At 64.6% G+C, this 48,213-nt stretch carries 45 protein-coding genes and 2 pseudogenes; 36 read left to right on the top strand and 11 right to left on the bottom strand.

The window, feature by feature from the left end; genetic code table 11:
- The 6 genes and pseudogenes from AB5Y48_RS18685 to AB5Y48_RS18660 form a co-directional block, all read left to right on the top strand.
- Window positions 1–240: pseudogene (locus AB5Y48_RS18685) on the top strand (hypothetical protein); the annotation flags it as partial.
- Window positions 241–264: 24 nt separating this feature from the next.
- A pseudogene (locus tag AB5Y48_RS18680) lies at window positions 265–381 on the top strand (alpha-amylase family glycosyl hydrolase); the annotation flags it as partial.
- Between the two features lie 81 nt (window positions 382–462).
- Window positions 463–1,410 (top strand): transposase, encoded by a 948-nt coding sequence (locus AB5Y48_RS18675; RefSeq protein ID WP_368165442.1) that lies wholly within the window; start codon window positions 463–465, stop codon window positions 1,408–1,410.
- Window positions 1,411–1,721: 311 nt separating this feature from the next.
- Window positions 1,722–2,063, top strand: coding sequence for an SH3 domain-containing protein (locus tag AB5Y48_RS18670; protein WP_136612669.1), 342 nt, complete (start codon window positions 1,722–1,724; stop codon window positions 2,061–2,063).
- A gap of 72 nt (window positions 2,064–2,135) precedes the next feature.
- Window positions 2,136–2,636, top strand: a complete 501-nt coding sequence (locus tag AB5Y48_RS18665; RefSeq protein ID WP_368165441.1) for a DUF1993 domain-containing protein — start codon at window positions 2,136–2,138, stop codon at window positions 2,634–2,636.
- A 111-nt stretch (window positions 2,637–2,747) separates the two neighbouring features.
- On the top strand, window positions 2,748–3,035 hold the full coding sequence (locus AB5Y48_RS18660) for a hypothetical protein (protein WP_060587920.1): 288 nt from the start codon (window positions 2,748–2,750) through the stop codon (window positions 3,033–3,035).
- Between the two features lie 83 nt (window positions 3,036–3,118).
- Here the strand turns inward: AB5Y48_RS18660 and ydfZ are convergent, their stop codons facing one another.
- Window positions 3,119–3,316 carry a putative selenium delivery protein YdfZ gene (ydfZ, locus tag AB5Y48_RS18655; RefSeq protein ID WP_050666946.1) on the bottom strand — a complete coding sequence of 66 codons (198 nt, stop codon included), beginning with the start codon at window positions 3,314–3,316 and terminating at the stop codon, window positions 3,119–3,121.
- 175 nt (window positions 3,317–3,491) lie between these two features.
- The gene (pgi, locus tag AB5Y48_RS18650) at window positions 3,492–5,141 is read right to left on the bottom strand and encodes a glucose-6-phosphate isomerase (RefSeq protein WP_368165440.1); all 1,650 of its coding nucleotides are present in this window, start codon (window positions 5,139–5,141) and stop codon (window positions 3,492–3,494) included.
- A gap of 380 nt (window positions 5,142–5,521) precedes the next feature.
- On the opposite strand from pgi, the gene AB5Y48_RS18645 reads away from it, so the two are divergent.
- From AB5Y48_RS18645 to AB5Y48_RS18610, 8 genes are all read left to right on the top strand, one after another.
- Window positions 5,522–5,710, top strand: a complete 189-nt coding sequence (locus tag AB5Y48_RS18645) for a holin (RefSeq protein ID WP_050666948.1) — start codon at window positions 5,522–5,524, stop codon at window positions 5,708–5,710.
- Window positions 5,711–5,808: 98 nt separating this feature from the next.
- Window positions 5,809–8,172, top strand: coding sequence for a heavy metal translocating P-type ATPase (locus AB5Y48_RS18640; RefSeq protein ID WP_368165439.1), 2,364 nt, complete (start codon window positions 5,809–5,811; stop codon window positions 8,170–8,172).
- A gap of 14 nt (window positions 8,173–8,186) precedes the next feature.
- Complete coding sequence (cueR, locus tag AB5Y48_RS18635; protein ID WP_050666950.1) at window positions 8,187–8,576, top strand: Cu(I)-responsive transcriptional regulator; 390 nt, start codon at window positions 8,187–8,189, stop codon at window positions 8,574–8,576.
- Between the two features lie 131 nt (window positions 8,577–8,707).
- Entirely contained in the window at window positions 8,708–9,862 is a 1,155-nt protein-coding gene (locus AB5Y48_RS18630) for a diguanylate cyclase (protein ID WP_050666951.1), read from the top strand.
- Between the two features lie 27 nt (window positions 9,863–9,889).
- A complete protein-coding gene (locus tag AB5Y48_RS18625; RefSeq protein WP_050666952.1) occupies window positions 9,890–10,153 on the top strand; it encodes a YihD family protein in 264 nt (87 codons plus the stop codon).
- 159 nt (window positions 10,154–10,312) lie between these two features.
- Window positions 10,313–11,746 carry a cytochrome c oxidase accessory protein CcoG gene (gene ccoG / locus AB5Y48_RS18620; protein WP_060587916.1) on the top strand — a complete coding sequence of 478 codons (1,434 nt, stop codon included), beginning with the start codon at window positions 10,313–10,315 and terminating at the stop codon, window positions 11,744–11,746.
- 53 nt (window positions 11,747–11,799) lie between these two features.
- Window positions 11,800–12,777 carry a serine/threonine protein kinase gene (locus AB5Y48_RS18615; protein WP_136612675.1) on the top strand — a complete coding sequence of 326 codons (978 nt, stop codon included), beginning with the start codon at window positions 11,800–11,802 and terminating at the stop codon, window positions 12,775–12,777.
- Between the two features lie 68 nt (window positions 12,778–12,845).
- The gene (locus tag AB5Y48_RS18610) at window positions 12,846–13,454 is read left to right on the top strand and encodes a thiol:disulfide interchange protein DsbA/DsbL (RefSeq protein WP_060587914.1); all 609 of its coding nucleotides are present in this window, start codon (window positions 12,846–12,848) and stop codon (window positions 13,452–13,454) included.
- A 50-nt stretch (window positions 13,455–13,504) separates the two neighbouring features.
- On the opposite strand, the gene AB5Y48_RS18605 is transcribed toward AB5Y48_RS18610, so the two are convergent.
- Complete coding sequence (locus tag AB5Y48_RS18605; RefSeq protein WP_368165438.1) at window positions 13,505–15,820, bottom strand: Tex family protein; 2,316 nt, start codon at window positions 15,818–15,820, stop codon at window positions 13,505–13,507.
- 16 nt (window positions 15,821–15,836) lie between these two features.
- Window positions 15,837–16,313, bottom strand: coding sequence for a transcription elongation factor GreB (gene greB, locus AB5Y48_RS18600; RefSeq protein ID WP_005356438.1), 477 nt, complete (start codon window positions 16,311–16,313; stop codon window positions 15,837–15,839).
- Between the two features lie 141 nt (window positions 16,314–16,454).
- Here greB and AB5Y48_RS18595 point away from each other — a divergent pair, with 141 nt between their 5' ends.
- The 3 genes from AB5Y48_RS18595 (at window position 16,455) to envZ (ending at window position 20,152) form a co-directional block, all read left to right on the top strand.
- The gene (locus tag AB5Y48_RS18595; protein WP_136612677.1) at window positions 16,455–18,056 is read left to right on the top strand and encodes a mechanosensitive ion channel family protein; all 1,602 of its coding nucleotides are present in this window, start codon (window positions 16,455–16,457) and stop codon (window positions 18,054–18,056) included.
- A 69-nt stretch (window positions 18,057–18,125) separates the two neighbouring features.
- Entirely contained in the window at window positions 18,126–18,845 is a 720-nt protein-coding gene (gene ompR, locus AB5Y48_RS18590; protein WP_050666958.1) for a two-component system response regulator OmpR, read from the top strand.
- On the top strand, window positions 18,842–20,152 hold the full coding sequence (gene envZ, locus AB5Y48_RS18585) for a two-component system sensor histidine kinase EnvZ (protein ID WP_050666959.1): 1,311 nt from the start codon (window positions 18,842–18,844) through the stop codon (window positions 20,150–20,152). The genes ompR and envZ overlap by 4 nt, the downstream gene beginning before the upstream one ends.
- Window positions 20,153–20,209: 57 nt before the next feature.
- Here envZ and pckA read toward each other — a convergent pair whose 3' ends face one another.
- The 3 genes from pckA to hslR form a co-directional block, all read right to left on the bottom strand.
- Window positions 20,210–21,835, bottom strand: coding sequence for a phosphoenolpyruvate carboxykinase (ATP) (gene pckA / locus AB5Y48_RS18580; RefSeq protein WP_368165437.1), 1,626 nt, complete (start codon window positions 21,833–21,835; stop codon window positions 20,210–20,212).
- A 148-nt stretch (window positions 21,836–21,983) separates the two neighbouring features.
- Window positions 21,984–22,865, bottom strand: a complete 882-nt coding sequence (gene hslO / locus AB5Y48_RS18575; protein ID WP_060587902.1) for an Hsp33 family molecular chaperone HslO — start codon at window positions 22,863–22,865, stop codon at window positions 21,984–21,986.
- A gap of 52 nt (window positions 22,866–22,917) precedes the next feature.
- The gene (gene hslR, locus AB5Y48_RS18570) at window positions 22,918–23,316 is read right to left on the bottom strand and encodes a ribosome-associated heat shock protein Hsp15 (protein ID WP_060587900.1); all 399 of its coding nucleotides are present in this window, start codon (window positions 23,314–23,316) and stop codon (window positions 22,918–22,920) included.
- 193 nt (window positions 23,317–23,509) lie between these two features.
- On the opposite strand from hslR, the gene exeC reads away from it, so the two are divergent.
- From exeC to AB5Y48_RS18510, 12 genes are all read left to right on the top strand, one after another.
- Window positions 23,510–24,388 (top strand): GspC family type II secretion system variant ExeC, encoded by an 879-nt coding sequence (gene exeC / locus AB5Y48_RS18565; RefSeq protein WP_050666963.1) that lies wholly within the window; start codon window positions 23,510–23,512, stop codon window positions 24,386–24,388.
- Window positions 24,389–24,410: 22 nt separating this feature from the next.
- Complete coding sequence (gene exeD / locus AB5Y48_RS18560) at window positions 24,411–26,450, top strand: GspD family T2SS secretin variant ExeD (protein ID WP_050666964.1); 2,040 nt, start codon at window positions 24,411–24,413, stop codon at window positions 26,448–26,450.
- Window positions 26,447–27,952 (top strand): type II secretion system ATPase GspE, encoded by a 1,506-nt coding sequence (gspE, locus tag AB5Y48_RS18555; protein WP_060587894.1) that lies wholly within the window; start codon window positions 26,447–26,449, stop codon window positions 27,950–27,952. Before exeD ends, gspE begins: the two co-directional genes overlap by 4 nt.
- A gap of 1 nt (window position 27,953) precedes the next feature.
- Window positions 27,954–29,174 carry a GspF family T2SS innner membrane protein variant ExeF gene (gene exeF / locus AB5Y48_RS18550; protein ID WP_368165436.1) on the top strand — a complete coding sequence of 407 codons (1,221 nt, stop codon included), beginning with the start codon at window positions 27,954–27,956 and terminating at the stop codon, window positions 29,172–29,174.
- A 150-nt stretch (window positions 29,175–29,324) separates the two neighbouring features.
- A complete protein-coding gene (gene exeG / locus AB5Y48_RS18545; RefSeq protein WP_136612679.1) occupies window positions 29,325–29,756 on the top strand; it encodes a GspG family T2SS major pseudopilin variant ExeG in 432 nt (143 codons plus the stop codon).
- 57 nt (window positions 29,757–29,813) lie between these two features.
- On the top strand, window positions 29,814–30,356 hold the full coding sequence (gene gspH, locus AB5Y48_RS18540) for a type II secretion system minor pseudopilin GspH (protein ID WP_368165443.1): 543 nt from the start codon (window positions 29,814–29,816) through the stop codon (window positions 30,354–30,356).
- Window positions 30,353–30,712, top strand: coding sequence for a type II secretion system minor pseudopilin GspI (gene gspI / locus AB5Y48_RS18535; RefSeq protein ID WP_168929845.1), 360 nt, complete (start codon window positions 30,353–30,355; stop codon window positions 30,710–30,712). The genes gspH and gspI overlap by 4 nt, the downstream gene beginning before the upstream one ends.
- Window positions 30,709–31,338, top strand: a complete 630-nt coding sequence (gene exeJ, locus AB5Y48_RS18530) for a GspJ family T2SS minor pseudopilin variant ExeJ (RefSeq protein WP_050666968.1) — start codon at window positions 30,709–30,711, stop codon at window positions 31,336–31,338. Before gspI ends, exeJ begins: the two co-directional genes overlap by 4 nt.
- The gene (gene gspK, locus AB5Y48_RS18525) at window positions 31,325–32,371 is read left to right on the top strand and encodes a type II secretion system minor pseudopilin GspK (RefSeq protein ID WP_368165433.1); all 1,047 of its coding nucleotides are present in this window, start codon (window positions 31,325–31,327) and stop codon (window positions 32,369–32,371) included. Before exeJ ends, gspK begins: the two co-directional genes overlap by 14 nt.
- A 10-nt stretch (window positions 32,372–32,381) precedes the next feature.
- Complete coding sequence (gene exeL / locus AB5Y48_RS18520) at window positions 32,382–33,557, top strand: GspL family type II secretion system protein ExeL (RefSeq protein WP_050666969.1); 1,176 nt, start codon at window positions 32,382–32,384, stop codon at window positions 33,555–33,557.
- Complete coding sequence (exeM, locus tag AB5Y48_RS18515) at window positions 33,554–34,045, top strand: GspM family type II secretion system protein ExeM (protein ID WP_050666970.1); 492 nt, start codon at window positions 33,554–33,556, stop codon at window positions 34,043–34,045. The genes exeL and exeM overlap by 4 nt, the downstream gene beginning before the upstream one ends.
- Window positions 34,042–34,800, top strand: a complete 759-nt coding sequence (locus AB5Y48_RS18510) for a type II secretion system protein N (RefSeq protein ID WP_060587888.1) — start codon at window positions 34,042–34,044, stop codon at window positions 34,798–34,800. Before exeM ends, AB5Y48_RS18510 begins: the two co-directional genes overlap by 4 nt.
- Window positions 34,801–34,843: 43 nt before the next feature.
- Here AB5Y48_RS18510 and AB5Y48_RS18505 read toward each other — a convergent pair whose 3' ends face one another.
- Window positions 34,844–35,632 (bottom strand): helix-turn-helix transcriptional regulator, encoded by a 789-nt coding sequence (locus AB5Y48_RS18505; RefSeq protein ID WP_050666972.1) that lies wholly within the window; start codon window positions 35,630–35,632, stop codon window positions 34,844–34,846.
- A 128-nt stretch (window positions 35,633–35,760) separates the two neighbouring features.
- Between AB5Y48_RS18505 and tyrS the strand changes: the two genes are divergently transcribed.
- Window positions 35,761–37,026, top strand: a complete 1,266-nt coding sequence (gene tyrS, locus AB5Y48_RS18500) for a tyrosine--tRNA ligase (RefSeq protein WP_368165430.1) — start codon at window positions 35,761–35,763, stop codon at window positions 37,024–37,026.
- Here the strand turns inward: tyrS and AB5Y48_RS18495 are convergent.
- Window positions 37,021–37,926: a LysR family transcriptional regulator gene (locus tag AB5Y48_RS18495; RefSeq protein ID WP_368165428.1), complete on the bottom strand. Its 906-nt coding sequence runs from the start codon at window positions 37,924–37,926 to the stop codon at window positions 37,021–37,023. The two genes, tyrS and AB5Y48_RS18495, sit on opposite strands and share 6 nt — an antisense overlap.
- Before the next feature lie 116 nt (window positions 37,927–38,042).
- Between AB5Y48_RS18495 and AB5Y48_RS18490 the strand changes: the two genes are divergently transcribed.
- Window positions 38,043–39,149: an NADH:flavin oxidoreductase gene (locus AB5Y48_RS18490; protein ID WP_368165426.1), complete on the top strand. Its 1,107-nt coding sequence runs from the start codon at window positions 38,043–38,045 to the stop codon at window positions 39,147–39,149.
- 10 nt (window positions 39,150–39,159) lie between these two features.
- Entirely contained in the window at window positions 39,160–39,771 is a 612-nt protein-coding gene (locus AB5Y48_RS18485; protein WP_368165424.1) for a LysE family translocator, read from the top strand.
- Between the two features lie 36 nt (window positions 39,772–39,807).
- On the opposite strand, the gene yrfG is transcribed toward AB5Y48_RS18485, so the two are convergent.
- Window positions 39,808–40,476 carry a GMP/IMP nucleotidase gene (gene yrfG / locus AB5Y48_RS18480; protein ID WP_368165422.1) on the bottom strand — a complete coding sequence of 223 codons (669 nt, stop codon included), beginning with the start codon at window positions 40,474–40,476 and terminating at the stop codon, window positions 39,808–39,810.
- A 123-nt stretch (window positions 40,477–40,599) separates the two neighbouring features.
- Here yrfG and nudE point away from each other — a divergent pair, with 123 nt between their 5' ends.
- Window positions 40,600–41,157 carry an ADP compounds hydrolase NudE gene (gene nudE, locus AB5Y48_RS18475; RefSeq protein ID WP_050666987.1) on the top strand — a complete coding sequence of 186 codons (558 nt, stop codon included), beginning with the start codon at window positions 40,600–40,602 and terminating at the stop codon, window positions 41,155–41,157.
- Window positions 41,154–41,963 carry a 3'(2'),5'-bisphosphate nucleotidase CysQ gene (gene cysQ, locus AB5Y48_RS18470; protein WP_050666977.1) on the top strand — a complete coding sequence of 270 codons (810 nt, stop codon included), beginning with the start codon at window positions 41,154–41,156 and terminating at the stop codon, window positions 41,961–41,963. The genes nudE and cysQ overlap by 4 nt, the downstream gene beginning before the upstream one ends.
- Before the next feature lie 57 nt (window positions 41,964–42,020).
- Here cysQ and AB5Y48_RS18465 read toward each other — a convergent pair whose 3' ends face one another.
- Window positions 42,021–43,298: a sodium:proton antiporter gene (locus tag AB5Y48_RS18465; protein WP_050666978.1), complete on the bottom strand. Its 1,278-nt coding sequence runs from the start codon at window positions 43,296–43,298 to the stop codon at window positions 42,021–42,023.
- Between the two features lie 204 nt (window positions 43,299–43,502).
- Between AB5Y48_RS18465 and metH the strand changes: the two genes are divergently transcribed.
- Together metH and rimK are read left to right on the top strand one after the other, a co-directional pair.
- The gene (metH, locus tag AB5Y48_RS18460; RefSeq protein ID WP_368165418.1) at window positions 43,503–47,174 is read left to right on the top strand and encodes a methionine synthase; all 3,672 of its coding nucleotides are present in this window, start codon (window positions 43,503–43,505) and stop codon (window positions 47,172–47,174) included.
- Between the two features lie 146 nt (window positions 47,175–47,320).
- On the top strand, window positions 47,321–48,213 hold an 893-nt coding region (gene rimK, locus AB5Y48_RS18455; RefSeq protein WP_368165416.1), incomplete at its 3' end, for a 30S ribosomal protein S6--L-glutamate ligase.

Genomic DNA, 48,213 nt, shown 5'->3' with positions numbered 1-48,213 from the left:
GACAGCTGCAAGGGTCACTTCTGGGAGGGGCGCTTCAAGAGTCAGGCCCTGCTGACCGAGTCGGCGCTGCTCGCCTGCATGGCCTATGTGGAGCTAAACCCCATCCGTGCCAAACTCGCCGACCGACCCGAGGAGAGTGACTACACCAGTATCAGTCAGCGCCTGGGAAGGGCCCAGACGTTACGGAGATACTGGGACACCCACCATTTTGACAGAGGCGTAATGGCCTGCTTGGCTTGAGGCATCACTGCCGAGGAACTCGCTATGACCATCGCTCGTTCACGTCAAATCAGTTTGCAGGATACGCCCTACTACCACGTGGTGAGCCGCTGTGTGCGGCGGGCGTTTCTGTGCGGGGAAGATGCTCATTCGGGCCAGAGTTCGAGATTCTGGGACACCCACCATTTTGACAGAGGCGTAGTGGCCTGCTTGGCTTGAAGCATCACTGCCGAGGAACTCGCCATGACTATCGCCCGCTCACGTCAGATCAGCCTGCAGGATACGGCCTACTACCACGTGGGGAGCCGCTGCGTGCGGCGGGCCTTTCTGTGTGGGGAAGATGCCCACTCGGGCCAGAGTTACGAGCATCGCCGCCAGTGGGTGGTTGACCGGCTGGGCCAGCTGTCGCGGCTCTTTGCCATCGGTATCTGCGCCTATGCGGTCATGAGCAACCACTACCACCTGGTGCTGAAAGTGGATGCCGAGCAGGCGCAAGGCTGGAGCGAGCGGGAGGTGGCCGAGCGCTGGGCCGGGCTGTTCCAGTGGCCGCTACTGGTGCGCCGCTGGTATCAGGGGGATACCCTGATTGAGCCAGAGCTCTCGGTAGTGCAGGGGCTGATAGAGGAGTGGCGAGAGCGGCTCTACTCCATCAGCTGGTTCGTGCGCCGGCTCAACGAAGGGTTGGCCCGTCAGGCCAATCAGGAAGACAGCTGCAAGGGTCACTTCTGGGAGGGGCGCTTCAAGAGTCAGGCCCTGCTGAGCGAGTCGGCGCTCCTCGCCTGCATGGCCTATGTGGAGCTAAACCCGGTGCGAGCAAAACTGGCTGAGACACCGGAGGAGAGCGACTACACCAGCATCAGCCAGCGTCTCGGCCGTGCCCAGACCACCGAGTTGCCACCCCTGCTGCTGCCGTTTGCCAAGCAGGGGGAACCCGAGTCACTGCCCTACACCTTCAGCGACTATCTGGCGCTGGTTGACTGGACTGGCCGAGCCATCCGCGATGACAAGCGGGGCCATATTCCCGAGGCGCTTTCCCCCATACTGGAGCGCCTGCAACTCGACGGTGAGGACTGGCTCAAGCAGGTGAAGCTGTTCAAACGAAGCGGCATCCGGGCCATCGGCCACGTTGCGGCGCGAGAGCGTTACGCCCACCACTGCGGTCAGCGACGGTGTCACCAGCCAACCCACTAATCTTGCTTCAAGTCGACTTTCCCTTCTGGCGCATCTCAAGACATGAGTGCGGTCGCGTGGCCGCTCGGTGGTCTGTTTTTAGGAATTCACTCTCCCCAGCGTTTGATGCTTGGCGTCTGAGGCCTCAAGGGGCCAAATTATTTCGGTAATGGATGTGAGCTAACGCCTTCAGTAAAACGGTGAGTGTCCCTGATAAAAGAAGTGACCGGGCTCTCTTTTTCACTAATTGGTCGGCACCGGTGGGCGAGCCCCCTCCCAAGGCGCCCTGCTTGTTGCGATAGTGGCAAGATGACCCATTCGGAGAAGAGACCATGCTGGCGCTGATCACCATAGCTCACCAAACCTGTTACCCCAATCCCATCGGCGTTGTGGCCGGAGAGCGGGTGCGTATCGGCCATGAGGATGACGAATTTCCGGGCTGGGTGCGCACCTACACGGCCGACGGCAACGAGGGGTGGGCGCCCCTGTCGCTGCTGACCCCGGCCGGGCAGGGGGAGGCGTTGGCGCGGCAGGATTACACGGCCCGGGAGTTGAATGTGGAGGTGGGGGAGCGGGTGACGGTGGAGCGCGAGTTGGCCGGCTGGCTCTGGGTGAGCAATGAAACGGGGGAGTGCGGCTGGATTCCGCAAAGCTGTATCACCCCCCTTGGGTGATCTTGTGCTCGACGAGTCCACGTGTGAACAGGTTATAGTGGGCGTCGATTGTCAACTCACCGAGAGTGCACCATGAACCGTGATATTGCCGCCCAGTTTATCAAGATGCTGACCAACCTCGATCACTGCCTGGCCAAGGCCGAGGCCCATGCCGAGGCGAAACACTTCAACGTGGAGAACTTCTTCGGCGAGCGCCTGATCGTCGACATGCTGCCGCTCGCCAAGCAGGTACTGATCTGCTGCGATGCGGCCCGCGCCTGCGTCGCCACCGCCAGCCTGACCGAGCCGCCGGTACTGGGTGACGATCCCAAGACCATGGCCGATCTGCGCGCCCACGTGGGCAAGACCCTCGGCTACCTGGAGGGGATGCTGGAGGCCGACTTCAGCCACTTCGAGCGTGGTCATTATGTGCCCCACTGGGCCGGCGGCAAGGGGATGGATGGCCACACCTGCGTGTTCGAGTACGCCATCCCCAACTTCTACTTCCACCTCACCATGACCTATGCCCTGCTGCGCCAGGCGGGGGTCGATCTCGGCAAGCGCGACTACCTGGGCAGCCTCAACCTGCAGTAAGGGTTGCAGCTGGATTCGGCCTCGGGCTGGTTTGTGCGTCAGGTGAGTCGGAGCCTCGATTCGGCTCACCTTGGAATAAGGAGCCTCGGCTCACTCGGGTAAGAAGTCCTTATGCGTATCGTTTCTCTGTTGGTTGGGGCCCTCTTCTGGCTGCTTTTGCTGCTCTCCCCCCTGCTGCTTATGCTGGCGCTCTCTTTTGTGACCTCGCTGCTCACCCTGGGCGGTGAGGTGACCCTCACAAACTGGCCACTGGTGCTGGTGTCGAGTCTGGCGGTCTCTCTGCCGGTGGCTGTCGTTATCACCGAATGGGTTCGGCGTCGTTACGGTGTGATTGCTCTCTTCGGGCGCCTGTTGCATCAGCCCGAGCTAACCACGCCACCGGATAACCGACAGGGTTGAGGGGGGCGCTATGATGGTCATGAGAAAAACCTGGCGGCATAAGGCCGCCAGGTGAATTGTCAAGAGTAGGGTGACAGCGGGTATCAGCCTAGTCTAATCAACTCGATGGGCGCGAAGCGCTCTCGGGAGTGGGCCAGCAGCACGCACTTTTCGTGCTCCGCCTGATAGGGGGTCAGGTTGTCGGTGTGGGCCTCCTTGAGCACGTCTACGGCGCCGGTAGCGGCGATCATCACTCGTTGACCCTGGGTCAATCGGTTTCGATTACGGTCATAGATCTTCATGGTTTCCTCCTGATAGGTGTCGAAAACCCGTTCAGCCTACGCCCCTCAAAAAGGGTGAGGCATGTCACAGATCAAAAAAGCAAAGAAAGGGATTCCATTGGCACCTCAACTCTGCCCAGCCATGGAGAGATAAAAAAGCCCGCTTCGGGAAGCGGGCTTAGGGTCAGCGGGCGGTTCAGGCGCGCCAGGCTTTCCAGGTGTTGATCAGGCCATTGGTAGAGCTGTCGTGGCTGCTGATGGCCTCAGCGGTACCGAGCTCTGGCAGGATCTTGTTGGCCAGCTGCTTGCCCAGCTCAACGCCCCACTGGTCGAAGCTGAAGATGTTCCAGATAGCGCCCTGCACGAAGATCTTGTGTTCGTACATGGCGATCAGGGAGCCCAGCATCTTGGGGGTCAGCTGCTTGAACAGCAGGGAGTTGGTCGGGCGATTGCCCTCGAACACCTTGAACGGCACCAGATCCTTGACCTGCTCCAGCGTCTTGCCGGCGGCCAGGAATTCGGCCTCAACCTGCTCTTGGCTCTTGCCGAAGGCCAGGGCCTCGGTCTGGGCGAAGAAGTTGGCCAGCAGTTTCGGATGGTGATCGCCGATGGGGTTGTGGCTGATGGCCGGGGCCAGGAAGTCACAGGGGATCAGCTTGGTGCCCTGGTGGATTAGCTGATAGAAGGCGTGCTGGCCATTGGTGCCCGGCTCACCCCAGATGATGGGGCCGGTCTGGTAGTCGACCGGGTTGCCGGCGCGATCCACATACTTGCCGTTGGACTCCATGTTGCCCTGCTGGAAGTAGGCGGGGAAACGGTGCATGTACTGATCGTACGGCAGGATGGCCTCGGACTCGGCGCCGTGGAAGTTGTTGTACCAGAGGCCAATCAGCGCCAGCAGCACCGGCACGTTCTGCTCATAGGCGGCGGTGGCGAAGTGCATGTCCATCTCGAAGGCGCCTTGCAGCAGGGCTTCGAAGTTCTCGAAACCGACCGACAGGGCGATGGGCATGCCGATGGCAGACCAGGAAGAGTAGCGACCGCCCACCCAGTCCCAGAACTCGAACATGTTGGCGGTGTCGATGCCGAACTCGGCCACGGCCTTGCCGTTGGTAGAGAGCGCAGCGAAGTGCTTGGCCACGTGGGCCTTGTCACCAGCGTGGCCCAGGAACCAGTCACGGGCGCTCAGGGCGTTGGTCATGGTCTCCTGGGTGGTGAAGGTCTTGGAGGCGACCAGGAACAGGGTGGTCTCCGGATCGATCTTCTTGAGGGTCTCGGCGATGTGGGTGCCGTCGACGTTGGAGACGAAGTGCATCTCCAGGTGGTTCTTATAGGCCCGCAGGGCCTCGGTGATCATGACGGGGCCGAGATCCGAGCCGCCGATGCCGATGTTGACCACGTGCTTGATCGGCTTGCCGGTGTAACCCTTCCACTCACCGCCGATGACCTTCTCGCAGAAGCCTTTCATCTTGGCCAGTACGGCGTTCACTTCCGGCATCACATCCTTGCCGTCCACCTCGACCGGACGGTCGGAGCGGTTGCGCAGGGCCACGTGCAGCACGGCACGATCCTCGGTGCGGTTGATCTTCTCGCCGTTGAACATGGCGTCGATGGCGCCGCGCAAGTCGGTCTCGTCGGCCAGCTTGATCAGCAGCGCGAGGGTCTCTTCGGTGATCAGGTTCTTGGAGTAATCCACCAGCAGATCGCCACCGAAGGTGAGGGAGAACTTCTCAAAGCGCTGGGGATCATTGGCGAAAAGATCCTTCAGTTGCATGCCACCCTGGGTGGCGAAGTGGGCTGCCAGTGCCTGCCAGGCCTGGGTATGGGTTGGATTGATGTTTTTCATAGTCATCCTGAGATTCCAATTGTTGTTTGAACCTTGCAGGCAAGGCTCCCGCCAAACCTTATTATTCGAGGGATTATAGCCAGTCCGGCAGCCGTTCCGGGGTAACAGAAGATTGCAGACTGTCTCGCTCAGAGAGGTGGTAAGTTTACAACCAAACGCCCGGATTATGGCCCCCCGAGATGACGGTGACATTGAGCCTGCTCATATTTTCCCCGGCCAGTACCAGCGCAAAGCACTGCCCTTGCCCCCTTCGTCGCGACAAAAACGGGTTTTGTGCAGAAGTTGACCGCCGTCAACTCAGGTTCAGGCGGCGCCTTCTATGCTGCGCGCGCAAGGATTCAGATCTCCCAGGGACGGTTCACAAAGAGAGGAGATCGGATATGAAGAAGATGTTTTCCCTGCTGGTGCTCTGCCTGGTGGCCACCGGTGTGGTCGGGTTTCTGACCCTGTCTGCCGCAACCCTGGCGCCGAGCCTGGAGGTGAGAGTGCTCTCGGTCATCGGCGCGCTGCTGGCCGGGTATCTGATGATGCAACCCATCGTCAACCGGTTGGCGAGCCGCCTGGCCTGATCCCGTTAACGAGGCGTCTGCCTCGTTATTTTTGCCCTTTACATTACAGTTAAGGTAAAGGTTAAGGTTCGGGATATTCCATCGAGGGAGTATCACTCATGACCATTTCCATTCAGGTGCCCGTCAAAGGCATGAGCTGCGCCAACTGCGGCGAACGTATCGAGCGTGGCCTGAGCGAGCTGGAAGGTGTCACGGCCTCGGTCAATTTTGCCCTGGAGCTGTGCTCCATCACGGCGACCACCCCCGAGGCCGAGCGCGCCGCCCTGGCTCGCATCGGTGAGCTGGGCTACCAGACCGTCGACGAGACCCATCAGTTCACCATCGAGGGGATGAGCTGCGCCGCCTGCGCCGCCCGTCTCGAGCGGGTGCTGGGCGCGCAACCCGGCGTGCTGGGGGCCGAGGTGAACTTCTCTCTGTCCCGGGCCCGGGTGCGCGGGGTGCAGGGGGCGGTGACGCCGGCCTCTTTGCGCGATGCGGTGCAGGGGGCCGGCTTTGGCGCCCACTTCGCCAGTGGTGAAGACAAGGCGCGCCAACTCGCCGAGCAGGCCGAGCGGGAACGCCTTGAGGAGCGGGGTGAACGCCGTCGCCTGATAGCCGCCGCCCTGCTTACCCTGCCTCTGGTGGTCGGCATGGCATCCATGGCCGGCTGGCTCCCCTGGCACCTGCCGCCCCTGGTCGAGTTTCTGCTCGCCACCCCGGTTCAGTTCTGGGTTGGCGCCCGTTTCTATCACGGTGCCTGGCGGGCCTTGCGTGCCGGCGCGGCCAACATGGACGTGCTGGTCGCCACCGGCACCAGCGCCGCCTATGGCTACAGCGTCTGGATCTGGCTCAAGCTGGGGTCGGCGGCCATGGGGCACCTCTATTTCGAGGCGAGCGCCGTGGTCATTACCCTGGTCTCCCTCGGCAAGTGGCTGGAGGGGCGCGCCAAGCGCAGCACCCGTACCGCCATCGTCGAGCTGATGGCCCTGCGTCCCCAGCAGGCCAGGGTGTGGCGCGGCGACCAGTGGCAGCAGTGCGCCATCGCCGAGGTGCTCAAGGGGGATCGCATCCAGGTGCTGGTGGGCGAGCGCATCCCGGTAGACGGTGTGATCCTTGCCGGTGAGAGCGAGCTCGACGAGGCGGTGGTCACCGGCGAGAGCGTGCCGGTGCTGCGCCAGGTGGGGGACAAGGTGCTGGAGGGGACCATCAACGGCTCCGGCCTGCTCGAGATAGAGGCCCGCGCCGTCGGGGAGGAGTCCAACCTCGGCCGCATCATCGCCCTGGTGGAGCAGGCCCAGATGGGCAAGGCCCCGTTCCAGCAACTGGTGGATCGCATCAGTGCCCTGTTTGTGCCCGTGGTGATGATCATCGCCCTGCTCACCGGCCTGCTCTGGTGGCAGCTTGGGGGTGGTGTCGAGCAGGCGCTGATGGCCGCGGTCGCCGTACTGGTGATCGCCTGCCCCTGCGCCCTGGGGCTGGCCACTCCGGCGGCCGTGGTGACCGGCACCGGGGTGGCGGCGCGCCACGGCATCCTGATCCGCGATATCGAGACCCTGCAGCGGGCCCATGGCATTCGCGCCGTCATCTTCGACAAGACCGGGACCCTGACCCTGGGGCGGCCGACCCTGGAGCAGTGGCAGGGGAGTGAGGCGGACCTGCGCCTGGCCGCCGCCCTGCAACAGGGGAGTGAACATCCGCTTGCCCACGCCATGCTGAGCGCCGCCAGCGGCCCTCTGCCCCAACCGGAATCGGTGCTGGTGCACGTGGGCAGTGGCATCGAGGGGCGGGTCGAGGGACATCATCTCTTCATCGGCAACCTGGGTCTGATGGGGGTGGCAGGCATCGATCAGAAGCCGCTTGCGGCGCCAGAGGCCGGGGTGACCCGGGTCTGGGTCGCCCGCGATGGCGAGCTGGCGGGGTGGGCCGATCTGGCCGATCCCCTGCGCCCGGAGAGCGAAGCCGCGGTACATGCCCTGCAGGGGCGCCACATCGCCGCCTGGCTGGTCAGCGGTGATGCCCGTCCCGCCGTCGATCATGCGGCGCAGCGGCTCGGTCTGGATGGTGCCTTCGCCCAGGTGAAACCCGAGGGCAAGGTGGAGCGGGTGCGCGAGCTGCAAGCCAAGAGCGACGGGCTGGTGGCCATGATAGGGGACGGCGTCAACGATGCGCCGGCCCTGGCCGCCGCCGATGTGGGCATCGCCATGGGGTCGGGGGCCGAGGTAGCCATGGAGACGGCCTCGATTACCCTGATGCGGCCGGATCCACGCCTGGTGGTCGATGCCATCGACATCTCGGCCTCGACCTGGCGCACCATACGCCAGAACCTGTTCTGGGCTTTTATTTTCAACACGGTCGGCATTCCGCTCGCCGCCTTTGGCCTGCTCAGCCCGGCCCTGGCAGGCGCCGCCATGGCCTTGAGCAGCGTGACCGTCCTGACCAATTCCCTGTTACTGAAACGGTGGCGCCCGCGCGCCGCCGCCTGAATAAGGAGAGTGCAATGAATATCAGCAAGGTGGCCAAGGCCAGCGGGCTCACCGCCAAGACCATCCGTTACTACGAGAGCATCGGCCTCATCACGCCGCCGGTACGCAGTGCCAACGGCTATCGCAGCTACGGCGATGCCGCGGTGCGCGAGCTGCGCTTCGTGAAGCGGGCGCGCGAGACCGGTTTTAATCTGGAGGAGTGTCAGGAGCTGCTGGCCCTCTATCGGGACGAGCACCGCACCAGCGCCCAGGTCAAGAAGCTGGCCCAGGAGAAGATCGTCGATCTGCGCGAGCGCATCAGTGGTCTGCAGGCCATGTTGGCCAGCCTGGAGAAGCTGACCTGCTGCTGCCATGGGGACGAGCGTCCCGAGTGCCCGATCCTGGAAGAGTTCGAGAAGGGGTGAGTCGGATAGCGGGTCGATGCTGACCGCAAGCCGGCGAGAGCGATCTGAGTAAAAGGCTAATAATTGACCTTTATTGTTGGTCCGATGAGCCGGTGCTAGACTGTCGCCCTTCTAGGGAAGGGAGTGGCAGAGTGACAGCGAGTGTAACCAAGCAGGTCCGGCAGGCAGTCGTGACCCAGCTCTGTGAACACGTGGCCTTTAGCCTGCCCTGTCTCCTGCTGGTGGCCATCAGCTGGGCCCTGATGTTTTACGCCTATGTCGAGCCACGCCAGACCCTCGTCTGGCTGGGCAGCAACCTGCTGTTGCTGGGGCTGCGCTGGGTTCATCTGCTGTGGCGCCAGGGCATGCTGGAGCGAGTCGATCACGAGCGGCTCGAGCATGAGCTTTTTATCGGCGTCACCTCCAGCTCCATCCTCTGGGCCATGGGGATTCTCATCTACTTCGACCTGCTGCCGGATGCCTATCGGGCCAGCATGTTGATCCTGATCAGCCTGATCCTCACCGGCGGCAGCATATTGCTCATCGGCAGTCGCCGCTGTTTCCTCGGGTTTCTGCTCCCCCTCGGGGTGACCCTGCTGCTGGAGCTGGCGTTTGGCAGCGAGCAGGAGCGGATCCTCGGCTGCATGGTGGCAGGTTACCTCTTCGTCTTTCTCACCACCCTGGTACGCAGGTTGCGGCGGGATATGCTGGCTTCCCTCTATCACCGCTTCGCCAACGCCGATCTGGCGGCCGAGCTGAAGGCGGTCTCCGAGCATCTGCAGCTCGCCTCGCGCCTCGATGGCCTCACCGGCATCGCCAACCGGGCCCACCTCGATCACTGCCTGGATCTGGCCTGGCGCCGTTGTCGCCGCGCCCGGGCTCCGCTCTCCCTGATCCTGCTCGACGTGGATTACTTCAAACAATTCAATGACCTCTATGGCCATCAGGAGGGGGATGCCTGCCTGCAGCAGGTAGCCGGTGTCCTGGCCGAGGCCCTGCGTCGGGAAGACGATCTGGCCGCTCGCTACGGGGGAGAGGAGTTTGCCCTGCTGCTGCCGGCCACCGGTCATGAGGGGGCCCGCCAGGTTGCCGAGCAGGTACGCCGCGCCATGCGTCAGCTGGCGATCCCCCACGGTCGCTCCCGGGTCTCCGGGGTGGTGACCTGCAGTCTGGGGGTCGTGACCCTGGTGCCGGATCCCTCCCTCAGGGTGAGCGATCTTATCCAAAAAGCGGATGCAGCCCTCTATCAGGCCAAGCATAATGGGCGTGACCGAGTGGAGGTGGCCCTCAAGGGGCGCGCCGCCTGAAATCCGACACCAGAAGCGAGGAATCAGATGCAATGTCATCGTATTGAGGAGCTGCTCGAACTGCTGCAGCCCGCCTGGATCCGCGAGCAGGATCTGAGCCTGATCCAGTTTATCGAGAAGTTGGCCCAGGAGGCCGGTTACCAGGGACCCCTGAGCGAGCTGACCGATGACGTGCTTATCTATCACCTCAAGATGCGCGATGCCGCCAAGGCGCAGATGATCCCGGGTCTGGCCAAGGATCACGTGCCCGATTTCAAGGAAGCCCTGCTCAAGGCGCGCGGCATCAAATAAGTCCCTCCTTTTTGTGGTGCGTTGTCAATGGTGACGCGCCACTTCTTCGCTACAAAATTGCGATCATCGTTCCATTCTTGTCACATCTGACGCCATCTCGCAGCAAGCTGTTTAAGATATAATCCGCCTATAACAATCAAAACGGAGCAACGTGCTGCAATGGGTGACCACGAAAAGATCGAGGTCAAGGACGTGACCGGGGTGTATAACCCCAACACGTTCAAGGCCAGTGACGACAGATTCAACCCGGGAAACCGGATCTATGTACGGGCACAGCTGGGCCAGTGGCAACGGCTGCGCAAGGGGATGGGCTGGTTCTTCATGCTCTTCTTCCTGGCGCTTCCCTGGCTGCGCTACGATGGCCGCCAGGCGATCCTGTTCGATATCGGCAACCAGCAGTTCCATATCTTCGCCGCCACCATCTGGCCCCAGGATCTCACCCTGCTCGCCTGGATCTTCATGATCGCCGCCTTCGGGCTCTTCTTCCTCACTACCTTCCTCGGCCGGGTCTGGTGTGGCTACCTCTGCCCCCAGACGGTCTGGACCTTCCTCTTCATCTGGTTCGAAGAGAAGCTGGAGGGGCCGGCCAACAAGCGACGCAAGCTCGATGCCGCGCCCTGGGGCCGGGAAAAGATAGTGCGCAAGGGGAGCAAGCACCTGGCCTGGATGGTCATCTCCCTCATCACCGGCCTCACCTTCGTCGGCTACTTTCAGGACATGATGACCCTGGTGCCGGGGCTGGTGACCCTCTCCATCGACTTCTGGCCCCTCTTCTGGGTGCTCTTCTTCGCCGCCTGTACCTATGGCAACGCCGGCTTCATGCGTGCCATCATGTGTGTTCACATGTGCCCCTATGCCCGCTTCCAGTCGGCCATGTTCGATAAAGACACCTTCATCGTCGGCTATGACGCCAGGCGTGGTGAGCAGCGCGGTGCCCGTTCCCGCAAGGCTGACCCCAAGGCGATGGGGCTGGGGGACTGCATCGACTGCGACCTCTGTGTGCAGGTCTGCCCGACCGGTATCGACATCCGTGACGGCCTCCAGTACGAGTGCATCAACTGCGGCGCCTGTGTCGATGCCTGCGATCAGACCATGGATCGCATGGGCTACGCCAAGGGGCTCATCAGTTACACCACGGAACACAAGTTGGCCGGCAACGATACCCAGGTGGCTCGCCCCAAACTCATCGGCTACGGCCTGGTGATGGCGGCGATGCTCTCGGTGTTTGCCTACAACGCCATGTCCATCATGCCCATGGGGCTGGATGTGCTGCGTGACCGTAACCAGCTGTTCCGCGAGAACAGCGACGGCCTCATCGAGAACACCTATAACCTCAAGATCCTCAACAAGACCCTGCAACCCCAGGTCTACCGACTGGCGGTCGAGGGGCTGCCCGACTACCAGTGGTACGGACCGCGTGAGGTGACCCTCAAGAGTGGCGAGATCCTCAACCAGCCGGTCAGCCTGGGGGTCAACCCGGACAACCTGCGCCAGGGCTCCCTGGATATCCGCTTCGTGCTGATCCGCAAGGGGGCAGGCTCGGATCCCAAGGGGGTCATCAAGCAGGAGAGCAAGTTTATCAGCCGGCTCTGAGTGCTTTATGGATAGAATGGGGGCCCAGTGCCCCCTTTATTTTCGGAGATGTCATGGGCTTTCACTTTCACGATCTCACCCCGGATCTCATCCTCGATGCCCTCGCCAATACCGGGCTGGCCGTGGACTCCGGGCTGACCGAGCTCAACAGCTACGAGAACCGGGTCTATCAGTTTCACGACGAGGATCGCCGCCGCTATGTGGTGAAGTTCTACCGTCCCGGGCGCTGGAGCCGTGAACAGATCCTGGAGGAGCACGGCTTCTCCGCCCTGCTGGCGGCCGAGGAGATCCCGGTGGCGGCCCCGCTCGCCTTCGGCGGCGAGACCCTGCTCGAGCAGGGAGGCTTTCACTATGCGGTGTGGCCGAGCCTGGGGGGGCGCGCCTTCGAGGTGGATAATCTGGATCAGCTGGAGTGGGTCGGCCGCTGGTTGGGGCGAATTCATCGCCTCTCCCGCACCTTCCCGTTCCACCACCGCCCCCATCTGGATGTGGCCTCCATGCTCGAAGAGCCGCGCCACCTGCTGGCGACAGGGGAGTGGGTGCCACGGGGGATCGCCAGGTCCTTCTTCGGCCTGCTCGACGAGCTGATCGCCCATGTGCGTGAGGCCATGACCCTGGAGGTGGAGCAGATCTCCCTGCACGGGGATTGTCACCCCGGCAATATCCTCTGGCGCGACGGCCCCCTGCTGGTGGATCTGGACGACTGCCGCACCGGTCCCGCCATCCAGGATCTCTGGATGCTGCTCTCGGGGGATCGCCAGGAGCGGCTGTTGCAGCTCGACACCCTGCTGTGCGGCTATGAGGAGTTTATGGATCTGGACCGGCGGGAGCTGTCGCTCATCGAACCCCTGCGGGCCATGCGTATGGTCCACTACATGGCCTGGCTGGCCCGTCGCTGGGACGATCCGGCCTTCCCGCGCCACTTCCCCTGGTTCAACACCCCGGCCTACTGGGAGCAACAGCACAAGGCCCTGCACGATCAGTTGCAGCTGCTGCGTGAGCCGCCCCTCTCATTGACTCAGGGCTGGTGACACAATAGGCTTGCTCTGCTCCGGTTCGCCGGGCGTGCCTCACACCGATCTTATTAACAGGAAAGATCATGAAAAAAATACTGTTTTTCATTGCTGCCATGCTGATGATGCCGATGGTGCACGCCGCCCCGGAGTTCAGGGAAGGCGTCAACTATGACGTGATCAAGCAGACCGGCAGTGCGCAGCCGGAAGTGCTGGAGTTCTTCTCCTACTACTGCCCCCACTGCTACAAGTTCGAGCCCATCGCCGAAGAGCTCAAGAAGAGCCTGCCGGAAGGGGTTGCCTTCAAGAAGAACCCGGTCGGTTTCCTCGGTCGCGAGATGGGTCCCGAGACCCAGCGTGCCTATGCCGTCTCCAGCCTGCTGGAAGTGGAAGGCAAGGTGACCCCGGCCATCTTCGACAAGATCCACAACCAGAAGCAGTATCCCCAGAGCCGCGGCGATCTGAAGCAGATCTTCGTCGACAACGGCGTCAAGGGAGAGGAGTTCGACGGTGCCGTCGACAGCTTCGCCGTCTCCGGCATGGTCTCCCAGTTCGATCGCAATACCGAGGAGTACCAGATCCGTGGCGTGCCCGCCTTCGTGGTGAACGGCAAGTATCTGGTGAAGATCGAGTCCATCACTTCCCAGGATCAGTTCAACCGTCTGGTGAGCTACCTGGTCGGCCTGAAGGGCTGATGTCGAATAGCAAAAAGCCCGGCCGATCGGCCGGGCTTTTTCATGCCCGCTTACTTCTTGCGGGCGTTGGCGAAGGCCGCCGCGAAGGCGTTGCCGAGGGCCCCGTTCCGGGGCTTCTCCTCGCGCCGCCCCTGGGGCCGGGCTCCCTGACCTGAGCGGGCCTCGCCACCACGGCGCTCTTCTGCGCGCGGCTTGCGCTCGCCGCCCTTCTCGTCGAGGCGCATGGTGAGCGAGATGCGGCCACGCTGCACGTCCACCTCCAGCACCTTCACCTTCACGATGTCGCCAGCCTTGACCACCTCGCGGGGATCCTTGACGAAGCGATCGGTCAGGGACGAGATGTGCACCAGTCCATCCTGATGGACGCCGATATCGACGAAGGCACCGAAGTTGGTGACGTTGGTGACCACCCCCTCGAGCACCATCTCGGGCTCGAGATCCGACACCTTCTCCACCCCTTCGCGGAAGGTGGCGGTCTTGAACTCGGGGCGCGGATCGCGGCCCGGCTTGTCGAGCTCACCGATGATGTCGGTCACGGTCGGCACGCCGAAGCGCTCGTCGGTGTACTCGGCGGGTGTGAGCCCCTTGAGCAGGCTGCTGTTGCCGAGCAGGCTCTCCACCGACTGCTGCAGTTTGGCCAGGATCCGCTCCACCACGGGGTAGGACTCCGGGTGCACCGCAGAGGCATCCAGCGGGTTGGCCCCGCCGCGGATACGCAGAAAACCCGCGCACTGTTCAAACGCCTTGGGCCCGAGGCGGCTCACCTTGAGCAGCTGCTGGCGGCTGGCGAAGGCACCGTTGTCGTCCCGGTACTGGACGATATTCTGGGCCAGCGTCTGGGTCAGGCCCGAGACCCGCGCCAGCAGGGGGGCGGAGGCGGTGTTCACATCCACCCCGACCGCGTTTACGCAATCCTCCACCACGGCCTCCAGCTTGCGGGCCAGCTGGGTCTGGCTCACGTCGTGCTGGTACTGGCCGACACCTATGCTCTTGGGATCGATCTTCACCAGCTCGGCCAGGGGGTCTTGCAGGCGGCGGGCGATGGAGACGGCGCCGCGCAATGAGACGTCGAGCCCGGGGAATTCATTGGCCGCCAGCTCGGAGGCGGAGTAGACAGAGGCGCCGGCCTCGCTCACCACGATTTTCTGGGCGCGCGCCTCCGGGTAGCGGGTGAAGAGCTCGGCGGCCAGCTTGTCGGTCTCGCGCGAGGCGGTGCCGTTGCCGATGCTGATGAGCTCGACCCCGTGCTTCACACAGAGATCGCGCAGGGTCTTGAGGCTCTGCTCCACCTGGCGCTTGGGCTCGAACGGGTAGATGGTGGCGGTGTCGACCAGCTTGCCGGTGGCGTCCACCACGGCCACCTTGACCCCGGTGCGGATCCCCGGATCCAGCCCCATGGTGGCGCGCATGCCGGCCGGGGCGGCCATCAGCAGGTCCTTGAGGTTCATGGCAAACACCTTGATCGCCTCCTCCTCGGCGCTCTCGCGCACCCGGCCGACGAGCTCGGTCTCCATCTGCAAGGAGAGCTTGATGCGCCAGGTCCAGCTCACCACCCCCTGCAGCCACTTGTCGGCCGGCCGGCCGCCGAAGGTCAGCCCCAACTGGCGGGCGATGATCCCTTCGCAGGGGCTGGCCCCTTCCTCTTCGCCGGTATGCAGGGTCAGCGACAGCACCCCCTCGTTGCGTCCGCGCAGCATGGCCAGCACCCGGTGCGACGGCGCCTTGGCCAGCGGTTCGTCGTGCTCGAAGTAGTCCTTGAACTTGGCCCCCTCCTGCTCCTTGCCGGCCACCAGGCGGGCGCGCAGGTTGGCGTGTTGCCACAGGAAGTCGCGCAGCTTCTCGAGCAAGTCCGCCCGCTCGGCGAAGCGCTCCATCAGGATGTAGCGGGCGCCGTCGAGCACCGCCTTGGTGTCGGCGAAGCCTGCCTCGGGGTTGAGGTAGGCGTTGGCCTCCGTCTCGGGATCCCGCATGGGATCGCCCAGCAGGGCCTCGGCCAGGGGCTCGATGCCGGCCTCGATGGCCATCTGTCCCTTGGTGCGGCGCTTGGGCTTATAGGGGAGGTAGAGATCCTCGAGGCGGGTCTTGCTGTCGGCTTCCTTGATGTCGCGGGCCAGCTCTGGGGTCAGCTTGCCCTGCTCCTCGATGGAGCGAAGTATGGTCTGGCGGCGATCCTCCAGTTCGCGCAGGTAGCCGAGGCGGCTCTCGAGGTTGCGCAGCTGGGTGTCGTCGAGGCCACCGGTCACCTCTTTACGGTAACGGGCGATGAAGGGGACGGTGGCGCCCTCGTCGAGCAGGCGGATGGCGGCCTCGACCTGCTCGGGGCGGGCGGCCAGCTCGGTGGCGATCTGTTTCTCTATGGTGCTCATGGGGTTCTCGTCTTGATCAGGGCCGGGAGTAGGTGATGGCGTTGATGTACCAGACGGCCTCACCGGCCGGGGTCTGCACCACGGCCTCGTCGTCCACCTCCTTCTTCAGGAGGGCGCGGGCCATGGGGGAGTCGATGGAGATGTAGTCCTTGCGCCCGAAGATCTCGTCGTAGCCGACGATGCGAAAGTTCAGGGTGTCGCCCGCATCGTTCTCGATCTCGACCCAGGCACCGAAGAAGACCTTCCCCTCCTGGGTCGGGGAGTAATCGACGATCTTGAGATTTTCCAGGCACTTGCGCAGGTAGCGCACGCGCCGGTCGATCTCGCGCAGGCGTTTCTTGTTGTACTGGTAGTCGGCGTTCTCGCTGCGATCACCCAGGCTGGCCGCCCAGGCCACCTTGCGGGTGGTCTCGGGGCGCTCGACCCGCCACAGCTGGTCCAGCTCCTGCTTGAGGGCATTGTATCCCTCGCGGGTGATGAGTTGGCTTCGCATGGAAATGGCCTCTCCTTGTCACTTGGTCCGGGCATTCTACCCCCGGGGCGCGGTGAGGGCACCTGGGATGAGTGGCTTGCCCCCTGTTGCTCGTCGGGCGACTGTGCGATGCTCGTACGAGGACAACAGGGAGAGAGTGTCATGCGTCTGATGGTCGGGTTGTGGCTGTTGCTGGTGTCGTCTCTGCTGGGGGCGGCCGAGCCGAGAGGGGAGATGACGGGGCAGGAGCGGGAGCGCACCCTGATCCTGCTCAACGAGCCTGTGGTGATGTTTCAGGCCAGCCTCGGCAGCCTGACCCCGGAGGCCCGGGTGCGGCGGGCCAAGGGGCGTATCGCGACCCTGGAAGAGTCCGATCTCCAGGTGCCCGTCGAGGTGGAGAGCCTGCAACGGTTCGGCCAGTCGGTGCGCTTTATTACCCTCAATGGCAAGCGGCTGGTGATGCTGGTCGAAAAGGATCTCGACGAGTCTGACGAATTGACCCTGGATCAGGCGGCCGACCGGGTGCGCGAGCGGCTCGAGAAGATGCGGTTGCAGTTTATCGAGTTGCGTTCCCCCGCCTATCTGGCCAAGGCGGCAGCCTTGGCCCTCGGCTCGGCCTTGCTGCTCGGTGCCTTCCTGCTGGTGCTGCATCGCGGTTATCGCCGTACACGCCAGTGGCTGGGCAATCGCCTGCTGATGAAACGATCCTGGTTACCGGAGAGCTGGCGTCCCCTGATCGGTCCCATCGAGTTGCGGCTGTTGGGGGCCATGGCCCTGGTGGTGGTGGTGATCGCCCTCTATCTCTGGCTCACCTATGTGCTCGGCCTCTTCCCCCACACCCGGGTCTGGAGCCAACAGCTGGGCCAATCGCTGCTGGCCCTCTGCGCCCGCCTGCTGGAGGGGGGGCTGGCCGCCCTGCCGGGGCTGGCGACCGTCCTCATCATAGTGGTGGTGACCCGCTTCTTCATTCGTCTGCTGGGGTTGCTGTTCGATCGGGTGCAGCGGGGGCAGGTGCAGATCCAGGGGCTGCATGCCGAAACGGTGGGGGCCACCCGCCGCCTGATGAACGCGGTGATCTGGCTGTTTGCCTTGACGGTGGCCTACCCCTATCTGCCCGGTGCCGACTCCGATGCCTTCAAGGGGGTGAGCGTCTTCTTCGGCCTGATGGTGACCCTGGGCTCGGCAGGGGTGATGAACCACGCCATGAGCGGCCTGGTGCTCATCTACTCACGGGCTCTGCGCAAGGGTGACTGGGTGCGTATCGGCGAGGTCGAGGGGCAGGTGAGCGAGCTCAACGCCCTCTCCACCAAGATAGTGACCCGGGAGGAGCACGAGGTGACCCTGCCCAACGCCGTGGTGGTGGGGGGGCGCATCACCAACCTGAGCCGGCTGGCGGCGGGACGGGGGCTGCCCCTGCTGACCAGGGTGACCATAGGTTATGACACGCCCTGGCGTCAGGTGCAGGCCATGCTGGAGCTGGCGGCACGGCGCACTCCGGGGCTCAATGGTGATGAGACCCCCCTGGTACGTCAGCTCGGCCTGCTCGACTGGTATGTGGAGTACGAGCTGCAGGTGTGGGTCAACGAGGGGGAGAAGCCGGCCCTGATCCGCAGCCGTTTACACGGGGCCATCCAGGATGTCTTCAACGAGTTCGGGGTGCAGATCATGTCCCCCAACTTTGTCGCCCAGCCGCCCCAAAATCTGGTGGTTCCGAAGGCGCAGTGGTACGCGGCACCGGCGCCGGCAGAGGATAATAAACGGTAACATCTTTTCCCTTGGCGGGCGGTCATCTCCCTTCTACCATGGCCGCCAATTGTGGTGAGGAGTAACGAAATGACCCAACAGCAAAAGGTGCTGGTTGTCGACGATGATCCCAAGCTGAGAGCCCTGCTGGAACGCTATCTGAGCGAGCAGGGGTTCTGGGTGCGCGGGGTGGCGAACGGGGAGCAGGCGGATAGGCTGCTGACCCGGGAGAACTTTCATCTGATCGTGCTGGACCTGATGCTGCCCGGGGAGGATGGCCTCTCCATCTGCCGCCGCCTGCGTGAGGGGGGGAACCAGATCCCGATCCTGATGCTGACCGCCAAGGGGGACGAGGTGGATCGCATCGTCGGTCTCGAGATGGGGGCCGACGACTACCTGCCCAAGCCCTTCAACCCCCGCGAGCTGCTGGCCCGGATCCGTGCCGTGATGCGCCGTCACTCGGTGGAGCTGCCGGGCGCCCCCTCCGCCACCGAGAAGGTGGTGGAGTTCGGTGCCCACGTGCTTAACCTGGCGACCCGTGAGATGACCACGGATGGCGAGCCGGTCACCCTGACCAGCGGCGAGTTCGCCGTGCTCAAGGTGCTGGTCAGCCATCCGCGCGAGGCCCTGTCGCGCGACAAGCTGATGAATCTGGCTCGTGGTCGCGAGTACACCGCCACCGAGCGCAGCATCGACGTGCAGGTGTCGCGCCTGCGCCGTATGCTCGAGGCCGATCCGGCCCATCCTCGCTATATCCAGACCGTCTGGGGTATCGGTTATGTCTTCGTGCCTGACGGCGCGACACCATGAGACGAGCCTCGGGTATGTTCTCCCGCCTGCTGCTGTTTCTGGCGGCGGTGCTGGTGGTTTATCAGGTGGCCTCCTACGCCATCTCCTACAACTATCTGCTGGAGCCCACGGTCAAGCAGATCAGCCACCTGCTGGCCAACCAGGTCAAGCTCATCTTCCCCATGGACCGCAACCAGCAGCCCCTGAGCGAAGATGCCGAGGCGCTGGTCTATGTGGCGACCGGCGCCGATATCTACACCCAGCGCGAGGCGGAGCGCTACGGCCTGAAGCAGGCCAGGCCCAATGCCTTCATGGAGGATCTGATCGCTCACGAGCTGGGGGGCAAGACCCGGGTCATGGTGGAGATCCAGGACTACTACATCATCTGGATCCAGCCGCCCCAGGCCAACGGAGTCTGGGTGCGCATTCCCCTCACCGAGATCGACGACGACGATATCAAGCCGCTGATGTTCTACCTCTCCATCATGCTGGTGGTCGTGCTGTTCGGGGCCTGGTGGTTTGCGCGTCAACTGGTGCGCCCCTTGGAGAGTCTGGAAGAGGGTGCCGTCTCGGTGGGGCGTGGCCATTTCCCCGATCCCTTGCCCGAGAAGGGGTCTCGCGAGTTGCGCCGTCTCACCCGCACCTTCAACAACATGTCCTTCTCCATCAAGAGCCTGATCGAGGAGCGTAACCTGATGATGGCGGGGGTCTCCCACGATCTGCGCACTCCGCTCACCCGGATCCGGCTCGCTACCGAGATGATCTCCTCCGAGGATGAGTTCCTCAAGGAGAGCATCAACGCCGACATCGACGAGTCCAACGAGATCATCGATCAGTTTATCGACTACATCCGTCCCGACACCGGCGTGACCATGGAGCGTGTCGATCTGGCGGCCCTGGTACACGACGCCATCCTGCTGCAGGCGGATCAGGGGCTGGAGATGGATCTCGACCTGCCGAGCTGCGCCGTCCCGGTCGATTGCAATCCGGTGGGGCTGCGCCGGGTCATCAACAACCTGACCAACAATGCCTTGCGCTACGGTGCGACCCGGCTCTGGGTCGAGCTGCGCGGTGACCAGCACTGGGCCTCTTTGCGCCTGTGTGATAACGGCCCCGGTATCCCGGAGCAGGACTACCAGCGCCTGCTGCGTCCCTTTACTCAGGGGACGACGGCCCGTACCCAGAGCGGCAGCGGGCTGGGGCTGGCCATCGTGGCCAAGATCCTGGCCCATCACCATGGCTCTGTGCGCCTCGGCCGGGCCGAGCAGGGAGGGTTGATGGTGGAGTTGAGGCTCCCATGCAAGCAGCCTCTGGAGTGGGATGACTGAGGCGTCGAGCCAAAACAAAGCGGGCCAATCGGCCCGCTTTTTCATCTCGCTATCGGCTTACAGCCGGGGGCCGGCGGCCACCAGGCGTTTGCCTTCGTCGTTGTCGGTGAAGCGCTCGAAGTTCTTGATGAAGCGCTCTGCCAGATCCTGCGCCTTGGCATCCCACTCCGCCTGGTTGGCGTAAGTGTCGCGCGGATCGAGGATCGCCGGGTTCACGTCGTGCAGGGCGGTCGGCACTTCCAGATTGAAGATCGGCAGCACCTTGGTCGGCGCCTTCTCGATGGATCCATCCAGGATGGCGTCGATGATGGCGCGGGTGTCCTTGATGGAGATACGCTTGCCGGTGCCGTTCCAGCCGGTGTTGACCAGATAGGCCTCGGCGCCGGCGGCTTCCATCCGTTTCACCAGCTCCTCACCATACTTGGTGGGGTGCAGGGTCAGGAAGGCGGCCCCGAAGCAGGAGGAGAAGGTCGGGGTCGGCTCTGTGATGCCGCGCTCGGTACCGGCCAGTTTGGCGGTGAAACCGGAGAGGAAGTGGTACTTGGTCTGCTCCTTGGTCAGCTTGGCGACCGGGGGCAGCACACCGAAGGCGTCGGCGGTCAGGAAGATCACCTTGTTGGCGTGACCGGCCTTGGAGACCGGCTTGACGATGTTGTCGATGTGATAGATGGGGTAGGAGACGCGGGTGTTCTCGGTCTTGGAGCCATCATCGAAGTCGATGGTGCCGTCGGCGGCCACGGTCACGTTCTCCAGCAGGGCGTCGCGACGGATGGCATTGTAGATATCCGGTTCGGCTTCTTTGGAGAGCTTGATGGTCTTGGCGTAGCAGCCCCCTTCGAAGTTGAAGACGCCGTCATCATCCCAGCCGTGCTCGTCGTCACCAATCAGCTCGCGCTTGGGATCGGTGGAGAGGGTGGTCTTGCCGGTGCCGGAGAGGCCGAAGAAGATGGCCACGTCACCCTCTTTGCCCACGTTGGCGGAGCAGTGCATGGAGGCGATGCCGCGCAGGGGCAGGAAGTAGTTCATCATGGAGAACATGCCCTTCTTCATCTCGCCACCGTACCAGGTGCCGCCGATGAGCTGCATACGCTCTGTCATGTTGAAGGCGACGAAGTTCTCGGAGTTGAGACCCTGCTCCTTCCATTCCGGGTTGGTGCACTTGGCACCGTTCATCACCACGAAGTCCGGCTTGAAGCTCTTCAGCTCTTCCTCACTCGGACGGATGAACATGTTCTTCACGAAGTGCGCCTGCCAGGCCACCTCGGTGATGATGCGCACGGCCAGACGGGTGTCAGGGTTGGCACCGCAGTAGCCGTCGATGACAAACAGGCGCTTGCCGGAGAGCTGCTTGGTCACCAGGGCTTTCAGATGCGACCATACTTCCGGGCTGATGGCTTTGTTATCGTTCTTGCCCTGGTCAGACCACCACACAGTATCCTGGGTAGTTGCGTCCTTGACGATATATTTATCTTTCGGGGAGCGACCGGTGAAGATGCCGGTGTTGACATTGACGGCGCCCAGCTCGGTCACTACACCGCGCTCGTAACCCTGCAGATCGGAGCGGGTCTCCTCGATGAAGAGCTGCTCGTAAGAAGGGTTGCGCACTACATCCGTCACACCATGGATGCCGTAACGTTCCAGGCCCAGTTGCTCGGCCAGGGTGGGTTCAGCCACGATTGTCATTGTGATCTCCTGGGTTCAGAGGTTTGTAGGGTTCTATCTGGCCTCCATGCTACCACCTAGGTGGTAGAAATAAGCGACGGCCATCAAACTTTATAAAATAGGGTATTTTTTTAGTTATTAAGTTAAAGGCGGGTTACCCCGCCTTTAATTAGTGTAACTTGTTTGCATCATTCACTGGAACCACATTGAACAGGGTTTCCACGTCGATGCCGTCAAAAATGTAGTGATTGCCACAGTAGTCACAGTGCATGTCGATCTGCCCCTGATCCTGAATAATCGCCACTGCCTCCTCCTTGCCGACCTGCAGCAGGGCACTCTGGCAGCGCTCGCGCGAGCAGGTGCAACGGAACTCGACCGGCTGCGGGTCGAACAGGCGAACCCGGTCCTGGTTGTAGAGGCGATAGAGGATCTCCTCGGCCGGCAGGGTAAACAGCTCCTCATCCTTGATGGTCCCGGTCAACTGCACCAGATGGTCGAAGTCGGCCTCGTGATCCTCGCTCTGGGCCGGCAGGGCCTGCACCATGATGCCGGCGGCCTTGGGCTGACCCTCCACCATGCCGGTGCGGATCCAGAGGCGGGTCGGCAGCTGTTCGGACTGGGCAAAATAGGCCTCCAGGCAACCGGCCAGGGTATCGGCCGAGAGGGCGATGATCCCCTGGTAACGCTCACCCTGCTCCGGGGTTATGGTGATGACCATCTGGCCATGACCGATCAGATCCTTGAGGGCGTCGCTGGCCGGCAGATCCCCTTCGAAGCGGGCCACACCCCGCAGCTGCTGGTTGTGATCCCCGTTGATGACGGCCAGCTTGACCGGGCCGTCTCCCTGCAGTTGCACCGTGATGGAGCCTTCGAACTTGAGGGTGGCGGTGAGCAGGCTGGTGGCGACCAGCAGCTCCCCCAGCAGGCGTTGCACCTGGAGGGGATAGGCCTGGGCATCGACGATATGGCGGTAGGTCTGGTCGAGCTGTACCAGCTCGCCGCGCACTTCATACTCTTCAAACAGGTAACGATGGAGTTGGTCTTGAGTCATCTTGGTTTCCAGTGATGGGCGCAAGCCATGGGCCTGCGACAATAAAAAGGGATCAGAACTGCTTGGCCCGGATCAGCAGGCGACGCTCCTGCTTGTCGGGGCGACGCTCGGGGCTGGGGGCAAACTGGCTGCCGAGCTTGCGCGCCTCGGCGTTATCGTGGCGGCGTTTCACGCTCGCCTCTGTCTCCCGGTAGAGGAGCTGGGCCTCGGGGGCGCCACGGCGTTGGGCCGAGATGGCGAGCACTTCGACTTCCCGCTCGTCCTGCCCCTGCCAGAAGCGGATCAGGGCGCCGACTTCGACCACCTTGCCCGGCTTACTGCGCTGCCCGTTGTAATGCACCTTGCCACCTTCGATCATCTCCCGGGCCGTGCTGCGCGCCTTGTAGAAACGAGCGGCCCAGAGCCACTTGTCGAGCCGGACGGCTTCGGATTTCTCCTGTTGCAACGACATGGGATGTCCTGACGGTGAAAAATGATGCCTTATTATACCAGAGTGGGGCGGCCGGGTTGAACGCAAGGGAGAGAGGCGGCGAGTGTGATCCTCCCCCTTTTTTCGAACGAGACCCCGGTCTGGCGGTTGTATCGCCGACCAAGGCCGTACACAATGACCAGCCCGGTACATCCTAGATATTATTGATAAAACCATGAATGACCTGCTCAGGGAAGACTGGCTCCAGAAGGGATGGGAGTGGTTGTCGCGCCTGCCCTGGCGCCGCAGTTGCCAGCCCCTGTTTCTGCTGTTGCTGCTGCTGATCGCCCAGCAACTGGCCATCCTCACCTGGCGCCTTACCGGCATGATACAGCCGTACCAGGCGGCCGTCTGGCAACCTGCCGGCCAGGGGCTCTCGGGCTCATCCCGTCAGGGGGAGAGCGATCTCGGTGCCATCACCCGTCTTGCCCTCTTTGGCAAGGCCGCTCCCACCGAGGAGGCCGGTCAGGATCGTGCCATCGCCGCCGACGCCCCCCAGACCCGCCTCAACGTCCAACTCACCGGTGTGCTGGCCAGCAGTGATCCCGCCAAATCGATTGCCATCATCGCCAATGGCGGGGTACAGAACAGTTACGGGGTCGGCGATATCATCGACGGCACCCAGGCCAAGATCCGCCAAGTCTATCCTGATCGCGTCATCATAGAGCACCAGGGGCGGGACGAGACCCTGATGCTCGATGGCGAAGAGTATGGCAAGCCGCTGCCCACCGCCCATGCGGACAACACCCTGGGTGGGGTGCGCGAAGAGCTGTTACAGAATCCCGGTAAATTGACCGATTACGTCACCATAGAGCCGGTGCGGGTGGATGGTCGCATGGCCGGTTACCGCCTCAATCCGGGCCGTGATCCCGAGCTGTTCAACCGGCTCGGGCTGCAGGCCAACGACATGGCGGTGAGTATCAATGGACTGGACTTGAAGGACACGGCGCAGGCCATGCAGGCCATGCAGCAGTTGGCAGGAGCCACCGAGATGACGGTCACCGTGGAGCGGGAAGGTCAGCTCTACGACGTTTTCGTCGGACTGTCGGAATGATGATCTGGAGTTACACCAATAAATGATTATTAAAAACAAGGCGCTACGAATTGCCTCTGTGGCCGCTGCGCTGCTGATGGCCGGTCAGGCATGGGCGGCAGAGTTCTCCGCCAGCTTCAAGAATGCGGATATTGAAGAGTTCATCAACACGGTCGGCAGAAATCTCAACAAGACCATCATCATAGAGCCCTCGGTGCGCGGCAAGATCAACGTCCGCAGCTATGACCTGCTCAATGAACAGCAGTACTACCAGTTCTTCCTGAGTGTGCTCGATGTCTATGGCTTCGCCGTGGTGCCCATGGATAACGGTGTGCTCAAGGTGGTGCGTTCTCGCGATGCCAAGACCTCGGCCATTCCTGTGGTGGATGGCACCAATCCGGGGATGGGTGACGAGATGGTGACCCGGGTGGTGCCGGTGCGCAACGTCTCGGTGCGTGAACTGGCCCCTCTGCTGCGCCAGCTCAACGACAACGCAGGCGGCGGCAACGTGGTCCATTACGATCCCTCCAATGTGCTGCTCATCACCGGCCGTGCCGCCGTGGTGAACCGCCTGGTGGAGGTGGTGCGCCGGGTCGACAAGGCGGGCAACCAGGAGGTGGACATCATCAAACTGAAGTACGCCTCGGCCGGTGAGATGGTGCGTCTGGTCACCACCCTCAACAAGGATGCCAGTGCCCAGGGAGGGGCCGGTGCCTCTGCCCTGCTCACCCCCAAGGTGGTGGCGGACGAGCGCACCAACTCCGTGGTGGTGACCGGCGAGCCCCAGGCCCGGGAGCGGATCATCCGCATGGTGCGTCAGCTGGATCAGGATCTGCAAACCCAGGGTAATACCCGGGTCTTCTACCTCAAGTATGCCAAGGCCAAGGAGATGGTGGACGTGCTCAAGGGCGTCAGCTCCAGCATCGAGGCCGAGAAGAAGGGGGGGGGCGCCGCCGCGACCGGTGGTGGGGCCAGCATAGGCGGTGGCAAGCTGGCCATCTCCGCCGACGAGGCCTCCAACTCCCTGGTCATCACGGCTCAGCCGGACGTCATGGCCGAGCTCGAGCAGGTGATCACCAAGCTCGACATCCGCCGTGCCCAGGTTCTGGTCGAGGCCATTATCGTCGAGATGCAGGATGGGGACGGCCTCAACCTCGGGGTGCAGTGGGGTAATGCCAACGGTGGTGGCACCCAGTTCACCAACACTGGCTTGCCTCTCGGCCAGGTGATCGCCGCCGGCAAGGATTACGACAAGAATGGCACCACCACCGGGCTCAGCGGCTTGATGAAAGAGTTCAACGGCATGGCCGCCGGCTTCTATCACGGGGACTGGGCCATGCTGGTGACGGCCCTCTCCTCCAACACCAAGAACGACATCCTCTCGACTCCGAGTATCGTCACCATGGACAACAAGGAGGCGTCGTTCAACGTGGGTCAGGAGGTGCCGGTGCAGACCGGCTCCCAGAGCTCTACCTCGGGTGACAACATCTTCAACACCATAGAGCGCAAGACGGTGGGTACCAAGCTGGTGGTGACCCCCCAGATCAACGAGGGGGACTCTGTGCTGCTCAACATCGAGCAGGAGGTCTCCAGCGTGGCGCAGGCCCAGGCCTCGGGCACCGCCAATCTGGGCCCCACCTTCGACACCCGTACCGTGAAGAACGCGGTGCTGGTCAAGAGCGGCGAGACCGTGGTGCTGGGGGGCCTGATGGATGACCAGACCAAGGAGCAGGTATCCAAGGTCCCCATCCTCGGCGATATTCCCGTGCTGGGCTACCTGTTCCGCTCCACCTCCAACACGGTGAGCAAGCGTAACCTGATGGTCTTTATCCGCCCGACCATTTTGCGCGATGCCAACGTCTACTCCGGCATCTCCAGCAACAAGTACACCCTGTTCCGCGCCCAGCAGCTGGAGAATGCGGCCCAGGAGGGCTACCTCACCTCGCCGGCCCGTCAGGTGCTGCCCGAGTATGGCCAGGATGTGACCGTCTCCCCCGAGATGCGTCAGCAGATAGAGCAGATGCAGCGCCAACAGCAGAACACCGCCAGTGGGGCGCGTACCTTCCTGCAGGGTAACCAGTGATGGCGTATCAGCTCGACGACGCCGAGGCACCGGCCCCGCTGCCGGAGCTTCCCTTCGCCTTCGCCCGCCAGAATGGCGCCATCCTGACCGAGCGGGAGGGGGCGCCCTGGCTGGTGTGTCGTGCCGGCATCTCCCCCCAGAGCCTGCTTGAGGTGCGCCGGGTGGCCGGCCGCCCCTTCCAGGTGGAGCAGCTCGATGCCGAGGCGTTTGAGGAGCAGCTGATGGCCCACTATCAGCGCGACTCCTCCGAGGCGCGTCAGCTGATGGAGGATATCGGTAACGAGATGGACTTCTTCGCCCTGGCCGAAGAGCTGCCCCAGAGCGAAGACCTGCTCGATGCCGACGACGATGCCCCCATCATCCGCCTCATCAACGCCATGCTGAGCGAGGCGATCAAGGAAGAGGCATCGGACATTCACATCGAGACCTTCGAGCGCTCCCTGGTGATCCGTTTTCGCATCGATGGGGTGCTGCGGGAGATCCTGCGCCCCCATCGCAAGCTGGCCTCCTTGCTGGTGTCGCGTATCAAGGTAATGTCGCGCATGGACATCGCCGAGAAGCGGGTCCCCCAGGATGGCCGCATCTCATTGCGCATCGGCGGTCGCGCCGTCGACGTGCGGGTCTCCACCATGCCGTCGAGCTATGGCGAGCGGGTGGTGTTGCGTCTGCTCGACAAGAACACCATCCGCCTCGAGCTGGCCCAGCTCGGCATGACCCTGCGCAACCGCAACATCATCAGCGAGCTCATCAGAAAGCCCCACGGCATCATACTGGTGACCGGTCCGACCGGCTCGGGCAAGTCGACCACCCTCTATGCGGCGCTCTCGGAGATCAACTCCCGGGATCGCAACATCCTGACCGTGGAAGACCCTATCGAATATGACCTCGAGGGGGTCGGTCAGACCCAGGTCAACACCAAGGTCGACATGACCTTCGCCCGCGGCCTGCGCGCCATCCTGCGTCAGGATCCGGACGTGGTGATGGTGGGGGAAATCCGTGACCTTGAGACTGCCCAGATCGCCGTGCAGGCCTCCCTGACCGGTCACCTGGTGATGTCGACTCTGCACACCAACACCGCCATCGGCGCCATCACCCGGATGCGCGACATGGGGATCGAGCCCTTCCTGCTCTCCTCATCCTTGTTGGCGGTGCTGGCCCAGCGCCTGGTGCGTACCCTCTGCCCCGACTGTCGGGAGTCCCACCCCATCACAGCCCACGAGCGGGAGCTGATGGGGCTGCGCGACGACGAGGGGGAGACCGTCTGGCGCGCCGTCGGCTGCGAGCTGTGCAACCACACCGGTTATCGCGGCCGGACCGGCATCCACGAACTGGTGGTGATCGACGAGCCGGTGCGCGAGGCGATCCACAACGCCAGCGGTGAGCTGGCCATCGAGCGCCTCATTCGTCACCACACTCCCAGCATCCGCCGGGATGGCATCGACAAGGTGCTGACCGGGCAGACCAGCCTGGAAGAGGTGCTGCGCGTGACCCGGGAAGATTAAGATGGCAGCGTTCGAGTACAAGGCCCTCGATGCCAGGGGACGTAACAAGAGCGGCGTGCTGGAGGGAGACTCCGCCCGCCAGGTGCGCCAGCAGCTGCGTGAGCAGGGGCTCACTCCCCTCGAGGTGAGCGAGACCACCGAGAAGGCCAAGCGTGAGGCGACCCGCTTCGTGCTGTTTCGCCGCGGTGCCTCGACCTCCGAGCTGGCCCTCATCACCCGCCAGCTGGCGACCCTGGTGGCGGCAGCCATGCCCATCGAAGAGGCGCTCAAGGCAGTGGCCCAGCAGTGCGAGAAGGCCCACCTGCGCAGCATGGTGGCGACGGTGCGCAGTCGGGTGGTAGAGGGTTACTCGCTGGCCGACTCGCTCGCCACCTTCCCCCACGTCTTCGATCAGCTGTTTCGCTCCATGGTGGCGGCGGGAGAGCGCTCCGGTCATCTGGAGAAGGTGCTCAACCGTCTGGCCGACTACACGGAGCAGCGCCAGCACATGCGCACCAAGCTGCTGCAGGCGATGATCTATCCCATCGTCCTCACCTGTGTGGCCATCGGCGTCATCTCCATTCTGCTCACCGCCGTGGTGCCCAAGGTGGTGGCCCAATTTGAACACATGGGCCAGCAACTGCCCGGTACCACCCGCTTTCTCATCGGGGCCAGCGAGCTGCTGCAGCACTATGGCCTCTGGTTTCTGCTCGCCATCATGCTCGGTGGCATGGGGTGGCGCTGGTGGCTCAAGGATGCCGCCCGGCGTCGCCGCTGGCACGCAGTGCTGCTGCGCCTGCCGGTGATAGGCCGGGTCAGCCGCGGTCTCAACACGGCGCGCTTCGCCCGCACCCTGAGCATCCTCAACGCCAGCGCCGTGCCGCTGCTGGAGGGGATGCGCATCGCCGGTGAGGTGCTCTCCAACGACTTCGCCCGGACCCGCATTCTGGAGGCGACCGAGCGGGTGCGCGAGGGGACCAGCCTGCGGGCCTCCCTCGAAGAGACCCGGATCTTCCCCCCCATGATGCTGCACATGATCGCCTCGGGGGAGCGCAGCGGCGAACTCGACAGCATGCTCGAGCGGGCCGCCGACAACCAGGATCGGGAGTTCGAAACCCAGGTCAACATAGCACTCGGGGTGTTCGAGCCCATGCTGGTGGTCTCCATGGCGGGGGTGGTGCTCTTTATCGTCATGTCGATCCTGCAGCCGATCCTCGAGCTCAACAACATGGTGAATCTGTAGGTGAGGGTGTCCAAATACGCTTCGCTATTCGAACCTGCAGACTTAATCGAGCCCGTAGGTCCGATTCGCCGACAGGCGTCATCGAGCGATCGCGGTTTAACAATTCATCGTTGATGGTTCATGCCATCTCATTTCGTTAGGGAGTCAGTCATGCAAAAACGTCGTCAACGGGGTTTCACCCTGCTGGAAGTCATGGTGGTCATCGTGATCCTCGGGATCCTCGCCAGCCTGGTGGTGCCCAACCTGATGGGTAACAAGGAGAAGGCGGATCAGCAGAAGGCGGTCTCCGACATAGTCGCGCTGGAAAATGCCCTCGACATGTACAAGCTCGACAACAACCGCTACCCGACCACGGAGCAGGGCCTGGAAGCCCTGGTCACCAAGCCGACCGTCGAGCCGGAGCCGCGCAGCTACCGTGACGGGGGTTACATCAAGCGCCTGCCGCAAGACCCCTGGGGCAACCCCTACCAGCTGCTGAGCCCGGGCCAGAACGGCAAGATCGACATCTTCTCCATGGGACTGGATGGAGAAGCCGGCACCGAAGATGACATCGGCAACTGGAACCTGAAGGACTTCCAGTAAGTGCTGCCTCCCGCCCGTGATCTTGCCCTGCCTCTTCCCGCCGATGGCACTCCTCCCGTGAGGGGAGATCGGCAGGCGGGTTTCACCCTGCTCGAGGTGCTGCTGGTCGCCATGCTGATGGGGCTGGTGGCCATGGCGGTGACCCTCAGCATGGGCAGCGTCAAGGGGGATCGTGAGCTGGAGAACCAGAGTGCCCGCCTGCGGGCCGCCCTGCAGCAGGCCCAGGAGCAGGCCATCATGGAGGGGCGTCTGCTGGGCTTGCGGGTCGAGGATCGGGCGTGGCAGTTCATGGTGCGCAGCGGTCAGGATCGCAAGTGGCAGGCCATCGAGGGAGACAAGCTGCTCTCCCGTCATGAATTGCCCGAAGGGATGAGTCTCGCCCTCGAGGTGGAGGGCTTCTCCTGGCAGAGCGGGCGCGACGATAAGGCCGAGCAGAGCCGTGAGGAGAAGGCGCGTACCCCCCAGGTGCTGCTCTTTCCCGGCAGCGAGCTGACCCCCTTCACCCTGACCCTGACCCTGGATCAGGATGGGGAGCGCTTCCTGCGCCGTTATCAGGGGGATGAGTTTGGTCGCATCACCCGGCAGGAGGAGGAGGAGTGAAGGCCCGTGGCATGACCCTGCTCGAGGTGATGGTGGCGTTGGCGGTCTTCGCCGTGGCGGGACTCTCTGTGATGAAGAGCGCCAGCGAGCACCTCTCCGGCCTCTCCTGGCTGCAGGAGAAGACCCTGGCGACCTGGGTGGCCGACAACCAGCTGGTGCAGCTCAGACTCGAGAAGAAGTGGCCCGGCGACAGCTGGGTCGAGGGGGAGAGTGATCTGGCCGGCCAGAAGTGGTATTGGCGCTACCGGGGTCAGGCGACCCAGGACGCCAGCCTGCGCCTGGTCGAGGTGGAGGTGCGCGACACCCCCAAGGGGGAAAACCCCATCACCCTGCTGCGGACCTATATCAACCGATGAGCACAGAGACCCAAAGGGGCTTCACCCTGCTCGAGATGCTGGTGGCCATCGCCATCTTCGCCACCCTGAGCCTCGGCGCCTATCAGGTGCTGCAGGGGGTGTTGGCGAGTGACGAGACCGCCAAGGGCAAGGAGGCGAGGCTGGCCGAGCTGCAACTGGCCATGGGCGCGATGGAGCGGGATCTCACCCAGATGCTGCCGCGCAGCGGCCGCATCGAGGGGGAGGCCAACAAGGTGGCCATCGCCGCCTCCCGCTTCGGGCAGGAGAGCGAGGATTGGGGCATCGCCTTCATTCGCGGCGGCTGGCTCAACCCGGATGCCATGTTCCCCCGCTCCGAGTTGCAGCGGGTCGGCTGGCGTCTCAAGGGGGGCAAGCTCGAGCGCCTCACCTTCCTCTACCCGGATCCGGTGATCGGCGCCGAGCCCAAGGTTCGCGAGATGCTGGGCGGGGTGACGGCGTTTCGCCTGCAGTTTTTCAACCAGGGGCGCTGGGGTGACGAGTGGAGCCGGCGCGACACCCTGCCCGAAGGTATCGCCGTGGAGCTGGAGCTGGAAGACTACGGCCTCATCCGTCGTCAGTTCCTGATCGGGGCCGGCGGCCAGAGGATAGAAAATGGGACCCCGTAAGGGCGAGCGGGGCATGGCCCTGCTGGTGGTACTGCTGATCCTGGCGGTCATGGTGATAGTGGCGGCCAACATGAGTGGCCGGCTGCAGATAGAGCTGCGCCGCACCGCCAATCAGGTCGCCGGCAAGCAGGCCTGGTGGTACGCCCTCTCGGCCGAGGCCCTGGTGGCCAAGGCCCTGGCACAGGATGCCAAGGACAGTGCCAACGTCACCCACCTGGGCCAGTACTGGGCCCGCAAGGAGACCGTCTTCCCGGTGCCGGACGGCAAGCTCAAGGGCGAGGTGCGCGATCTCTACGGCTGTTTCAATCTCAACAGCCTGGATAGCACGACCGGTGGCACCAATCCGGGGGGAAGCAACCCGGATGGCAGCAAGCCCGACGACAAGCCGGCGGGCAATCCGGACGATCCCCTGAACCAGCCGCTGGCTGTCCGCACATTGCGGATCCTGTTGGCCGAGCTGGGCATGGAGGAGTACGACGCGGCCCAGTTGAGCGATGCCCTGCGCGACTGGATCGACAAGGATACCGTGCTGGTCTCCAGTTACGGGGCCGAGGATGCCTACTACGAGGGGCTCAATCCCCCCTATCTGCCGGCCAACCAGAGGATGGCTTCCTTGAGTGAGCTGCGAGCGGTACGCGATGTCACCCCCGAGCTCTACCACAAGCTGGCCCCTTATCTCTGTGTGCGGCCGGACGGGGATCTCAAGGTCAACGTCAACACCATACCGGCCGATCAGGGGGCACTGCTGACGGCCCTGAGTCTGAACAAGGTCCCCGCCGATGAGGCGAAGCGGATCCTGGCCGAGCGCCCCCGCAACGGCTGGAAGAGCAGCGAGGAATTTCTCAAGCTGGTGCCGACCTGGGATCAGAAGGCACGTGGCTCTGTGGTGGTGAAGAGTGAACGCTTCTCGGCCCGTCTGGTGGCGGAGGTGGGGGAGAACCGCGCCTTCCTCGTCAGCGAGTTCCAGCGAGAAAAAGACAACAAATTCAAGGTGGTCCGCCGGCTCCAGGAGAGCGGCGAGACGCTCAAGTGAGGATGATAAGGTGAGCGAGAGTCTGGTCGTCCGACTCGGGACGAGTCGGGAGCAGCCGGTGCATTGGCTGGTCTGGTCGGTGGAGCAGGGGGAGATCATCGCCTCTGGCATCCTCCCCTCGGCCCAAGCCCTCGGCGAATTGAAGGAGCGTGCCGGTGGCCGCCCCGTGGTGGTGCTGGTACCGGGTAGCAGCCTGATCCTGCGCCGGGTGACCCTGCCCGGCCGTTATGGGCGGCAATCCCACAAGGCGCTGCCCTACCTGCTCGAGGAGCAGGTCGCCTCGGATGTGGAGTCGCTGCACATCGCCGTGCTGGGTCACGACGGCAACCAGGTGGATCTGGCGGCGCTCGATCGGGAGCAGATGCAGAGCTGGCTCGCCTGGCTCGGCGAGGCAGATCTCACCAGCCGCAAGCTGTTGCCGGATGTGCTGGCCCTGCCGCTCCCCGCCGAGGGGTGGGCCGCCCTGCAGCTCGGCGACGAGTGGCTGCTGCGTCAGGGTGAGTGTCAGGGAATGGTGGCGGAGGCAGCCCTGCTGCCCCTGCTGCTGGACGGGGAACATCCCCCCATCCATGCCCACACCGCCCTGCCGGCCGGGGTGAGCGGCCAGTGGCAGGCCGCCGATCCCGAGCTCCCCATGTTGTTGCTGGCGCGCGGCGCCCTGACCAGCCGGGTCAACCTGCTGCAGGGCGACTTCAAGCCCCGGAGTGATCTGTTCAAGCACTGGCGCCCCTGGCGCAAGGTGGCCATCGCCGCCGCCGTGCTGCTGCTGATGGTGCTGGGGAACCGGGGCCTCGACCTCTATCGTCTCGACGCCAGCGACAAGGCCCTCAAGGCCGAGATCCGTCAGGTCTATACCCGCATCTTCCCGGGCGAGACCCGCATCGTGAACGTGCGTGGCCAGATGGAGCAGCACCTGCGGGTGCTGGGGCAGGATAACCGGGGTGGCTTGCTGCTCTGGATGACCGAGTTGGCTCCCGTCTTCGCCCAGGTGCAGGGGCTCAAGCCCCAGGTGATCCGCTTCGACGCGGATCGCCGTGAGCTGCGTCTGCAGGTGACGGCTCCCGGCTTTGCCGAGGTTGAGCGCTTCCGCGAGCTGGCGGGCAAGGGGTTTGCCGTGCAACAGGGGGAGCTGCGTAGCGAAGAGGGCAAGGTTGAAGGCATGCTGATTCTGAGGAGCAAGGGATGATGGAGCCACTGCGCGCCTGGTGGGGGGGCATCACCCCCCGCGAACAGAAGATGGTGGGAGCGGCCGGCGCCATGCTGGTGGTGGGTCTCTTCTATTGGGGACTGTGGCAGCCCCTGGCGGATCGGGTCGCCGAGCGGGAGCGCCAGGTGGCCGCCCAGCAGCGGACCCTGGCCTGGCTCAAGGAGAAGGGGGAGCTGGTGCTGGCCATGCGGGGCAACAGCGGCGGCCAGATCGACACCTCAGGCACCCTGGAGGGGGTGGTCAACCGCACCGCCTTCAATCACAAGATCACCATCGCCCGGCTGCAGCCCCAGGGTCAGGAGTTGCAGGTGTGGATCGACACCATTCCCTTCGACACCCTGATGCTCTGGATGGCCGATCTCACCGACCGTTACGGGGTGCAGATCAAGGTGATCGAGATCGCCCGTGAGAACCTGCCCCCCGGCATGGTGAAGATTCGTCGTCTGCAGTTGAGCCGTCCCGTATGAAACAGCGCATCCTGATCGCCTTGCTCTTCCTCGTCGCCTACCTTGGCTTCCTCATCGCCCGTCTGCCGGCGGATCTGGTGGTGCGCTACGCCCCCCTGCCACCCATGGTGAGCCTGGAGGGGGTGAGCGGCACCCTCTGGCAGGGGCAGGCCGCCCGGCTGCAGGTCGCCTCCGAGTCGTTTAGCAACCTGAGCTGGGATCTCGAGGTCGGCTCGTTGCTGACCCTCTCTCCCCGGGTGGCTTTGCGCTTCGGCCAGCGCGGTGGTCTCAACGGCGAGGCGCTGGTGGGGTGGCAGCAGAGCCGCATCACGGCCCGGGATCTGGTGCTCAACATGCCGGCCCCCTGGCTCCTCTCCCGCTTGCCCCTGCGCCTGCCCTTCCCCCTCGAGGTGGCGGGTCAGCTGCAGCTCAAGGTGGACGAGTTCGCCCAGGGCCAGCCCTGGTGCGAGAGCCTCTACGGGACCCTGGATTGGGTCGGCGCCCGCGCCGACACCCCGGCCGGCAAGCTGGATCTGGCGGATCCCTCCGCCAAGCTGCTGTGCCAGCAGGGCAAGCTGGTGGCCGAGCTGCGCCAATCCTCCGAACAGGTGTCGCTCACCGGCAAGGTGGAGCTGATGGCGGGGCGCCAGTTCCTGTTCCAGGGCTTCCTCAAGCCGGGACCCGAGCTGCCCGAGCAGATGCGCCAGGGACTCCCCTTCCTCGGCCAGCCCGACAGTCAGGGGCGCTACCCCCTGCGCGAGCAGGGCTACTTCTAGGCGCCTGAGCCAAGACGAGAGACCCGCCATCCGGCGGGTCTTCTCATTGGGCGACCAGCTGGCCGAGAAACAGGGTGAAGAGATCGGCGCGGGAGGCGAGCCCCAGCTTGGCGTAGAGGTGCTTGCGGTGGTTCTTGACCGTGCCCGGGGCGATGGCGAGGCGCAGGGCTATGGTCTCGGTGTCGAGGCCGTGCAGGATCAGGGTGGCCACCTCCCGCTCGCGACGGGTCAGGTGGGGGCCACCCAGACGAGGCAGCGTGGTGGTGATGATCTCCCGGATCCGCGCCAGATCCTCGCGCCCCGGCGGGGCGGCGGGCAGGGGATCGCTCATCTGGCCCCAGTGCTGGCGACAGAGGGCGTGCACCAGGGGGAAGTGCTGGCGCAGCCGGGCCAGCTCGGCCGCGCTCACCGGCCGCCCCTTGCCGAGGCGACCGAGGAAGATCACCAGGGCGAAGCCGGGCCGCAGGGGCAGGTGCAGCCCCAGCTCCTCGCGCCAGCCGGTGGCCCGGTAGAAGGCGCGCACATAGTCGGGCTCGAGCCCGGCGCGGCGCGACACCTCGGCCAGGGTCCAGACTCCCGCCTCCAGCCCCTGTTGCAGGGCGAGCAGGAAGGGATCCTGGCGGTGGGCCCCGGTGAGGTAGCGCTCGAACAGCAGCTCACGGCGATCGGGCAGGGTGTCGTAGAGGTAGAGGGGGCGGCGGTCGTGACCCAGCACCAGGGCGCAGTCGAAGGCGGCCCACTGGCGCAGCAGGGCCACCAGGGCGGCGGGGAAGCCGGGCTGGTGCAGCGCCGCGACGGCGTGGGTCAGGGCATCGCTGAGGGGGGTAGACATGGCGAGCAGTGGGTTCGGATAGGTGGCCCCATGCTAGCACCGGATCCCCAAACTGTCCCCTGGGGGACATATTCGGCGCGGGCCAAAGCGGTGAGGATGTGGCCTTTTCCCCGCTATCTGGAGACCCCATGACCGCTTCTTCCCTGCTCGACGATCTGATGGCGCGCGGGCTCATTGCCCAGCAGAGCGATCCCGAGGCCCTCGCCTCACACCTCACTACCCCGCGCACCGTCTATTGCGGCTTCGATCCCACCGCCGGCAGCCTGCACATCGGCCATCTGGTGCCGCTCCTGATGCTGCGCCGCTTCCAGCTCGCCGGCCACACCCCGGTGGCCCTGGTGGGCGGGGCCACCGGCCTTATCGGTGATCCCAGCTTCAAGGCAACCGAACGAACCCTCAACAGTGCCGACACCGTGCAGGGGTGGGTGGCCAGCCTGTCGGCCCAGATAAGCGCCCTGCTGCCGGCGAGCGACGGGCTTACCGCCCCGCGGCTGGTCAACAACGCCGACTGGATGGGGCAGATGTCGGCCCTCGATTTTCTGCGGGGCATCGGCAAGCACTTCTCGGTCAATGCCATGCTGGCGCGGGAATCGGTGCGCCAGCGCCTCGCCCGCCCGGATCAGGGCATCTCGTTCACCGAGTTCTCCTACGCCCTGCTGCAATCCCAGGACTTCGCCGTGCTCAACCAGCGCCTCGGCTGCACCCTGCAGATCGGCGGCAACGACCAGTGGGGCAACATCACCAGCGGCATGGATCTCACCCGGCGCCTCAATCAGGCCCAGGTCTATGGCATGACGCTGCCGCTCATCACCAAGGCCGACGGCACCAAGTTTGGCAAGACCGAGGGGGGCGCAATCTGGCTCGATCCGGCGCTCACCTCGCCCTACGCCTTCTACCAGTTCTGGCTCGGCACCGCGGACGAGGATGTCTACCGCTTCCTGCGCTACTACAGCTTTATGCCGCTCTCCGCCATTGCAGAGCTGGAGGCGGAGGATGCCAAGCGGCAGGGACGCAAGCTGGCCCAGCAGGTGCTGGCCGACGAGCTGACCGCGCTGGTGCACGGCAAGGGGGCGCTGGCGGCGGCGCGGCGTATCAGCGAGCTCTTGTTCAGCGGTGACGTGGCGCGCCTTGGCGAGAGCGATCTGGCCCAGCTGGCCCAGGATGGCCTGCCGAGCAGCCCCATCGAGGGGGAAACGGATCTGGTGACCCTGCTGGTGGCGTGCGGCCTGGCGAATTCCAGGCGCATCGCCCGCGAGCTGCTGGCGGCGGGGGCGGTCAGTCTCAACGGCGTTATCCGCCAGGATGGGCCAATGGCCGACGGCGACTGGCTGTTCGGCCGCTACCTGCTGCTGCGCCGGGGCAAGAAGCAGTACCACCTGGTGATCCGCTCATGAGGGGGTGAGCGCCTCGATGACGTAGTCGAGGAAGTGGCCGACCAGGGCCGACTCGGCCCGGCGCTGGGTGTAGAGGGCATAGAAATGGGCCCCCTTGGGACGGTAGTCGGGCAGCACCTCGCGCACCACCCCCTCGGCCAGCTCGGCCGCCACCAGGTAGCGCGGCAGGCGGGCGATTCCCAGCCCCTGGCGCATCGCCTGGTGAATCGCCTTCTTGCTGCTGAAGGCCAGCTCGCCCGCCACTTCCAGCGGGATCTCGCGCCCCTGGGCTAGCAGGGTCCAGCGCTCGTGGCGGCTGTACTCCTGGCAGCGGGTGATGAGGGGGTGCTGCTGCAGATCCTGCGGCTCGCGCAAGGGCGGGTGGCGGTCCAGGTAGTCGGCGCTGGCGCAGAGCACCAGATCGTCCACCCCGATGGGGCGCGCCAGATAGGGCTGGCTGCCAAGCTCGGTGCTGCGAAACGCCACGTGCAGGTTGTCGCGCAGCAGGTCGGCCGGGGTATTGCTGAAGTCGGCGATGATCCGCACCTCGGGGTGGTTGGCGCGAAAGCGCAGCAGCACCGGGGTCAGCACCACCTCGCCCCACAGATCCGGCGCCGTGATGCGCAGCTCCCCGCACAGGGCCGAGCGGCGGCGCTGCAGGCCGTCCAGCAACTGTTCGTGCAGGGCGATCATCTGGTCGGCCTGGCGGTAGGCGAGCTCCCCCGCGTCGGTCAGCTGCACCCGGCGGGTGGTGCGGCTCAGGAGCGTGTTGCCGAGGCTCTGCTCCAGGTGGCGCAGATCCTTGGACGCCTTGCTCGGGGTGATGCCGAGCTGGGCCGCCGCCGCGGCGAAGGATCCGCAGCGGACGATGGCGACCAGCAGGCGCATCAGGTAGAGGGTGTCGAGCTTGTGGTGACGCATGAGGGGTGGCCTATTGTGTCTTGCTGGGAATGAATGCCTTGCTTGTACGCCTGATTATATCCTGATTGCCCCAGTTTATAGTGGCGGCCATTCCATTGCGATCCCGGGAGAGGGCGATGAACAAGGCACTTGGAGACAGCTTCCACTTCGAACGGGCCGGATTGCGGCTCAAGAACCGGGCCGTGCTGGCCCCTTTGACCCACAACATGAGCGGTGCAGGCGGCGATCCCGCTCAGGCCGAGCTCGACTGGCTGGCGCGCTGCGCCCGCGGCGGCTTCGGCCTGCTCATCGCCGCCGCCACCCAGGTGCAGCCTGGCGGACGCTGCTGGGCGGGACAGCCGGCCCTGATGACCGACACCCAGCAGCAGGCCTTCACGGCCCTGGCCGACAGTGCGCGGCAGGCCGGGGCGCTGGCGGTGGTGCAGCTGCATCACGGCGGGATGCGGGCCCTGCCCGAACTGAACGACGGTGCGCCGGTCGGCCCGTGCGAGCTGGCGCCGGGTGGGCGCTACCCGCTCGGGGTCAAGGGGCTGACGGAGGAGGGGATTCTTACGCTGATCGAGGCCTTCGTGGGCGCCGCCGAGCGGGCTCATGGCGCCGGCCTGCACGGGGTCGAGCTGCACGCAGCCCACCACTTCCTGCTTTGCAACTTCCTCAACCCCCTGCACAACCGGCGCACCGACCGCTGGGGCGGCAGCATCGCCAACCGGGCGCGGATCCTGGTGGAGATAGTGCGCGGCATCCGCGCCCGCTTGCCCCGGGACTTTTTGGTCGGGGTGCGCCTCTCCCCCGAAAACTATGCCCATATCCAGGGCATAGCGCTGCCCCATCAGCTGGCGGTGGCGCACCTGCTGGCGGACGAGGGGATCGACTACCTGCACTTCTCCATGGGGGACAGCTTCAAGGCGGTGGCGGGGGATCCCGACGGCGGCGCCCTGCTGGAGGCGGTGCGGGTCGGGCTGGCCGGGCGGGTGCCGCTCATGGTGGCGGGCAAGATCCATGACGCCGCCTCGGCCGAGCTGGCCCTGGCTGGCGGCGCCGATCTGGTGGCGGTGGGCACGGCGGCCATCGGCAATCCGGACTGGATGGAACGGGTGAGCCGCGGCCTGCCGCTGCTGCGCGCTCCCTTCACGGCGGCGCACCTCACGGAGATCGGCTTCACCCCGAGCGCCCTCGACTACCTGGCCGGCATGGGGGTGCTGGCCCCGCGCGATGCGGCCTGAGGGGGACATGATGAGCGAGTGGACCCTGCTGTTGATGTTTATCCCGACCTTCTTTCTCATCTCGGTCTCCCCCGGCCTTTGCATGATGCTGGCCATGAGCTTTGGCGCCAGCCTGGGGCTGCGCCGCACCTTGTGGGTTATCGCTGGCGAGCTGGTCGGGGTGGGGCTGATTGCCCTCACCGCCTTGCTCGGCTACACCCGGGTGTTGGCCGAGCAGCCGGCCCTGATGCAGGGCTTTAAATACCTCGGCGCCCTCTATCTGCTCTGGATGGGGGTGGCAAGCTGGCGCGGCGGCGGGCAGGCGGGGGCGACCCGCCAGGAGGACAGCGGCCGCCTTGGACTGGTGCTGCGCGGCTTTACCGTCGCCATCTCCAACCCCAAGTCCTGGCTCTTCATGATGACCCTGCTGCCGCCCTTCATCAGCCCGGCCCTCTCGACCGAGTTGCAGACCCTGTTGTTCGTCGCCCTGGTCATCCTGATCGAGTGCGTCAACCTGCTGCTCTACGCCTACGGCGGGCAGCGGGCAAACCAGCTGTTGCAAGGGCAGGGGCGCGGGGATCTGCTGGGGCGGGTCTCCTCCCTGCTGATGATGGGCGTCGCCGGTTACTGGCTGCTGACCTGATATGACAAGGCCCTCGCGAGGAGGGCCTTGAGCGTGTCAGAGGCCGAGGGGCAAGAGCTCGGCGTAGTCATCGAGCGCCGGGAAGCGGCTGAAGCAGAGGGGGGGCTGCTGGCTGTCCGGGCGGGCTATCCCCAGCTGATGGGCGATGCCGAACTCGGCCGAGGCATCGAGGATCCGCTCGCTGTCGTCGATGAAGAGGGTGCGCGCCGGATCGAAGGGGATGCAGCGAGTGAGCGCCTGCCAGCAGCGCTGGCTCTCCTTGGACCAGCCCAGGTGATGGGTGGTGACGATACTGTCCAGATGGGCGTCGAGTTCGAGCCTGAGCAGCTTCACCTCCAGGCTGGCCGGGTGGGCGTTGGTGAACAGGATCCGCTGTTTGCCGGCGGCCTTGAGGGCATCGAGGAAGGGGATGACGTTGGGGCGCCACCGGATCTTGTCGAGGATCTCCTGCTTGAGGGCCCGGATGTCGAGCTCCAGGGTGTCGCTCCAGTAGTCCACGCAGTACCACTTGAGGGTGCCGGCCACCGCCTCATAGTGGGCATCGATGCGGCGCTTGGCCTCATCCTGCGCCAGGGCGTGGCGGGCGGCGTAGCGCTCGGGCACCAGGGTCTGCCACAGGTGGCTGTCGAAATGGAGATCGATGAGGGTGCCGTCCATGTCGAGCAGGACGGTGTCGATATCGCGCCAGGGCAGGGTGATGGGCATGGTGCTCTCCTTGAGTGGGCGGGCAGTATAGCAGGGAGCTTCGGTGGCGCTCCCCCTTTTGTGGATAGCCGCGAGGCGGGGAGTCGTTTACTCTTGAGGCATGAGCCCAGCCCAGTGATCACCATGGACCACGCAAAAGAGAAACCCGAGATCCTCAAGGCCGAGCTGGTGGCCGAAAGCCGCCTGTTCAAGGTCGAATCCTTGCACCTCAAGTTCTCCAACGGGGAGGAGCGCGTCTACGAGCGGATGCGCGGTGGCGGCCGTGGCGCCGTCATGGTGGTACCCATGCTGGACGACCAGACCCTGCTGCTGGTGCGCGAGTACGCCGCCGGTACCCACAGCTATGAGCTGGGCTTTCCCAAGGGGCTGATCGATCCCGGTGAAGACATCTTCGAGGCGGGCAACCGCGAGCTGATGGAAGAGGCGGGCTTCGGCGCCCGCGAGCTCATCCCCCTCAAGCAGGTGTCGCTCGCCCCCGGATACTTCTCGAGCCGGATGGACATTCTGCTGGCCCGGGAGCTCTACCCGGAGCAGCGGGAGGGGGACGAACCCGAGCCCCTCGAGGTGATCCCCTGGCCCCTGCACGATATCGATACCCTGTTGGCGCGCTCCGACTTCACCGAGTCGCGCAGTATCAGCGCCCTGCTGCTGGCGCAGAAATGGTTGAAGGAGGAGTCATGATCGATCTGCTGGCGGTGGCCCCCGAGGCGTGCCGCATCGCTCGCGAGGCCGGGCGGATCTTGAGCGAGATCTACCGCGGTGGTCAGTTCGAGCGCCACCTCAAGGAGGACGATACCCCGGTCACCAGCGCCGATCTGGCGGCCGATGCCTACCTCAAGCAGGCGCTCTCGGCCCTCACCCCCGGGGTGCCGGTGCTGACCGAAGAGGCGGCCGATATCCCGCTGGCCGAGCGTGCCGAGTGGCCCGAGTACTGGCTGGTGGATCCCCTCGACGGCACCGGCGAGTTCATCGCCGGCAGCGGTGACTTTGCCACCCTGATCGCGTTGGTGCGCCATCACCAGCCAGTGCTTGGCATCGTCTACGCGCCCGAGTCGGACACCCTCTACTGGGCGGCCCAGGGGGAGGGGGCCTTCAAGGAGGCGCAGGGGCTGAGTCGTCCCATCCATGCCCGCCATCATCTGGTGCCCCCGGCGACCCTGACGGTGGCGGTGAGCCGGCGCCAGGCCCCCGAGTCCCTGACTCGCCGCCTCAGCCCCGAGTTTGACTACGAGCGGTTACCGCTGGGGTCGAGCGCCCTCAAGTCCTGCCTGGTAGCCGAAGGGGTGGCCGACTGTTATGTGCGCCTCGGCCCCACCGGGGAGTGGGACACCGCCGCCGCCCAGTGCATCGTCAGCGAGGCGGGGGGGGCCATCTTAAGCCTCGGCCTGCTCCCCTTAAGCTACAACCGGCGCGACTCCCTCGAAAATCCCGACTTCATCACCCTGGGGGATGAGGGACTCCCCTGGAGCGAGATACTGCGCCCCTGAGGGGAGGCACAAAACGAAGAGGCGGCCATCGGGCCGCCTCTTGTCGTTGTGGGGGGATCAATAGTCCCCGGCCGCCCGTTTGGCGCGTTCGATCATGGGGGTGATGGTCATCCCCTGCACCACGATGGAGAACATCACCACGGCGTAGGTCATGATGAGGATCACCTCGCGCAGATCGACGCCGTACTCGGGCAGCATCATCTGGCCGGAGGGGAGCGCCAGGGCCATGGCCATGGCCAGACCGCCGCGCAGACCGCCCCAGGTGAGGATCCGCACCGAGAACTTGTTGTAGCTGCGGAACTTGCGAAACGCCACATAGGGCAGCGAGACGCTGATGAAGCGGGCCGCCAGACACAGGGGCACCGAGATGACCAGCAGGATCCAGTCACGCCAGGCAAGGTCCAGCAGCACCAGGGCCAGGCCGATCAGCAGGAACAGCAGGGCGTTGAGGAACTGGTCCATCAGCTCCCAGAAGTGATCCAGGTGATGCTGGCTCTGCTCGGAGAAGCCCGAGTGACGGGTCCAGTTGCCGATCATGATGCCGGTGACCACCATGGCCAGGGCGCCGGAGACGCCAAGCATGTTGGCCAGGGCGAAGCCGGCGGTCGGGATGCACAGGGTCAGCAGCAGCTCGAGCGAGCCGTCGTCGGTGGCACTGATCATGATGTGGGCCACCAGGCCCAGCACCACCCCGAACAGGATGCCGCCGAGGGCCTCGTGCAGGAACAGGCTGGCCACGCCACCGAAGGAGGGCTCGACGCCGCCAAACGCCACGGCGAACACGGTGGCGAAGATGACCAGGCCGACGCCGTCGTTAAACAGGGACTCCCCCTCGATCTGGATGGCGATCTGGGGCGGGGCCTGGAGCTTCTTGACGATGGCCAGCACGGCGATGGGGTCGGTGGGGGAGATCAGGGCACCGAACAGCATGCAGTAGACCAGGGGGATCTCCCAGCCCAGCAGGCCGGCGATAAACCAGAAGCCGTAGCCGATCAGGAAGGTGGAGAGCAGGGTGGAGAAGATGGCCATGATGGCGATCTCCCACTTCTGGTCCTTCAGGGCGGGCAGTTTGATGCCGATGCCCCCGGCGAACAGCAGGAAGCCCAGGATCCCCTTGAGCAGGAAGTTCTGGAAGTCGATGCTCTCCATGGTCTCGACGGCCAGGGGGCCCATGTTGAACCAGTCCAGCTTACCGAACAGGACCATCAGGGCCGAGATCAGCATGGAGCCGGCGGTGATAGCGATGGTGGTCTGGATCCTGATGACGTACTGGTTGGCGAACGCAATGAAGATCGCCAGTGCCGCCAGGAAGCAGAGGGTGTAGTAGACACTCATGTTGTTATTTTCTCATTGGTAGAACAGCAAGCACGCTCAGCCCGACAGGGTCGGGCTGCCATAGGGTACTCTCTGGCGGGGATGGGCTCACTACCCCCTATTGAGTAGTGTTGCGATAATTTGGATAGATAGACGGCTGGATTTCTAATTCTGTTTTTTGCTGATAGGATGGGGCAGAGTCGTCACAGGATACAAGGAGTCGTCGTGTCGCAAGCCAAGCAGAAACTGGAAGCCCAGCTCAGGGAGCGGATCCTCATCATAGACGGTGGCATGGGGACCATGATCCAGGGCTACCGGCTCAAGGAGGCGGACTACCGGGGCGTGCGCTTCGCCGACTGGCCGTCGGATCTCAAGGGCAACAACGATCTGCTGGTGCTGACCAAGCCGGCGGTGATCCGCGAGATCCACGACGCCTACTGCGCGGCCGGTGCCGACATCCTCGAGACCAACACCTTCAACGCCACCACCATTGCCATGGCGGACTACCGCATGGAGTCCCTCTCGGCCGAGATCAACCGGGAGGCGGCCCGCCTGGCGCGCGCCGTGGCCGACGAGTGGACGGCCAGAGAGCCCCACAAGCCGCGCTTCGTGGCCGGGGTCCTGGGGCCCACCAACCGCACCGCCTCCATCTCACCGGACGTCAACGATCCGGGCAAGCGCAACGTCACCTTCGACCAGCTGGTGGCCGCCTATGACGAGTCGACCCGTGCCCTCATCGAAGGGGGGGCGGATCTCATCCTCATCGAGACCATCTTCGACACCCTCAACGCCAAGGCGGCGGCCTTCGCCGTGGACCAGGTGTTCGAGGCCCTCGGGGTCAGGTTGCCGGTGATGATCTCGGGCACCATCACAGACGCCTCCGGCCGCACCCTGTCGGGGCAGACCACAGAGGCCTTCTACAACGCCCTGCGCCACGTGCGGCCGATCTCGTTTGGCCTCAACTGCGCCCTTGGGCCGGACGAGCTGCGCCAGTACGTGGAGGAGCTCTCGCGTATCTGCGAGTGCCACGTCAGCGCCCACCCCAACGCCGGTCTGCCCAACGCCTTCGGTGAGTACGACCTCGGCGCGGCCGAGATGGCGACCCACATCCGCGAGTGGGCGTCGAGCGGCTTTCTCAACCTGGTGGGGGGCTGCTGCGGCACCACCCCCGAGCATATCCGCGCCATGGCAGGCGCCGTGGCCGGCATCACGCCTCGCACCCTGCCGGATCTGCCAGTGGCCTGCCGGTTGTCGGGCCTGGAGCCGCTCACCATCGACGCCGACTCCATGTTCGTCAACGTGGGCGAGCGCACCAACGTCACCGGCTCGGCCCGCTTCAAGCGCCTGATCAAGGAGGAGCTCTACGACGAGGCGCTGGAGGTGGCCAAGCAGCAGGTGGAGAGCGGCGCCCAGATCATCGACATCAACATGGACGAGGGGATGCTCGACGCCGAGAAGGCCATGGTGCGCTTCTTGAACCTCATCGCCGCCGAGCCGGATATCGCCAGGGTGCCTGTGATGATCGACTCCTCCAAGTGGGAGGTGCTGGAAGCCGGCCTCAAGTGCGTGCAGGGCAAGGGGATCGTCAACTCCATCTCCATGAAGGAGGGGGAGGCCAAGTTTATCGAGCAGGCCAGGCTGATCCGCCGCTATGGCGCCGCCGTCATCGTCATGGCCTTCGACGAGACCGGCCAGGCCGACACCCGGGCGCGCAAGACCGAGATCTGCCAGCGCGCCTACCGCATCCTGGTGGAGCAGGTGGGCTTCCCGCCCGAAGACATCATCTTCGACCCCAACATCTTTGCGGTCGCCACCGGCATCGACGAGCACAACAACTACGCGGTGGACTTCATCGAGGCGGTCAAGGACATCAAGGAGACCCTGCCCCACGCCATGATCTCCGGCGGCGTCTCCAACGTCTCCTTCTCGTTTAGGGGTAACGAGCCGGTGCGCGAGGCCATTCACGCCGTCTTCCTCTACCACGCCATCAAGAACGGCATGGACATGGGAATCGTCAACGCCGGCCAGCTCGCCATCTATGAGGAGATCCCCAAAGATCTCAAAGAGAAGGTCGAGGCGGTGGTGCTCAACACCCACCCGGGGGCCACCGAGGCGCTGCTGGCCATCGCCGAGCAGTACCGGGGCGGCGGCGCCGAGGCGGCCGACCCGCGCGAGCAGGAGTGGCGCAGCTGGCCGGTGGGCAAGCGGCTCGAGCACGCCCTGGTCAAGGGCATCACCGACTTTATCGAGGAAGACACCGAAGAGGCGCGCGCCGGGGCCGAGCGCCCCCTGCACGTCATCGAGGGGCCGCTGATGGACGGCATGAACGTGGTCGGCGACCTGTTTGGCGCCGGCAAGATGTTCCTGCCCCAGGTGGTGAAGTCGGCCCGGGTGATGAAGCGGGCGGTCGCCTACCTGCAACCCTATATCGAGGCGGAGAAGTCCGGCGGCACCAGCAACGGCAAGATCGTGCTGGCCACCGTGAAAGGGGACGTGCACGACATCGGCAAGAACATCGTCGGGGTGGTGCTGGCCTGCAACAACTTCGAGATCGTCGATCTCGGGGTCATGGTGCCTGCCGAGACCATATTGAAGACCGCCCGCGAGGTGAACGCCGACATCATCGGCCTGTCGGGTCTCATCACCCCGTCCCTGGACGAGATGGTGCACGTGGCCAAGGAGATGGAGCGCCAGGGTTTCACGCTGCCGCTGCTCATCGGCGGGGCTACCACCTCCAAGGCCCACACGGCGGTGAAGATAGAGCAGAACTACAGCGAGCCGGTGGTCTATGTCTCCAACGCCTCGCGCGCCGTGGGGGTGGCCCAGAGCCTGCTCAGCCCCGAGCTCAAGCCGGCCTTTGTCGAGCGGCTCGCCAAGGAGTACGAGGTGGTGCGCGACCAGCACGCCCGCAAGCAGCCGCGCACGCCGCCGGTGTCGCTGGCAGCGGCCCGCGCCAACCGGCATCAGCTCGACTGGGCCGGCTATCAGCCGCCGCGCCCGCACGCCCTCGGAGTCCAGGTCATCGAGTCCATGCCCATCGCCACCCTGCGCCGCTACATCGACTGGACGCCGTTCTTCCTGAGCTGGGAGCTGGCGGGCAAGTTCCCGCGCATCCTCGACGACGAGGTGGTGGGGGAGGAGGCGACGCGCCTCTTTGCCGACGCCAACGCCATGCTGGATCGGCTCGAGGCCGAGGGGTCGGTGCGCTGCGCCGGCGTGTTTGGCCTGTTCCCGGCCAACGCCGTGGGGGACAGCATAGAGGTCTATGCCGACGAGTCCCGCGAGCAGGTCATCGAAACCTTGCACCACCTGCGCCAGCAGACCGAGAAGAAGGGCTTCCCCAACTACTGCCTGGCCGACTATGTGGCGCCCAGGGAGAGCGGTGTGGCCGACTGGGTGGGCGCCTTCGCGGTGACCGGCGGCATCGGCGAGGAGGCGATCGCCAAGGCGTTCAAGGCCGAGCACGACGACTACAATGCGATTCTCATCCAGGCGGTGTGCGATCGCCTGGCCGAGGCCTTCGCCGAATACCTGCACGAGCAGGTGCGAAAGGTGCACTGGGGCTATGCCCCGGACGAGGCGCTTTCCAATGAGGAGCTGATCCGCGAGAACTACCGTGGCACCCGCCCGGCACCCGGTTACCCGGCCTGCCCCGAGCACACCGAGAAGGGGGCCATCTGGCGGCTGCTGGGGGTGGAAGAGCGCATCGGCATGGTGCTCACCGAGTCCTATGCCATGTGGCCGGGGGCGGCGGTGTCGGGTTGGTACTTCTCTCACCCCGAGAGCCGCTACTTCGCGGTGGCCCAGATCCAGCGCGACCAGCTCGAGGATTACGCGGCCCGCAAGGGGATGAGCCTGGAGGAGGCCGAGCGCTGGCTGGCGCCAAACCTGGGCTGACCTGCCAGTGTGACCTGAGTATGACGGCGCCCCGAGGGGCGCCCCATTTTGTGCGCTCGTGCTTGTTGTCAGGATAAACAATTGGCGTTGCCTTGGCGCCGTGGCACCTTATACTCTCCCGCCCGATTCCCAGGTCTCTCACGTCCATGAAGATTGCCATTCTCTCCCGCGAACCCAACAACTACTCCACCTGCCGCCTGGTGGAAACCGCGGAGAGCCGCGGCCACAGGGTCGAGGTGCTCGATACCCTGCGCTGCTACATGAACATCGCCTCCCACAGCCCCTCCATTCACTACGAGGGGCTCGAGCTGGCCGGCTATGACGCCATCATCCCGCGCATCGGCGCCAGCATCACCTTCTACGGCACCGCCGTGCTGCGCCAGTTCGAGATGATGGGCACCATGGCCCTCAACAGCTCGCTCGGCATCTCCCGCTCCCGCGACAAGCTGCGTGCCATGCAGCTGCTCTCGCGCCACGGCATCGGCCTGCCCGTCACCGGTTATGCCCACAGCACCCGCGACGTGCCGGATCTCATCAAGATGGTGGGAGGCGCCCCCCTGGTGGTGAAGCTGCTCGAGGGCACCCAGGGGATCGGCGTGGTGCTGTGCGAGACCAACAAGGCCGCCGAGAGCGTGATCGAGGCCTTTATCCAGACCGATAACAACATACTGGTGCAGGAGTACATTCACGAGGCCCAGGGAGCGGATATCCGCTGTCTGGTAGTGGGGGGCAAGGTGGTCGCCGCCATGCGTCGCCAGGCCCAGGAGGGGGAGTTTCGCTCCAACCTGCACCGGGGCGGCAGCGCCTCGGCCATCACCATCACCCCCGAAGAGCGGGCAACCGCGGTGCAGGCCGCCAAGATCATGGGGCTCGACGTCGCCGGGGTGGATATCCTGCGCTCTGCGCGCGGCCCCCTGGTGCTGGAGGTGAACTCCTCCCCCGGCCTGCAAGGGGTCGAGAGTGCCTCGGGCAAGGACGTGGCCGGCAAGATCATCGAGTTTCTCGAGAAGAAGGCGTCGAAGAAGCACAAGCCAGCCGA

The organism is Aeromonas sp. R6-2, from assembly GCF_040908155.1.
In the GTDB taxonomy this organism is placed as follows: Bacteria; Pseudomonadota; Gammaproteobacteria; order Enterobacterales; family Aeromonadaceae; genus Aeromonas; species Aeromonas schubertii.
This window is presented reverse-complemented; position numbering and strand designations above follow the sequence as displayed.

Excerpts from the sequence above, each read along its gene's own strand:
- AB5Y48_RS18675 (WP_368165442.1), top strand. The coding sequence starts at position 463 with ATGACTATCGCCCGCTCACGTCAGATCAGCCTGCAGGATACGGCCTAC.
- AB5Y48_RS18670 (WP_136612669.1), top strand. The coding sequence starts at position 1,722 with ATGCTGGCGCTGATCACCATAGCTCACCAAACCTGTTACCCCAATCCC.
- AB5Y48_RS18665 (WP_368165441.1), top strand. The coding sequence starts at position 2,136 with ATGAACCGTGATATTGCCGCCCAGTTTATCAAGATGCTGACCAACCTC.
- AB5Y48_RS18660 (WP_060587920.1), top strand. The coding sequence starts at position 2,748 with ATGCGTATCGTTTCTCTGTTGGTTGGGGCCCTCTTCTGGCTGCTTTTG.
- ydfZ (WP_050666946.1), bottom strand. The coding sequence starts at position 3,316 with ATGAAGATCTATGACCGTAATCGAAACCGATTGACCCAGGGTCAACGA.
- pgi (WP_368165440.1), bottom strand. The coding sequence starts at position 5,141 with ATGAAAAACATCAATCCAACCCATACCCAGGCCTGGCAGGCACTGGCA.
- AB5Y48_RS18645 (WP_050666948.1), top strand. The coding sequence starts at position 5,522 with ATGAAGAAGATGTTTTCCCTGCTGGTGCTCTGCCTGGTGGCCACCGGT.
- AB5Y48_RS18640 (WP_368165439.1), top strand. The coding sequence starts at position 5,809 with ATGACCATTTCCATTCAGGTGCCCGTCAAAGGCATGAGCTGCGCCAAC.
- cueR (WP_050666950.1), top strand. The coding sequence starts at position 8,187 with ATGAATATCAGCAAGGTGGCCAAGGCCAGCGGGCTCACCGCCAAGACC.
- AB5Y48_RS18625 (WP_050666952.1), top strand. The coding sequence starts at position 9,890 with ATGCAATGTCATCGTATTGAGGAGCTGCTCGAACTGCTGCAGCCCGCC.
- ccoG (WP_060587916.1), top strand. The coding sequence starts at position 10,313 with ATGGGTGACCACGAAAAGATCGAGGTCAAGGACGTGACCGGGGTGTAT.
- AB5Y48_RS18615 (WP_136612675.1), top strand. The coding sequence starts at position 11,800 with ATGGGCTTTCACTTTCACGATCTCACCCCGGATCTCATCCTCGATGCC.
- AB5Y48_RS18610 (WP_060587914.1), top strand. The coding sequence starts at position 12,846 with ATGAAAAAAATACTGTTTTTCATTGCTGCCATGCTGATGATGCCGATG.
- AB5Y48_RS18605 (WP_368165438.1), bottom strand. The coding sequence starts at position 15,820 with ATGAGCACCATAGAGAAACAGATCGCCACCGAGCTGGCCGCCCGCCCC.
- greB (WP_005356438.1), bottom strand. The coding sequence starts at position 16,313 with ATGCGAAGCCAACTCATCACCCGCGAGGGATACAATGCCCTCAAGCAG.
- AB5Y48_RS18595 (WP_136612677.1), top strand. The coding sequence starts at position 16,455 with ATGCGTCTGATGGTCGGGTTGTGGCTGTTGCTGGTGTCGTCTCTGCTG.
- ompR (WP_050666958.1), top strand. The coding sequence starts at position 18,126 with ATGACCCAACAGCAAAAGGTGCTGGTTGTCGACGATGATCCCAAGCTG.
- envZ (WP_050666959.1), top strand. The coding sequence starts at position 18,842 with ATGAGACGAGCCTCGGGTATGTTCTCCCGCCTGCTGCTGTTTCTGGCG.
- pckA (WP_368165437.1), bottom strand. The coding sequence starts at position 21,835 with ATGACAATCGTGGCTGAACCCACCCTGGCCGAGCAACTGGGCCTGGAA.
- hslO (WP_060587902.1), bottom strand. The coding sequence starts at position 22,865 with ATGACTCAAGACCAACTCCATCGTTACCTGTTTGAAGAGTATGAAGTG.
- hslR (WP_060587900.1), bottom strand. The coding sequence starts at position 23,316 with ATGTCGTTGCAACAGGAGAAATCCGAAGCCGTCCGGCTCGACAAGTGG.
- exeC (WP_050666963.1), top strand. The coding sequence starts at position 23,510 with ATGAATGACCTGCTCAGGGAAGACTGGCTCCAGAAGGGATGGGAGTGG.
- exeD (WP_050666964.1), top strand. The coding sequence starts at position 24,411 with ATGATTATTAAAAACAAGGCGCTACGAATTGCCTCTGTGGCCGCTGCG.
- exeF (WP_368165436.1), top strand. The coding sequence starts at position 27,954 with ATGGCAGCGTTCGAGTACAAGGCCCTCGATGCCAGGGGACGTAACAAG.
- exeG (WP_136612679.1), top strand. The coding sequence starts at position 29,325 with ATGCAAAAACGTCGTCAACGGGGTTTCACCCTGCTGGAAGTCATGGTG.
- exeJ (WP_050666968.1), top strand. The coding sequence starts at position 30,709 with ATGAGCACAGAGACCCAAAGGGGCTTCACCCTGCTCGAGATGCTGGTG.
- gspK (WP_368165433.1), top strand. The coding sequence starts at position 31,325 with ATGGGACCCCGTAAGGGCGAGCGGGGCATGGCCCTGCTGGTGGTACTG.
- exeM (WP_050666970.1), top strand. The coding sequence starts at position 33,554 with ATGATGGAGCCACTGCGCGCCTGGTGGGGGGGCATCACCCCCCGCGAA.
- AB5Y48_RS18510 (WP_060587888.1), top strand. The coding sequence starts at position 34,042 with ATGAAACAGCGCATCCTGATCGCCTTGCTCTTCCTCGTCGCCTACCTT.
- AB5Y48_RS18505 (WP_050666972.1), bottom strand. The coding sequence starts at position 35,632 with ATGTCTACCCCCCTCAGCGATGCCCTGACCCACGCCGTCGCGGCGCTG.
- tyrS (WP_368165430.1), top strand. The coding sequence starts at position 35,761 with ATGACCGCTTCTTCCCTGCTCGACGATCTGATGGCGCGCGGGCTCATT.
- AB5Y48_RS18495 (WP_368165428.1), bottom strand. The coding sequence starts at position 37,926 with ATGCGTCACCACAAGCTCGACACCCTCTACCTGATGCGCCTGCTGGTC.
- AB5Y48_RS18490 (WP_368165426.1), top strand. The coding sequence starts at position 38,043 with ATGAACAAGGCACTTGGAGACAGCTTCCACTTCGAACGGGCCGGATTG.
- AB5Y48_RS18485 (WP_368165424.1), top strand. The coding sequence starts at position 39,160 with ATGAGCGAGTGGACCCTGCTGTTGATGTTTATCCCGACCTTCTTTCTC.
- yrfG (WP_368165422.1), bottom strand. The coding sequence starts at position 40,476 with ATGCCCATCACCCTGCCCTGGCGCGATATCGACACCGTCCTGCTCGAC.
- nudE (WP_050666987.1), top strand. The coding sequence starts at position 40,600 with ATGGACCACGCAAAAGAGAAACCCGAGATCCTCAAGGCCGAGCTGGTG.
- cysQ (WP_050666977.1), top strand. The coding sequence starts at position 41,154 with ATGATCGATCTGCTGGCGGTGGCCCCCGAGGCGTGCCGCATCGCTCGC.
- AB5Y48_RS18465 (WP_050666978.1), bottom strand. The coding sequence starts at position 43,298 with ATGAGTGTCTACTACACCCTCTGCTTCCTGGCGGCACTGGCGATCTTC.